This is a genomic window from Paraburkholderia terricola (assembly GCF_003330825.1).
Classification (GTDB): domain Bacteria; phylum Pseudomonadota; class Gammaproteobacteria; order Burkholderiales; family Burkholderiaceae; genus Paraburkholderia; species Paraburkholderia terricola.
Window position 1 is genome coordinate 227447 of sequence record NZ_CP024942.1, and the last position, 57175, is coordinate 284621.

The following is a 57175-nucleotide window of genomic DNA, read 5'->3' on the forward strand; positions in this document are numbered from 1 at the left end:
ACGCGTTCTCGTGCCATCTTCGTGTCACGGTGTTACAGGACAATGGTCGCTTAAGAATCGTTTAAGACTTCGTCCGCATCATCCACCCGACACTAATTCGCACGAGGTGCGCCATGAACCCCGATCAAGAGACGAACGACGCACCGGCGCCGGCCAGGCGGCCCACGATTCTGCGCCGCCTGTTGAGCCACCACGAACTGGCGACCTTGTTGCTGTTGCTGCACGCGCCGATCGATGCATCCGCGAAACCCGAGATTCCGCAGCTTCATGAGGCCGGCCTGATCGAAACGATCTCCAGCGACGCCGGCGCCTCGCATATTCGTCTGACGCCCGAAGGCAACGCCGTGCTGCGCGGCCTCGGCGTGAAGTAACGCAACGTCGGCCGGCTTATGCCTGCCACACGCCGTACCCCGCCTCCCGCAAGCTGATCGCCAACTCCACTTCCATATCCTGTGCGCCGCGGTAAGGCATTGGATTGAACACGTCGTACAACTCAGGCACGAGGCGCAAGCCGTAATCGCGTACATAGCGATTGGCCTGAATCCCGGCCTTGTGCCGGTCGAATCGCAGATCCGGGTCCAGTCCCGTCATCCCCACATACACGCAAGGCCTGTCGAACCGGTAGTCCGGATTCGCGCGGCGAAAGCGCGCCTCGTTCCAGACCGTGTCGTCGAGCGCGACGACGTACACGTAATAGTGATGCTTGCGACGGACCATGTGCGGCGGCTCAGTTCCGCGAGGTTCCGTGCAGCAGCATCCGGTATTCGGTCGGCGTGACGCCGACGGTCGCCTTGAATTGCCGTGTGAAGGCGCTGTGGTCGGTGTAGCCGCAAAGCGCGGCGACGTCGGTCACCTTGTCGTGCGAGACCAGCAGCGCCGTGGCGGCGTCGAGGCGTGTCTTGAGCAGCACCTGGCGCGGCGTCAGATGAAACACCTTGTGGAAGTAGCGCTCCAGTTGCGCGACCGACATGTCGGCCATCGCCGCGAGTTGCTTCAGGTTCAACGGCTGCACGTAGTTTTCCTGGATCGACTGCACCACCGCTGCGAGCCGGCTATACGCGGGGTGGCTGCTTTCGTCCGCTTTCAGGTCGCGCGAAATGCCGGCGAGACCAACCACTTTCCCCGAAGGATCGCGCAACGGCTGCTTGCAGGTCAGGCACCAGCCCGGCTGGCGGCCCGGATACAGGTGCAATTCCAGTTGATCGATCATCTGGTTGCCGACGTTGATGACCGCCTTGTCCTGCGCCGTATAGATGCGGCCGAAGCGGCGCGGAAAAACGTCCTCGGCGGTCTTGCCGAGCAGCGCGGCCTTTTCCTTGAAGCCGCAGCGCGAGGCCAAAGTGCGGTTGACCAGCGCGTAGCGCGCCTCGACGTCCTTGACGAAGAACACGACGTCCGGCATTGCGTCGAACACGGGCTCGAGCAGCGTGAAGTGCGACAACATGCCGGACAGCGTTGCGTCGTCCGGTTCGAGCGGATGAGCCAGCAAGTTCATCGTGCGGATTCCGTGGTCGATGTTCGGGCGTTGGACGGTATGGTTTCGCGTTGGGCTGCGGATGATCGTCGGCGGGTGCGCCCGGCGTTCGATTATCGGCGCGCAGTTGCTGCGCCGCAGCCTTTCGCGTCTGCGGACGATTATAGGGCCGTGCTGCTGCCGGCAATATCCAGAGGATATCCGCAGACCGATGTCACTCAGCCAACGGCGGTTCTTCGCTCGCCGCCATCAACGTGCCGATTCGCGCCGGACTGAACGGCGGCCGCGGCGCGGCGGCCTGCCAGCCGAAGTACAAGCTCGCCGCCGCGCCGCAGATTCTGCCCTGACAGGCGCCCATTCCGCAACGCGTATGCAGCTTGGCGTCGCGCCAGTCGGGATAGGCGCGCACTTCGCCGAGGCTGACGTCTTCGCAGCGGCAAAGCAGCGTGGCGTCGGCGGGCGCTACAAGCGCGGCGTCGCGCAACGCAAAGGCCGTTTCGACCCGGCGGCCGAAGCGGCGCCAGCGCGCTCGTTGCGCATGCAGCACGGCACGGCTCGCGGCAGAGCCGCTTGCCGACAGTCCCGCGAGTTCGCCTTCGACGGCCGCCAGTTCCGCGCCGCCGATACCGGTGCACTCGCCCGCCGCCAATACACCATCGACCGAGCTCCGCTGCTCGCCGTCGACGACGATCTCGCCCGCTTCGTTGATCGCGCAGCCGAGCGCGTGCGCGAGCGTGACGTTCGGCACGAGTCCATAGCCGCATGCAACGCGGTCGCAAGCGAGCGTCACGTTCCGCTCGCCGCGCCGGATTGTCACGCGCTCGACGCAGCCTTCGCCGTGCGCCTCCTGCACGATGCTGCTAGTCCAGTAACGCAATCCCGTGAAACCGCGCGTCATGCCAACGGCCTGGCGCAGCTTCGCCGGCTCGCTGATCAACGAGGCGCCGAAGCGCGCAACCTCGAACGCCGATGCCTGTTCGACCACCGCCACCACGCGCGCCCCGGCCACGCGCGCGGTGGCGAGCGCGGCGATCAGCAACGGACCGCTGCCGGCAATCACGATCCGTTCGCCGCGCACCGGCATGCCGCCTTTGATGAGCGCCTGCAGCGCGCCGGCACCGGTCACGCCGGGCAAAGTCCAGCCCGCGAACGGCAAAAGCCGCTCGCGCGCGCCGGTCGCGAGAATCAGGCGCTCGTACCTGATGCCAACGCCGCCGTGCCCGCCCGATTCCAGCAGCAAGCCGTGCGCGCCCAATGGCGCGATCACGCGGGTCGACGAAAAATACGTGACGTTGCTTCGCTGATTCAAGTCAGCAAGCAGTCTTTGCAACGGTGCTTGCGGTGACCGGCCCGGACCTTGTCTCCAGATCTGGCCGCCGGCGCACGGGTTGTCGTCGAGCAGCGCGACGGTGACGCCCTCGCGCGCCGCCGCATCCGCCGCGTTCAATCCGGCCGGACCGGCGCCGACCACGACGATATCGAAGTGCTGCGTCATCGCGCGTTCATCACATGAGGGACGCTGATGACCTGGCCTTCGCGGCACAGCGTCTGACAGGCCAGCGCGTGCGGTCCACCGTCGATCGTCACGCGGCACTCCTGGCACACGCCCATGCCGCACAGCGCGGCGCGCGGCTCGCCGGCGACCGAAATCCGCGTGCCTCTCACGCCCGCGAGAACGAGCGCGGCGGCCACGGTCGTGCCGGTTTCGACTTCGATGCTTTGGTTGTCGATCGTCACGCGAATGCGCGTCGCGCCGGGGCTAATCATGAGCCACCACCTTGCACGCAAAACGGGCCGGCAAATAAGGCTCGACGGGAATCGGCGCGGCGCTCGCCGTGATCTGCGCGGCGAGCAGTCTCGCGGTGGCGAGCGCGGTGGTCACACCGAGGCCCTCGTGGCCGACGGCGAGCCAGACACCTGGCGCGAAATCGCCGGCCGGGCCGATCAACGGCAGGCCATCCGGCGACGCCGCGCGAAAGCCCGTCCAGGCGCGAACCCCATTGAGCGTCGGCAAGACGGGCAGATAGCGCGCGGCACGTTGCAGCATCCGCGCGAGTACCGGCATCTCGACGGCGGGATCGGTGGTGTCGAACTGACGCGACGAGCCGATCAGCAATTGCCCCGTGGGCCGCGGTTGCGCATTGAACGCCACCGAGGTGCCGGCCGCATGATGCGCGCTCTTGATGTAGCCGAGTTCCAGCAACTGATGACGAATCAGCGAGGGATAGCGGTCGGTGATCAGCAGATGACCCTTCTTCGGCTGCAACGGCAACGGCTGCACCAATTGCCGTGCGCCCAGGCCGCTAGCGACGATCACGTGCGCGGCGCCGATGCGTTCGCCGTTTTGCAGCGTCACACCATCCGCGCGGACCGCCGTAACCGGCGTGCGCAGCCGCAAGCGGATATTCGCCGCTGCGGGAGACTGCGTCAGCAGCCACTCGGCGACGGTGGGCGCATACACGATGCTGTCGTGTTCGACGCGCAAACCGCCCGCCATCGACGCCGCCAAGGCGGGCTCGCACGCGCGCAACGCGGACGCGTCGAGCAGTTGCGCACCGATGCCCTGCGCCTCGAACGCGGCATGCATCGCGCGGGCGGCTTGCCATTCTTCGTCGTCGGCCGCGACCCAGAGCGTGCCGCAGCGCGCGAACGCGTCGCGCGTGCGCAACCGCGGCGCGAGTTGCAGCCACAAGTCCCGCGAGTAACGGCTGAGCGCGAATTCCGCCGGCGAATCGTTCATCACGACGATGTGGCCCATGCCCGCCGCCGTCGCGCCGCCGCCGATGCCGTGCGCGTCGAGCACGTCGACCCGCATGCCTAGCGCGGCCAGCTCCGCCGCGCAGGCCGCGCCGACGATGCCGGCTCCGACGATCAGCGCATCCGCTGTCATACCGTGGGAATGCCCCACGCGAACGGGTCGCGCTCATCGAAGCAGAGGCGCCCTTCGGCCATGATGTGCGCGTGGCCGGTAATGGTTGGGATCACCGCAACGCCGTCGCCTGCGTGACGATAGCTGGCCTCGAACACGCTGCCGATAATGCTCTCCTGCCGCCACACCGCGCCTTCGGCGAGTTTGCCGTCGGCGGCGAGACAGGCGACTTTCGCGCTCGTGCCGGTGCCGCATGGCGAGCGGTCGTACGCGTTGCCGGGGCAAAGCACGAAGCTGCGGCTGTCGATGCTGTCACGCGAACCGGGTGCGAAGAGTTCGATGTGGTCGATCAAGGCGCCGTCCGCGCCGGTGACGTGTTGCGCGATCAGCGCATCGCGAATTGCGGAACTGAAGGCGGTCAACTCGACGATATGCGACGCTTGCAGCACATGCCCATGTTCGGCGACGAGAAAGAACCAGTTGCCGCCCCAGCCGATGTCCCCGCTCAATACGCCATGACCGGGCACGTCCACCTGCACGGCTTGCCGGTAGCGATAAGCCGGCACGTTGCGCACGGCGACGCTGCCGTCCTCGTTGAGCGTCGCCTCGACGATGCCGACCGGCGTCTCGATCCGATGACGTCCTGGCCCGATCCGCCCCATGTGCGCGAGCGAAACGACGAGGCCGATCGTGCCGTGCCCGCACATGCCGAGATAGCCGACGTTGTTGAAGAAGATCACGCCGGCCGCGCAGGCGGGGTCGTCCGGTTCGCACAGCAGCGCGCCCACCACCACGTCCGAGCCGCGCGGTTCGGTGACGACGCCGGCGCGCCAGCCATCGAAGCGGGTGCGGAATACGTCCAGACGTTGCGCCAGCGTGCCGCCGCCGAGATCCGGGCCGCCCGACACCACGAGGCGGGTCGGTTCGCCGCCGGTGTGCGAGTCGATGAAGTCCAAGGTTTTCATGACGCCCATGGTAGGAATGCCGGGCGTTCGCGTCTTGGTGCGCTTACGCGCGGATTGTGACGATTTTGGCACAATCCGGCCGGTGGCTTACGGGCAGGTTACTTCGTCGAAACGGATCATGGACCGTGCCGGCGCCACGAGCGGTGAGCAAGACCTGAAGCGCATCGCATGTCGCTGGCAATGCATCTTCGAAGGAAACCGCCTTTTATCCCGCAATATGCGGAACGGCTTGAGCGAGCGCGGGTACAGGCATATCGCCTATGCCGGAATCGTCATTCATAGCGCGCGAATCGCGCAAGACGGCGGCATTTTCCCTGCTTACACTGCGCCTCGACACATCACAATCAGGAGAGCAGTCGTGGCGCATATCTGGGAAGGCGTATGGCCCGCGGTCACCACCAAGTTTCACGCGGATTTCAGCATAGACCGCGCGTGGACAGCGAAGAACATCGAGGCGCAGATCGACGCGGGTGTGGACGGCATCATCGTATGCGGATCGCTCGGCGAAGCGTCGACGCTCTCGCTCGACGAAAAGCTGCAGGTGCTCGACATCGCCGTCGAGGCCTCGCAAGGCCGCGTGCCGGTGTTATTGACGATCGCCGAAAACAGCACGCTCGACGCCTGCCGCCAGGCCGAAGCCGGCGGCCGTCGCGGCGCGGCCGGTTTCATGGTGTTGCCGGGGCTGCGCTATTTGTCGGACCGGCGCGAGACGCTGAATCATTTCCGCAACGTCGCCGATGCAAGCGCGTTGCCGCTGATGGTCTATAACAATCCGCTCGCCTACGGCGTCGACATGACGCCCGAGATGTTCGCGGAGATCGCCGACGAACAGAAGATCGTCGCGATCAAGGAATCCTGCGGCGACGTGCGGCGTGTGACCGATCTGATCAACGCGGTGGGCGACCGCTTCGCGATTCTGTGCGGCGTCGACAATCTCGCGATGGAAGCGATGCTGATGGGCGCGCACGGCTGGGTGGCCGGACTCGTATGCGCGTTTCCGCACGAGACGGTGACGATCTACAGATTGCTGAAGGCGGGGCGCCTTGAAGAAGCGCGAGCGATCTATCGCTGGTTCGCACCCTTGCTCGCACTCGACGTGTCGCCGAAGCTCGTGCAGAACATCAAGCTGGCCGAGACGATCGTCGGATTGGGAACAGAGCCGGTGCGCCCGCCGCGTCTGCCGTTGGCAGGCGACGAGCGCAAGGCGGTGGAAACGTTGATTCGCAACGCGATTGAAACGCGGCCGGCGCTGCCGCGAATCTGAATCACGTTTGATTTTTGCCGACCGGCCGCTAGCAATCGCTGGCGGCGGCTGTACGCGGTGGTGCGATGGATGCGGCGGCCACCGCCTCATTCACCTTCGATGCGGAGGCGAATTCAGGCGACCCGCTTTTGCTCGTCGGCGGATTCATCTTGCCGCAGATGCAGCAGGCGATAGCCGCTTTTATAAACCGGTTGCAGTCGGAACTCGTTTTGCGGCTCGATTTCGAGCAACAGACGCAGCCGCGAGACGTGGCTGTCGATCGTGCGGGTGAACTCGCGGAACTCACGGCCCCACACCATCGCGAAGATGTGATCGCGCGACATCACACGGCCGATGTTGGAGAAGAACAGCGACGCCAGCCGGTATTGCGTGCCGGAGAGTTGCGGCGAATCGCAAACCTTGAAAAGCAACCTATCTATTTGATTTTTAAAGAACAGTCTCGCGCCGGTCAGCACTGAGATTGTCACGGTTTTCAGCCTTTTAGAGGGCATCATCAGCGTTTGTGGGCACAGTTTGGGCACACTCCATGGCGCTCAATGCGGCGCGCGACGCGGCATACCCATCATCGAACAGACGCTGCCGGATCTCGAGCGGCATGTTGCGGTCGAGCGTCGATGCATAGCCCGTCTCAACGAACGCCATGCACGCGCCGGCGGCCTGCGCCGCGCTGACGTGCGTTGATTCGCAAGCGGACAGCATCAGGTCGATCAGCCGCATCGAGAACTGGTGCGGCCACAGCCGCGTTTTCGGCTTGAGCGGCAATTCCATGCTGACGAGCTGCACCCCGAGGCGCGGCACGCCGTCTACCTTCAGCCGATCCACCGGGATGTTGTTCACCATGCCGCCGTCCGAGAGCAGCGCGTCGGCGATCGAGACCGGCGCGAACACAAACGGAATCGACGTCGATGAGCGCACCGCCAGCGCGACCGGCACGTCGGGCGTCGCGGCGCGCGAGAAGTCGAAAGCCCCCTCGTTCGCCACGTTCGATGCAACGGCCGTGAAGTCGATGTCCAGCTCGGCGAACGTCTTTCCCCCCGTGTGTTCCTTCATCCACGCAAGCAGCGTGCTTCCGTCGCAGAAACCGCGAAGGCGCAGCGCGGCAAGCGGGCTGAACGACATCATCCCCGACCAGTCGTGCGTGAGCGCCAGCGTTTTCATGTCCGACAGCGACATGCCGGCGGCGTACAGCGCCGCGCAGATACTGCCGCCCGAGGTTCCGGCGAGCTCGATCGGCTGATAGCCGGCGGCCGCGATCGCCTGCAAGGCACCGACGCGGGCCGGCACCTTGAAGCCCGATCCGCTGAATGCAACGCGGATCGGCTTGCTCATGACGCGATCGTGCCGCTGGCCGCCGCCGGCGCCGGAGTGGTGGTTGACGTCGGCGGCTGCAGCGACAAAGCGGTGTTGATGCCGGTGACCACTACTCCCACCGCGACGGTCGCCTGCAGCTTCTGTTGATCCGTCAGGCTTGAATTGGCGATCACCGTCACGACGACCGGGAAAGTCGCCTGCACGAGTTTGCGGATATCGCCCGTCGTCACGGTCACGCCAGCCGCGCAAACCGCATTGACGTCCGGCTGGATCTGCTCCGTTAGCGTGGCCTGCGCGCCGCCGGTGAAGATGCCTGACTTCTTCAGCACGTCGATCTCCGACTGGACGCCGGGGCAGACGTTGGCCGCGATCTGGGCAGGGGTTTGCGTCGGGAGCGACTTGCAACCGACGAGAGCGACAGCCGCGAGAAGGCCTGCCGCCAGCAGCATAGAGAAACGTTTCATGTTTGATCCTTCAGTAAAGGGCGGGAAAAGCTGAATTACGCGGCAGGAGCAGATTTGGCTGAGGCGCGATTCTTGACGAAGTCGATACCGGCGTGGATAGCGGCGCCAAGCAAGCCGGTAACCAGCACTGACACGCTTTCCGGCACCGGCACATGGACAAGGGCCGATAGCGCCCAGCTAACAGCAGGCTCGAGCGTGGCGGCAGAAACTGTGATGCCACCGGTATTTAGTGCAGTCGAAGAATTCATAGGCAACTCCGGAAAATAAAAACCCCGCCGAAGCGGGGTGTGGTTGGTCATTAAACCAACTGGTTGCAGGTTTCACTCAAGCGCAAGCGGGATGTGAAGAAGCGATGCGGCGTGGGCGCGCAGGAGCGGTTCGAGGGGTGTGAAAAGATCGAGCATTATGCTATTTTTAGCGATTGTTTGTCAGGATTGCAGATTATGTTGGCATGACGCTTCATGGCGCGGGGGCGCCATCGCCATGGTGCTCACACCGGCGCTGATGGTCAGCAGTAGTGCCGCAGGTTGATCATCGTGTAAGCGAGGGTCTTGAATGCATAGTGGACCGGGCTCAGACGCTCGAAGCGAAGCAGCAGGCGCCGGAACTTGTCCTCCCAGGCGAAGACCCGCTCGATGGTCCTGAAACGCTCCTCAAAAATGGCTGGATCAAAGCGCAGTTTGCGGCCCCGCTTCGGCGCTTTACGGCCACGCGGATTTTCGGGAATGTTGGGAATCATGCCCCGATTGAAAATCGCCTTGCGGTTGGCCCGGCAGTCGTAGACGCCGTCCAGGCTGACCGTTGAGCCTTGCAGGTCCATGCCAATGGCGCGGGCCATGTGGTTCAGTCTGGGCAGCGCGTCACGCAGCAGCGGCGATTCGTTGCGGTTGCCCGGGGCAGAAACGAATGGAGCGATCACGTTGCAGCGGCGATCGCAGAAGGCGACCACCTTGTCGCCTTTCAGGTGCTTGTGTCCGCTGTACCCCAGGTTGTCGCCGCCCTTCTTCGCGGCAGTAGTCGTGCCGTCGCCGTGGATGACCGTGAGCTCAAGCAGGCCGTCCTGATGAAGCTTGTGCACCGAGCCGGAAAAAATCCTGTCGATGCAGCCATCGGCCTGCCACCGCCGCAACGCCCGATAGATACGCGTGTAGTGGATTTCAGGACGACCTTCGTCATTCTTTTCGATCGGCAACGCCTTCCACTGACAGCCCATGTACAGCAGCTGAAGGACGTAGTTGAAGATCTTGTGCAACCCCAGCGTCGGTGCCGGTCCGCGCCGACCCGTGCTCAGATGCGGCAAGACAAATTGCTCGAACTGCTCAACGCTCAATTTCGTTGGAATCGCTTGCCCGCATTGACTTCCAGCCATCCGTAACATCCACAAATCCGGACTTTAACCGATCTGGCAGCGCAGATCACCAGATCCAGTCCTGATGCGGCTCGCAGACAAATTTAGTCGCATCAGAAAACCCGCAACCACTTGACAGCATAGAGGCGGCCACAACCGCCTCGGCATCGCGGTGTTGATGGTCTACCTGCGCTATCCAGGCCGGGTGCTGGGACCTGCCGAGAAGCCGCATGCGCCGATCATTGGAATCGTCGCGGCGCAACTGGGCGTTACGCCGGCGGTGTGGGACGTGTACGCCGCGCGTGACGAAACGCGCCGGGAACACCTGCAAGAGCTCCTGGCCCGGCTGGGTCTGGTGCAATTCAGTCGGCGTCACTATCGCGAGCTGGTCGATCTGTTATTACCGCTCGCGATGCAGACCACGCGGGGCATCGTGCTTGCACAGGCCGCCGTTGACGAACTCCGGCGTCGGCATGTACTGTTGCCGCCGGTACCTGCGCTCGAGAAGCTATGCGCGGCCGTTGCCACACGTGCACAGCGCGAAGTGCACCGCCTGCTGACGACGCCGTTATCAGGTGAGCAGCGCTCGGCTCTCGACCAACTCCTGTTGCCGCTCACCGATCGCCCCGTCAGTAAGCTGGCCTGGTTACGGCAATCGCCGGGCGAGCTCAGTGCGAAAGCCGTTCTCGCACATATCGAGCGCTTGCAGGCAATCCGATCGCTCGGTCTGCCGGAAGGAATTGGCCACACGATCCATCAGAACCGTCTGCTTCGTCTGGCGCGTGAAGGCGGCCAGACTGCTGTCTACCAGCTCGAGGAATACGAGACCGATCGACGTCACGCCACGCTGGTGGCGATTCTGCTCGACACCGCCGCGACGTTGACCGATGAGATCCTGAATCTCCACGATCGGCTCATCGGATCCTTCTTCACCAAGGCCAAACACAAATACGAAAAGCGCTTTGCAGCCGATGGCAAGGCGGTCAACGACAAGGTACGCCTCTATGCAAAGGTCGGCGCAGCACTTATCGCGGCGAAGGAGACAGGCGAGGATCCGTTCCGGGCGATAGAGGCCATCGTGCCGTGGGATGCGTTCACAGCGAGTGTGCGGGAAGCGGAACAACTTTCTCGCGATGCGGAGTTTGACTCCATGGCACTGCTCGTCGACCATTTCACGCAGCTGCGGCGCTATTCTCCGACGTTCCTCGAAACCTTCGATTTCCGTGCGGCGTCGGCGCGTCAGGACCTGATGAACGCGATTGAAGCTTTGCGCGAGATGAACCGAAGCGACGCCCGAAAAGTGCCGGTCGATGCGCCAACGGCCTTCGTCAAACCGCGTTGGGGGCGGTTCGTGTTTAAGGAAGGCGGCATCGATCGCAGGTTTTACGAGCTTGCCGCGATGAGCGAATTGAAGAACGCGCTTCGTTCGGGCGACGTATCGGTTATCGGAAGCAGGCAGTTCAAGGATTTCGACGAATATCTGATACCCCGTGCAACGTTTGATGATCAACATCGCGAGAACCGACTCGGGCTGGTCGTGGAGGCTTCGGCGGGGGCCTATCTCGACGAGCGATTCGCCCCCTTGCGCGAGGCGCTCGACGAAACGGCCCGGCTCGCAGCGGCCGGCGAGCTACCCGACGTTGAACTGAACGAAAAAGGACTCAAGATCACGCCGCTCGACGACGCAACCCCGGCGGCGGCCGACATACTCACGCAGCAAGTCTACGACCTTATGCCGCGCGTAAAGATCACAGATCTGCTGCTCGAGGTCGATCAGTGGACCGACTTCACCCGGCACTTCACTCATCTGAAAAGCGACTCGGAGCCGCCGGACCGGACACTGTTACTGACCGCGCTCCTTGCTGACGCATTTAACCTCGGGTTGGAGAAAATGGCCGATGCCTGTCCTGGCACGAGCGTGGCGAAACTTTCGTGGCTGGTGGCCTGGTATATCCGCGACGAGACCTATCAGAAGGGGTTGGCCGAGCTGGTCAACTATCAGCATGGCTTGCCTTTCGCGGCATATTGGGGCGAAGGCACGACCTCGTCATCGGATGGTCAGCGGTTCCGCGCCGGTGGGCACGGTCAAACCTCAGGATATCGCAACGCAAAGTATGGCAACGAACCCGGCGTGCTGTTTTATACGCACATCTCCGACCAGTACGCGCCGTTCCACACCAAGGTCATCAATTCGCCGGTGCGTGATGCTACCCACGTGCTCGATGGCTTGCTGTATCACGAGTCGGAGCTGCGTATCGAAGAGCACTATACGGATACCGCTGGTTTTACCGATCACGTGTTTGCGCTATGCCACTTCCTGGGATTCGAGTTTGCTCCGCGTATTGCCGATCTGGCCGACAAGAATTTATATGTGCCGGGCAAGGCGGGCGACTGGCCAGCGCTGTCATCGCTAGTCGGTGGTTCGATCAATCGGAAACTGATAGAACGGGAATTCGATGACTTGGTCCGCCTGGCCGCGTCGATCCAGCAAGGCACCGTGACGGCTTCGCTTATCTTGCGCAAACTCAGCGCGTATCCGCGACAAAACGGCCTCGCTATCGGCTTGCGTGAACTCGGCCGCATCGAGCGCACGCTGTTCACGATGAAATGGCTCCAGGACCCGGCATTGCGCCGCCGTGTGTCTGCCGGACTGAACAAGGGCGAAGCCCGCAACTCGCTGACACGGGCGGTGTTCTTCTATCGCTTGGGCGAGATACGGGATCGTTCTTACGAAAACCAGCGATACCGGGCCAGTGGCCTGAACCTTGTGGTAGCGGACCAGGGCAACGTAAACCGGGTGGCCAGCACCATGTAATCGGGCGCCGCTGTCGTGGCGTCGACGACGTCTTTCGCCGGCAGTGATTGTCCAGACGGCGTCTGGACCTTTTCGGGAACTTCGGATTTTCCAGACACTGTCTGGAAAATCTCCGCGGCCGGCCAGGCAGAATAAAACGCGCGCATGCTGGCCAGATTGGCCCGGCCGAATCCGCGTCCCAAACGGCGCGTCAGATCGTCCGCGAGTCGGGCGATCAGCGCCTGTCCGTAACCGGCGCGCGTCTGGCCGCCCTGCTCACTGGCGACGATCCGCCGCCCGATCTCCCAGTAGGCGGCGGTCATCACGGCATTGACGTTGCGTGCCGCCGTGCGGCGCGCCGACTCGACGACATTGACCACTTCCTTGTGCAGCCCGGCGTAGTCGCCGGGTGCAATCGCCACCTTCGTCATGACGCGTTGACGGCATCCTTGAATGCCTTGCCGGCCGTGAACTTGACCGTTTTCGCCGCAGCAATCTCCATTTCGGCGCCCGTGGACGAATTGCGGCCGGTGCGTGCCGCGCGCTGCCCCATCGAGAACGAGCCGAAACCGATCAGTTGCACGGCATCGCCGGCACTCAGCGCGTGTTTGATCGCCCCGAGCACCGCATCGAGGGTTTCGCTGGTAGCGGCCTTGGTGTCGCCGGTGCTAGCAGCGACTGCGTCGATGAGTTCCTGTTTGTTCATGAACAATCCTCTTCAGTGACGGAAACCCGAACCCTACCGCATCGCACGGCCCACAGGCAAACCTGGGGCCACCTGATGCCAACCGACATCGGCGGCGCCCTGCCCTTTCCCCTGCGCCCCGGTCGTTAGCGACAACCAGAAAACGGCCCTTTTCCGCGTAGGCAAAAAATTCGCTACATCTGATAACTGGAGTTATCGCGAGTGGTGATTTTGGTTGTCAGATTCGTGCATGCCGCTGAGGCACTGACCAAACCCGTAGAGCCGCAGCGCTACTGCTCGTCGCCCAATTCGGCCTCGATCTCTTCGATCGACGGCAGTTCGGTCGCCAGCGGCTGGGGAATTTCGCGTAAAAGCTGGTATTCGGCCACCCCCATCGGCTTGGCGATACCACGAAGCGCGTACTCGGCGACCAGCCTGTTGTGTTCCTTGCAGAGCAGCAAGCCGATCGTCGGTTGATCGCTGGGCGCCTTCAATTGCGCATCGATCGCCGACAGGTAGAAATTCAGCTGCCCGGCGTATTCCGGCCTGAACGGCGTGGCCTTCAGTTCGACGACCACGTAGCAGCGCAGCTTCAGATGGTAGAAGAGCAGATCAACAAAGAACTCGTCGCCACCAACTTCGAGCCGGTACTGCCGACCGACGAATGCAAAGCCGGCACCGAGTTCAAGCAGGAATTTCGTGATGTGTCGGGTCAGAGCATGTTCCAGATCCCGTTCCTGCGCATCCTCACTAAGGCCGAGAAAGTCGAAGATATACGGGTCTTTCAGGCTGTCCCGCGCAAGATCGGACTGCGGCGACGGCAGACGCTCCGGGAAATTCGTCACCGCGTTGCCCTGGCGGTCGCGCACCCGGGTTTCGATCTGCATCACGAGGACGTTGCGCGACCAGCCGTGCTCGACAGCCTTCGCTGCGTACCATTCACGCTCCTCGCGGGTGGCCAGTTTGTCGAGCAGCGTGCACAGGTGGAACCATGGCAATTGTGCAGCAGCCTGCTGCACAAATTCGCCGTCGGGCCACGCCTGCGCGAACGCACGCATGTATTTGAGGTTGCGCGGGGAAAAGCCGCGCATGTCGGGAAATGCTGAGCGCAAATCGCGAGCAAGGCGATCGATCACCTTCGCGCCCCACCCCTGAGCCTGCTGTCGCTGCGCGATATCCCGGCCAATCTGCCAGTAAAGCAGCACCAGGTCCCGACTGACGGCCAGCGCCGCACGTTGCCGCGCGCTCGCCACCCGCGCCTTCAGATCGTTCAGCCAGGCAGCGTAATCCGCACCAGCAGGCTCTGTGTTTGTCATGCCACTCATGTCCCCGGTCACCCGACGTTCACCGCTTCCTTGAATGCCTTGCCGGCCGTAAACTTCACCGTCTTTGCCGCCGCGATGCGGATCTCCGCGCCCGTGGCCGGATTGCGGCCGACGCGCGCGGCGCGGGCACCGCTGGCAAATGTACCGAAGCCGGTCAGTTGCACCGCTTCGCCGTTCGCGACTGCGCCCGTCACAGCGAGATGATCGCATCGATGGCGCCAGCGACGGACGCCTTGCTGTTTCCGGTCGCCGCAGCCACCGTCTCAATGAGGTCCTGCTTGTTCACGATTTCCTTCGTAGGGGTTACTGAGACTGCGTTGCAGTTGCAGGAGAACAACCACGTTACCGGAGGAGTCCCATTCCAGCAAACTGGAAAGGAATGGCGGCGCCCTGGAAGCGTTCCCGCGAATATCTCCGCAGCGCGGAGACAAAGATTCCCACTGTCGCAACGGCAGGAGAGCGTTTCAGAAAATCTGCCCGCCGAGACGCTCACGACTGGCCCATTTCACGTGGCTGCGGAACATGCGACCCTCCTCGCCAATCGATTCAATCACCGCCCGCTGGCCGCGTGCCTCAGCCACGACCTGCACGATCCGCTCGCCGTAACGCATGAGCGCACCGATGCGCGGGCGGGCGGCCGGCCGGCGTCTGCTGCTCATCGTCATGCCGCCGGATCCTTCGATACGCTCGCCGCGCGCCGCGACGACGCCGTTTTCCTGCCCGAACCGGTCTGCTTCGGCGCGCCCCGACCCGCTGCCGTCCCCCGACGTGGCGCCGGCGCGCTGCGCAGCTTTTGCCGGAGCGCTTCAAGCTCGTCTAAATACGCCGCACTGGCGCTGCGGGCGGCGTCCAGCCTGCCCTCCGTCACCCCGAGCTGCTGACGCAGATCGCCAAGCTGTGCCTGGAGCCTCTGACCTTCCGCACGATGGCGACTTTCGCTCTGCTCGGCCCGTCGCGCTGAGGCCTCCAGCTCCTTCTGCAACCGGATGGTCACGCCACGCTCGCGGTCAATCTCAAGCAGCGCACGGGCCTCGGCCGCCCTGAGCCGCTCCTGCGCCAGTTGGCCGTCCGCACGAAGCTTGTCCACTTCGGACGCGAAGTCACGCCGGGCGCCCTCGAGCGCCAGTTGCAGCTGCTGTTCACCCTGCTGGGCCGCCCGCAGACGATCCTGCAACGTCGCACATGTGGCGGTCGCACTGGCCAGCGCCTGTTCCAGCCCGCTGACGTGGCGTCGCGCGTCATCCAGTGCGCTCGCGCTGCCGGCCAGTTCCTGGCATAGCCGCTCGTATTCAGCCTCGGCCTTCGCCTGCCGGGCCTGCGCATCAGCGACAGCCAGCTGCGCCTCGTGCCGCTGAGCAGCGAGGCCGTCCTGCGCGACCCCGACGGCGCGCGTCCAGAGCGCGGCGGCCAGCTCACCGGTGGCGGACTGCAGTTCGGGCGGCAGGTCGGGGTGCTCGATACGCACCCGGCTTTTCTCGCGCAGGGTGGTCCAGAACCTCGACAGCGCCTCAGCCGGGGCGCTCATGCTGCCTTTCCTGACAAGTTGATAGAGCCGGTTCGCGGTCGGCGTGATGCCGTGCCGGAAGAACAGCAACACACAGACCTCGCGGTACAGCTCCTGGGTGTGCGGGAACTGCGCGCGCAACTGCTCGATTTCAGCGTGCAATTGCGATTCAGAGGCGACGGTGGGGTCCATGGGAAGACCTTGCGGGATTCGATAGTTAATAATACAACGTATAATGTTGCCTTCAGAACCCATTTGCTTTTAATTTTGACATTAACCGTATAATGTTGAAATCTAGCGCCGGGAGTGCGACACTCGCCGCGTGACACGCCCAACCCGGCCCGCACTGGTCCCCACGCCCCATGAAAACCGCCCTCATCGCGCCGCGCCCGCTCGATGCGCTCGAACTGCCCGCCGACCTCGACGGTCGTGACGGCACCAATCGCGCGCGCGGACATACGCAGATCGCCGCCCGCGACGACCTCGCTGCGGTGCGTGCGTGGCTGGCACGTGTGGCCGACAAAAAGACGACGTTCGAGAACTACCGCAAGGAAGCCGAACGGCTGCTGCTATGGGCGATCGTACAACTGGGCAAACCGCTGTCATCGCTCACGCACGAGGACCTGCTGCTGTTCCGGCAATTCCTCAAGGACCCGCAGCCGCACGCGCGCTGGGTCGCCGACGGCGGCCGCAAGTACCCGCGCGATGACCCGCGCTGGCGACCGTTCTACAGGACGTTGCGCCCGAGCAGCCAGTACCAGGCGATGGTGATCATCAACGCGCTGTTCGCGTGGCTGGTCGAAGCCGGCTACCTGGCCGGCAATCCGTTGTCACTGTCGCGCCAGCGCGCCCGCCGCTCAAAGCCACGCATCACGCGCTATCTCGACCGCGAGCTGTGGCAGGAAGTGAAGCTTCACATCGACAGCCTGCCGAAGGACACGCCGCGCGAGCGGGAGCGCTACCTGCGCGCAAGGTGGCTGTTCACCCTCTTCTATCTCGGCGGCCTGCGCATCTCGGAAGTCAGCGGCAACACGATGGGATGCTTCTTCTGCCGGCGCGACGCGGATGGCCACGAGCGCTGGTGGCTCGAAGTGACCGGCAAGGGCGGCAGGGAGGGGCTCGTGCCAGCCTCCGCGGAAATGATGGTCGAACTTGGGCGCTACCGACGCGAGCGCGACCTGTCCACCCTGCCCTCCCGGCATGAAGAGACGCCGCTCGTGCTGCCGCTGGGCAAATCCATGAAGCCGCTTACCCGCGCGGCGTTGCACACAATCGTCAAGGCCATCTTCGCCGGCGCGGCGGAGCGGCTCCGGCTGCGCGGCGACGCCTTCGCGGGACAGGCGGATCTGCTCAAACAGGCCTCCGCTCACTGGTTGCGCCACACCGCTGGTTCCCACATGGCCGACGGCGGCGCCGATCTGCGGACGGTACGCGACAACCTGCGCCATGCCTCACTGACGAGCACCAATATCTACCTGCACACGCCCGATGAACAGCGTCATCGTGAAACCGAGGCAAAACACCGCATCGACTGGTAGTAGTCGCCGCCTGACCTGATCCGGGATTCGCGTGCGAGGCGGATCAACGCCTCACAGCCCTGATGTCCGGGGCAGACTGATACCCACCGTATCCTGTGCGAGAATCCTGTCGACGCGCGATAGCGCTGCCTCCTGACCGCCCACGGAAACCGCTGAAGTTAAACCGCAGGTACTCGCCAACCGTCGTGGCGTGGTGTTTGGCCTCGTGCGCCAGAACAACACGATCGAATGCGTGATCACAATCGCGGCACTGGAGACCCATTTCTGGCTTGAACCAGGGGCCAGTGAGACCCGGATCGCGACGACATTCCGGAACAGGTAGCGGTGGACAAATCGACGGCGATATTCGGCCATACGCAATGACCGTTTTGGCAGGCTTTGGGCACGAATCGGCACGCTATGCAGCCGAAGCATTTGAGCAGATTTCCGGCGAGAACTCGCTTGGAACTGGCGCGGCGCAAGTCGCAGCGGCCGGTCGACAGCCAGGCGCACTCTCGCGGATCGAGTCTCTTATGAATGAACTTCTTGCCACGGTCCCGGACGACAAACCGATACCACTAGCGACTCGCGACCGACTTTATGAGCTGTCTTGGGCAATCGCTTTTTCAGGTGAATCTGCAAAAGACCACGAAGCACCGGTTATTAGGCTTATGGGACGGCACGTGCAGAGTGCTGCGCCGCCGTTCGGAGTGGTTAGTCTTCATCCGAAGAGGATGTGCGAAGTTATGTCCAAAATCTATGGCGACAGCGAGCGTGTGAATCGCGAGTTCTCGTACTGCGCGGACGACACTCCATTGGAGTCGTATCCCCAAGGGGCGTTCGCTTTCGCACCGGCGCACAGCCAGTGAGACACGTTGTGTGGCGCCTGGCTTGTTGGCGATCCCCCTGACGCGTCCGTCCGCTGACATATAGGTAGCGGACGTTAGAAACCTCTCGTGCGTTGACCGCAACGGGTCGACAAGGGAAATTCGCGCCGAGGTTGGATAGGTGACTGACGGGCGGTAGGAGAATTTCCGGGTTCGGCCACTTGCTGCCGCTCGCACAGCGCGCTGAGCCGACACTCGAACGGCTGGTCCACTCCGGGAACTGCCCGATATCCAATGCGAACATCTCGGCCGGAGCTGACGTTCGGACATTAACCGTGCTATGCCTGCTCCCCGCTCTAGACCAGCCATTCGTCGTCGGCACCAAAACTAAAATTTAACACCTGTTGTAACTCGCAAGAAAATGCAGATCTGGTGCGGCGAGCGCCCATGCACCGGCCTAAGGGCTCCCTCCGCCCTAAGGCACAGACGTACAGAAGAACTTCCGAGAAGCTCCTTAAGGAAGTCGCGTTCCGGCGCGCCTTCCAAGGCCCGGTTGGCGAATTAAATGGCGAGACACTACCGCGCCAACCAACAGGGTTGATAACGAGACGGACAATGCTGGCAATCGCCGGCGGGCATACATAGATGCCGCGCCGGCGCAGCAACAGGACGCTCAGACCGGCTTGAAGCAATACACCGCAAGTTTGTTACCGTCCAAATCGCGCACATAGGCTGCATATGCGTTTGGTGCCCATCCGCGCGGACCGGCCGCGCCTTCGTCGCGAGCGCCGGCATCCAGGGCCGTGGCGTAGAACGCATCCACAGAAGATCGATCGGGCGCTTCGAAAGAAACGGTAACGCCGTTACCAACGGTCGCTTGGTTCCCATCGGCCGGCTTCACTACAAAAAAGGACGGAGTTTCCTCGCCCCAGATCGATCCATTGTCGCCGAGATCGGCAATGCGCTTCAGCCCGATCTTGCTGAGCACGCTGTCGTAAAACGAACGTGCTTTGTTGAGATCGTTTGTTCCTAAAGTCAAGTGAGTAAAGACTGCCATATACGTCTCCTTTGAGAGTGAGAGTGGGTTGAGTTTGACGAAAAATGCATTGCTAACCTGTTGGGATTCTTTCTTCTGAACGGCACAATTCTGTCGAGAAGATTTTCGCGTGATGAGCGATGTGATCTTCGATGAAAGTCGAGATGAAGTAATACCCGTGGTCGTAGCCTGCATGACGACGCAACGTCAGCGGCTGCCCCGCGGCCTTGCAGGCGGCCTCGAACACATCGGGATTCAGTTGCTCGGCGAGGAATTGATCCGCGAGCCCCTGATCGATCAGAATGCCCTGCGCGAACTTGCGCTGCGCATGCGCGACCAGTTCGCTCGAATCGTATTGCTTCCAGGCCGCACGGTCTTCGCCGAGATAACCGCTGAACGCCTTCTCGCCCCACGGGCTACGCGAAGGCGCGGCAATCGGCGCGAACGCCGACACCGAGCGATAAATCTCAGGATTGCGCAGCGCCAGCATCAACGCGCCATGACCGCCCATCGAATGCCCGAAGATGCCGAGGCGCGCGCCGTCCACCGGCAGATTCGCGAGCGCCGTCTCGCGCAGCTCGTCACGCACGTACGAGTACATCCGATAGTGCTGCGCCCACGGCTGCTGCGTCGCGTCGACATAAAAGCCCGCGCCCACCCCGAAGTCCCACGCCGCGCTTTCGCCCGGCACGCCCGCGCCGCGCGGACTGGTGTCCGGCGAGATCAGCGCGATGCCGTGCTGCGCGGCGAAGCGTTGCGCGCCGGCCTTGATCGGAAAAGTCTCTTCCGTGCAGGTCAGTCCCGCGAGATAGAACAGCGCGGGCACGTTCGCGTTGGCCTGCAAGGCCTGCGGCGGCAAATACACGGAGAAGCGCATCGGCAGACCGATGGTCTGCGAGTCATGCCGGTAGATACGCTGCTCGCCGCCGTGGCAGGCATGCTGCGACAAAAGTTCAAGCATCGCGATGCTCCTTTTTACGCGGGTCAATAAAGCACGACGGAGCGGATCGACTCGCCCTTCTTCATCAGATCGAAGCCTTCGTTGATGCGCTCGAGCGGAAGACGGTGCGTAATCAGGTCGTCGATATTGATCTTGCCTTCCATGTACCAGTCGACGATCTTCGGCACGTCGGTACGGCCGCGCGCGCCGCCGAACGCCGAGCCCTTCCACTCGCGGCCCGTCACCAGTTGGAACGGACGCGTGCTGATCTCCTCGCCCGCCGCCGCCACGCCGATGATGAACGACTGCCCCCAGCCCTTGTGCGTGCACTCCAGCGCCTGGCGCATCACCTTCGTGTTGCCGATGCATTCGAACGAGTAATCGGCGCCGCCATCGGTGAGTTGCACGATGTGATCGACCACGTTCTCGACGTCGTTCGGGTTGATGAAGTGCGTCATGCCGAATTTCTTCGCCAACTCGACACGGCCGGGGTTCAGATCGACGCCGATGATCTTGTCCGCGCCGACCATCTTCGCGCCTTGAATCACGTTCAGGCCGATGCCGCCGAGACCGAACACCACCACGTTCGCGCCCGCCTCGACCTTCGCCGAATACACAACCGCGCCGACGCCGGTGGTCACGCCGCAGCCGATGTAGCAGATCTTGTCGAACGGCGCGTCTTCACGCACCTTCGCGACCGCGATTTCGGGCACGACGATGTAGTTCGAAAACGTGGACGTGCCCATGTAGTGGAACAAGGGCTTGCCGTCCAGCGAGAAACGCGAGGTCGCGTCGGGCATCAACCCCTTGCCTTGCGTCGAGCGGATCGCCTGGCACAGGTTGGTCTTGCGCGACAGACAGAACTTGCATTGGCGGCATTCCGGCGTGTAGAGCGGAATCACGTGATCGCCCTTCTTCAGCGTGCCGACGCCGGGACCGACATCGACGATCACGCCCGCGCCTTCATGGCCGAGAATCGCCGGGAAAATGCCTTCGGGATCGGCGCCGGAGAGCGTGTAGTAGTCGGTGTGGCAGATGCCCGTCGCCTTCACTTCGATCAGCACTTCACCGGCGCGCGGCCCTTCCAGATCCACTTCTTCGATCGTCAACGGGGCGCCGGCTTTCCATGCGATAGCTGCTTTGGTTTTCATTGGTTACCTTTAAAAAGCTGGCGCATTAGCGCTCGCTCATGTACGCGAGGATGCGCGATTTGAGTCCGGGGCGCGACGCGGACCGAACCAGATCGGCGAGATCCTGATCCGGCCGCTCCCTTTCCAGTACGCGATACAGATGCTGTTGCGTCGTCGGATCAAGCAGTGTGGCAACCTGCAGCGCTTCGGCGACTGCATCGGCGCGTCCGTCTGCTTCGACCAGCCTCGTGACGAGGCCAATATCCGCCGCCTCCGTTGCGCTCATCTGCCGGGTCTGTTCGAGAATTTCGCGAGCCTTTGTATAGCCGACGACGTCGCCAAAACGCCGCGTGCCCAGCACAAGGCCAAAGCGCAAGCCGGGCATCCGGAAACTCGCATCGGCCGCGCTATAACGATGCCGGCATGCCGCAAAGAGATCGACACCCGCGCCGAAGTTGCGTCCATGGGCGAACGCAACCGTCAGACAGGGGGACGACGCCACGAGATGAAGCAATGTCTCGACCCTCACCAGTCGCAATAGCAGGTCTGCGTCGCTCTGGCTATCTAGGTCACCCTGATCGAAGCCCGCACTGAAGTTCCTTCCCACGCCCTGGAATACGAGCATTCTGGCGCCACTCGCATGCGCGTCGCCCACGCCCTGCAACAGCGCTTCGACAAGCGGCGAGTTCAACGCATTCATCTTGTCGGGACGGTTCAACGTGAACGCCCAGGATTGCGCGCTTCTCTCGATTTGGAGCTGGTCCGTCATTGTTTCTCCACTGCATGGCGCGCGGTGATACCGGCAATGATCTCTTCCGAATGTTCGCCGAGCCCCGGCGGCGCACGGCGTATTGGCAAGCCGTGCCCCGACAGGTTGATCGGCGATCCAAAAGTACGAGTCTCGACGCCGTTGGGCAACGTGAGCGGCTGGACCCACTGCATGTGCTCCACCTGCGGATCGGCGAGCACATCCGAATAATTGTTGATCGGCGCACAAGGCACGCCGGCCGCTCGAAACCGCTCGAGCCAGAATGGCGCGGGCTCGTCGGCAAAGATTGTCTCAAGCATGAGTCTGAGCTGGTCCTGATGACGCGCGCGATGGCTCGGCGTGGTGAAGCGGTCATCGTCGGTCCACTCTGGATGACCGAGCACCCGGCATACAGCGACCCATAGAGCGTTGTTGCCGGCGGCCATGCCGAAGTAGCCGTCACGGCAACGAAACACCTGGTACGGCGCATTGCGCGGATGAGCCGAGCCCATTTTTACCGGATCGCGACCGCTGCCGAAATACTCCGACGTCTGCAACGCGGCAATGCCGAGCGTCGCACCAAGCATCGAGATGTCGATATGCGAGCCCCGACCCGACTGCGCGACGCGCCGCAACTCAGCCGCAATCGAAAATGCGGCATACAAACCCGCAGAAAAATCGGCTAGGGGCACACCGCATTTGACCGGCGCACAGCCCGGCTCACCAGTGATACTCATGATGCCGCTCATCGCCTGCAAGGTCAGATCGAAACCACCTTCCTGAGATCGCGGCCCACTCTGTCCATACGCAGAAATGGAGCAATACAGCAGGCTAGGATTGATGCCTGCAAATGCGGCATAGCCAAGGCCTAACCGGTCCATAACACCTGGGCGGTTGTTTTCGATCAGCACATCGGAGTCACCTATCAGCGCTTTGGCAAGACTGACGTCTTCCGCGTCTTTGAGGTTCAACGTAATCGAACGCTTGTTGCGATTCAAAGAAGCGAAGTTCTCGCTGAATCCATCCGTGATCGGCGGCCATGAACGCAACGAGTCCCCGCCTTCCGGATGCTCAATCTTGACAACGTCTGCGCCCATGTCGGCCAACAGCATGCCGCAGAACGGCCCCGCTGCCACATTGCATATCTCGATGACTCTCACGCCCTCGAGTGCGAGCTGGTTATTCATTACTATTCCCATGGAATGTCAGTAGGCGCTCGTGCGCAGAATCACGTACCGGCGAAAATCGGCACGATGAACAGATAGACGAATCCGACAAAGCTCCCGGCCGTCAGAAAGATCACCAGGGTGAAGCCAAGCACCCGCTGCACGCCGACGCCCGCGATTGCCACTACGGGAATCGCCCAGAATGGTTGGAGCAGGCTGCCCGCCATCTCGCCAGCGGCGATCGCCATGGACGTGCCGGGCAACGATGCGCCTAGATGCATGGCCGCAGGAATGGTGAAAGGCCCTTGAACCGCCCAGTGGCCGCCGCCGCTCGGAATAAACAAAGTAATCAACCCCGACGCGAGATAGCTAAGGAACGGCAGCGTAGCCGTCGACGCGACATGGATGTAGGCATTGGCAACCACTTCCGCGAGTCCCGTTGCAGCCATGATTCCCATAATTCCGCCATAGAACGGATACTGAAGCAGCATCGGACCGGTCACCTTTGCCGCCTCGGTCACCGCGCCGACATAGCGACGTGGGCTTCCATGCAGACACAAGCCCGCCAGCAAAAAAATAAAAATCACAGTGTTGATATCGAGGCTGACGCCATGACGCGTCCACTCAATGGCGAGGTACGCCGCGCCCGCCACGACGAACACCAACGCACACAGACGAGAGCCTTCGAGCATGCCGGCGAATGAGTTTGCTCGCGACGAGTCGCCGAGATCAGGGGTCTTGTCAGCGGCTTCGAGCGCATCTTGCCCGGCCGCGATGATGTCGCCCTCTGCGGGCCGCATCAGAATGAAGATGACGGGGATTAGCATCATCGCCGCAAAGCCAGTCAGCAGATTCCACGTTGAAAAAACCGTATGAGACAAAGGCACGACGCTGTGCGTATGGTGCTCAACCAGATTCAGAGGATTGCCCGGAGAAGCAATCGACAACGCGATCGAACTGGACATACCGGTGAACGCCCACAGCACCCAGGAACTGTAGCCCGCTGCGACGAGCCAGGCGAAGTCCACGCGTACGTGCTTTGCCACCTGCTTCGAGAGCATGGCGCCGACCACGAGTCCGAAGCCCCAGTTGAGGAACGTCGCAATTGCACCGACTGTAAACACCAGAATGACAGCCGAACACGGCCCGACCGCAAGCCGGCTGAGGCGTTCCAGACCGGACTTGATGATCGGGGCACTCGCTAACGCATAACCGGTCACAAGCACTAGCACCATCTGGAACGCAAACGTGAAGATGCCAAAAATCCCCTTGTACCAGCCGCTTAGAATTACGTCTGGTGTGGCTTTCGGCGCGAACGCTATCGCGAATAACGCGGTCATGATGGTCAGCAGGATAACAATCACGAAGGGATCGGGCATCAGTCGTTCGAAGAGGTACACACACGAACCAACCGCCCTTTGCATCAACGACTTTCCCCCACGCCGGCCATGCGATGACGGTGGCGATGCGACGCCTAGCGGCGCCGAAGTTTCATGAGTTTTCACGATTTGTCTCCAGGCATTGAGCCAAATATTTATGGTGCGCCGGACGTTCGCTCGCACGTGGCGGGAGCCGGCACCCGCCACGCCGTCCACGTGAAACAGCTATTCAGGTCGTGACCGGCTCCTTGACGGCGGTCGGTCTATCGGCTGGCACGATCTGCAACTCTCGCTCTTTACGCTGAAGGCCCATCAGGATCTGGCGGGCGCGACGCAAAGCCTTGTCAGTCTTGAGGAAGAGTTCGGAATATCCGTCGTCCGGAAACTCCATCATTGTTTGCTGGCGTTCCAGCGCCCACTGATCCTGTGCGACAACTTCCGGGAACATTTCCGCGACGCGTTGCGCCGTTGGCATCGTCGGGTCGCTCAAGGTTCTGTGCCAGTTCTTGCACGACACGGACCAACGCCAGACCAGATTGCGCTCGTCGACCGGCAAATGGAGATGCAACAGTGTGTATCCGCGCTCCTTGTCTGTTCCGAGTTCACCTGGCGGCGCAACGCGCATCACGACTCGCGTGAGTCCCGGGGTCACCATGCAATGCGTATGAATCCGCTCTACCGTGTCGTACAGAAACCATTCCTTCAGATACGGCGGTTGCTGGTAGCTGTCGACGTGTCGGGTGGTTTTTACATACGTATATCCTTCGCTTTCGCCTTCTTCCAGTTCCACCGGAATCTTGCTGTTCTCCTTGTCGCCGATATTGCCGTCGTGCAATGGATAGAAATGTGTGATGTCGAGCAGGTTTTCGATCAGCAGAAGATAATTGGCGGGCACGTGCAGTGGGCCTGGAGAACCGATCGAAAGATTCGCAGGCTCAAGAATCTCCGGCGTGCGCGGTGGCGCCACGCGTTGCGCCGCTGCGGGGTTGCCCGGCCAGATCCACACTACGCCGTCCTGTTCCGTCACCGGGACCACGCTGAGACGCGCTTGCGAAGGAATCGCCTTATCCGGCTGGGAAGGAATCGCAATACATTGTCCGCTCGTGTCGTAGCACAATCCGTGGTATGCACACTCCAAACGTCCGCCGTCGAGCAGTTTGCTCTGCGAGAGCGGGAAGCGCTTATGGCAGCAACGGTCGTCGAACGCGACGACTTCACCTTTATCGGAGCGCCACATTACGACCGGCCGTCCGACTATCTTGTGTCCTTGCAATTCACCCTCGGGAAACTCGGATGAGAAACCAATGGGATACCAGCAATCCTTAACATATTCGAATGTGCTCATGATAAAACCGTCTCCAGTGGATTTTTTTGAGCAGGCGCATTGCACTGCGCCGGCTGAATGTGAAGAACCAGAAGCGCTGAACTAAAGGTCTAGAACAATTGACACGCTCTTTGCACGACTGCAGCAGATCATGATGAATTCTTCCCGATCGTCTTCATCGAGCACCGAGTCGCGGTGAAGTGGGTCACCCGAGAGATAGCGGGTCATGCATGTGCCGCAATAGCCTTCGCAGCACGAGGTGTCGACTTCGACTCCTTGCAGTTTCAGCGCATCGACGATCGTCTCACCCGGATGCACGGTAAGGCGCTTCTTCGAGCGCGCCAGTTCGACTTCGAACGGCGTGTCGGGATCGTCGCCAGCTGTCCGCACCGGCGAGCCCGATGCGGAGAAACGCTCGCAATGGACAGCGTCGCGCGGCCAGTGTCCGCTTGCCGCTTCGATAGCGTCCACGAGTCCTGCTGGGCCGCAGTAGTACAAATGCGCACCATCTGGACGGCTTTGCAGAGTCGCCTTCAGATCGAGTCCCTTGCTGGGGTCGCCGTTGTCGTAGTGGATCGACGCTAGCCCGCTGGCAACAAGACCGCACAATTCACGCGTGAAAGCGGTTCGTTGCGGCGTGCGGGCGCAATAGTGCAGATGAAATGCTTCGCCGCGACGCTGAACTTCGGCGACCATCGACATGAGCGGTGTGATTCCAATCCCGCCAGCGATGAAGATATGTCGGGTGGCTGAATTCGACAATGCAAAATGATTACGGGGCGCGGACACAGTGACGATCTGCCCGGCTCGTAACACATCGTGCATCGCCACTGATCCGCCTCGGCCGAGCGGATCACGCAGCACGGCAATCACATAACGATGACGCTCTGTGGATGGATTGCACAGCGAATACTGGCGAATCGCGCCGTCGGGTAAATGAACGTCAATATGCGAACCCGGGGTAAACGCAGGTAACGTGTCGCTGTCCACGCTAACAAATTCGAACGCATTGATGTCGTCCGCCAGATAGGAGACGGACTGCACGCGCACCTGCAGTTTCGAGGGCGCAATAGAATCCTGGCGCACGAGTGGGGCTTCGTGCAGAGTGATTGCATTCATGTCTTCCTCCATATGCTGCTCTGGATGGCAACTTCGGTGGCTCGGATCGTGTCGATCAGCGCGCCGTTGCTTTAGAGAAAGAGTAGAGGCGTCGACTTATAAGGACAAGCGAGTAATTTTCGAGTGCATACATCAACTTTCTTGAACTTATTTGACGCAATGCAACATATTGCGGACACCTATTGTCTGTCGAAAGTGCTCACCTCGCGGGCGAGTTCAGCCACAGTCCGGGCCAGCGAGAAGGAGTGTCCCTGGGGGAAAACGGCGACAAACTGGACAGGTTCGAGTCGTGGAGACGTTGTGACGATTTTAAGCCTGCCACTTTCTATTTCGCCCGCGTAATGTTTTGCTGGCAGGTACGCGACGCCCATACCAGCCATCGTCATTGAAGCCGCCACTGCTACGCTTTTGCAGCGCGCGAGATAACGGCCGCGCACATGTTCATTCTGGAACCAGTCCTCGATCGCCGAATAGTGAAATGACTTCGGCTTCATCCCGATGATCGGGTAGCCCGCCAGCTCTGCCGGGCCGTATACGCGATCCTCAAGCCCCAACGCAGGGCTCGCCATCCACTCGAAGGCAACCGCGCCGAGCGACAACGTCGAGAGCTCTTGCGCACGCGAGTGACCGGGCGCAAGGACAAGCTCAAGTTCGGCTTGCGCAAGGCTTTCCATGAGCTCTGCTGTGAGCGCCTCCTCAATTTCAAGGCGTACGTTGGGATAGCGCTCCGCGATGGTGCGTATCAGTTCAGGCAACCACGTTGTCGTAATGACTTCGGCGACACCAAAACGCACCGTGCCGAACATCGATTCCGGCGCAGCGATGCGATGCTCGAGTTCTGTCGACAAATCGAGAATTCGGCTGGCGTATTCCATCAGCTCTCGTCCCCTCGGCGTGAGCCGTGCCGTTCTGTGGGTACGATCGAATAGCTCAACGCCAAGCGTGCGCTCGAGTTCGCGCACCCGCATGGACACTGCGGACTGTGTAGCATACAACCTCTCGGCAGCCGCCGAAAAACTGCCTAGCGTTACCGTCCAGAAAAACGTCTCCAGTTGTTGCAAAGTCACGTTTGCCTCCGCACGCTTCGTATTGAGGAAGTTCAGCCAGATCATTTCTGATCAGTGTACGCAGTGGCGCGGCATCCGTAAGCGGTGGAAAATCCTGGTGCTTTGCTAAGGCTGCGTGAGGGTTGCATGCTCGACGGGCTTCAGGGCGTCGAGCATCCTCAACGCCAGCTCATTGAGACGCTCGTTCGAACAGTGTGGTAAGGGAGGCGAGGCGAGAGGCGTCGCACGCCACAGGTTCGCGACCTACTGTTTTATGGCATTCCGGCTGGGACTTCGCTTGACCGGTTTGGGCCGCAAGTACGCATCCGCTTGCGGTGAGACCGGTCATTCGCCGCGCCGACATGCGAATGACAGGAAGGCGATCCGTAGCCGCCTGACGAACGCCGACACTCGAATGTCGGCAAAGGCCGAACTATTGTCCCAATGACTCGGGCTTGATTGACCGGACTGAACCGCCCCGGGAATCGTGGAGGCTGGTTGGTTTAAGTTAATACGGGTTCAGCGGCAGCTGTTTCAAGTTGCCGATAGTAGTTTGCCTCAGCTTCGGCGGGCGGGATATAGCCGAGGGGTCCCATCAATCGATGATGATTGAACCAGGCCACCCACTCCAGCGTTGCCAGTTCAACGGATTCCCGCGTTTTCCAGGCGCGGCGATGAATCAGTTCAGCCTTGTACAAGCCGTTGATCGTTTCAGCCAAGGCGTTGTCATAGCTGTCGCCCCGGCTGCCGACCGACGGTTCGATGCCCGCTTCGGCCAGCCGTTCGCTATAGCGAATGCTGACGTATTGGGCGGATTCAACCGGTCGTCGCAACACTAGAATGTTGAACGGATTTTAGGTAGGCGTCCAGGGTTTCCGCAGGCGTCTTCCAGCCGAGCGTTTTCCGGGGCCTTGCGTTTAACGTGTTAGCAACTGCCTGGAGCTCTTGAACACTCCATCTGGACAGGTCCGTGCCCTTTGGAAAGTACTGTCTTAGAAGGCCATTGGTGTTTTCGTTCGTACCACGCTGCCATGGACTGTGCGGGTCGGCGAAGAAGACCTTCACGCCCGACTCTTCACGCCCGACTCAATAGTAAAGCGTGCGTGATCGGCCAGCTCTTTGCCACGATCCCATGTCAGTGATCGCCACAACTGAGCAGGTAAGTCCCCCACAGTCTTCTTGAGTGCGTTGGCCATCGTGACAGCTCCATAGCCGGCGAGCGCGGGCCCGTTCTTCGTGCGTGGGATCACCCCATAGCCTTTCTCGCGAGGCAAGTGCACGAGCATCGTAAAGCGGCTTGATCTCTCCACCAACGTGCCGATGGCTGATCGATTTAAACCGATAATCAGATCTCCCTCCCAATGGCCCGGCACAGCACGATCTTGCACCTCTGCAGGCCGGCTGGAAATCATCACCTCCTCGCTGACATGCGCCCATGCCTTGGCACGCGCTCTCGCTCGGGGAACGCGCAAGGCACGCCCGGTGCGAAGGCAACCCACCAGCTCCCGCTTGAGTGCACCGCGCCCTTGAATATAGAGGGCTTGATAAATGGCTTCGTGAGAGATGCGCATAGATTCATCATCCGGGAAATCGGCCTTCAATCGATTAGCAATTTGCTCGGGTGACCAGCCGTTGACCCACTTTCGGTCCCCGCGATGTGGTTTATTGCGCCCCTTGAAGGGCGCCTGCCTGGGACCTGCAATATCACGGCCATCCGCGTCACGCACCTTGCCCTCCAAACGCTCCCGTACGTATTGGAGCAGCCGTGCATTACTCGTTAGCTTCGCCGGCTTTGGTCGTTTGGCGATCCGCTCCGCCTTCCACTGCGCGACCGAAGCACGATACTCGAGGTACCCACCACGTGTCGCCGCATTGCGGGTAAGCTCTCTTGAAACGGTTGATGGACTGCGTCCGATGCGGCGGGCGATTTCGCGTACACCGATGTCTTGAATAGAAAGCAATGCTATCTCTTCTCGCTCAGCGAACGACAAGTATCGACCAGCGATAGGTTTCGACATGAATAGTGGCATGCCGCCACGATAGCGGAACCAGCGCGAGCCTACCGCCTGAGACACGCCGACCGCCTCCGCTGCTTTCTCGCTTGTAATGCCGGTTCCGATCTGTAGCCAAAAGCGACGCTCGACCTCATTTCCAAGCGACGGCGCACCCGGTGAGTACATCGCTGCTCGCCCTGTCAACTGATACACCCGCTTTGCACTTTGAACCATGGCAACACCTCCTTAGTTTAAGGTGTTGCGACGACCGGTTGAATCCGCCTTGGGACCCTCTGTCCGAATGGTGTATCAAGGCCCCGTCGTCGCCCGGGCGTCGCGCGTAAAGCGCCTGTTCAAGTGCATCCAGAACGAAGTCCGTGGTCATCGAGGTGCTGACGCGCCAGCCGACAATACGGCGAGCGAACACGTCGATCACGAAGGCCACGTACAGCCAGCCCTGCCACGTCGAAACGTAGGTGAAATCCGAAACCCAGAGCTGGTTCGGCCGTGCCGCCTTGAACTGGCGATTGACCCGATCGAGCGGGCGCGGGGCTATGGCATCAGGAACAGTCGTGCGAACACGCTTGCCTCGCATCACGCCGCGCAAACCCAGTTGCTTCATCAACCGTTCGACCGTGCAGCGCGCCACCACGATACGCTCCCGGTTCATCTGCTTCCAGACTTTATCGGCGCCGTAGACCTGCATGTTGGCCCGCCACACACGCTCGATCTCCGGCCGCAGACGTTCATCGCGGATTGCGCGAACAGAGCGCCGCGACGGATCACGAAGCTGCGCGGCATGGCGTCGGTAGCCCGACGGGGCAATCCGCAAGACCTTGCAGATCGGCTCGACCCCGAAGGTGTCGCGATGCTGATCGATAAAGGCCTTCAGGACTTGAAACGGCGGTCGAGCTCCGCCTGGGCGAAAAACGCGCTCGCGACCTTGAGAATCTCGTTGGCACGACGCAACTCCTTGACTTCGCGCTCCAAGGCCTTGAGGCGCTCGCGCTCGTCTGAGGTCACGCCATCGCGCTCACCGTGGTCGACCTGGTCGCGCTTGACCCACTCGTGCAGTGTCTGCGGTGTGCAGCCGATCATCGGCGCAATCGATTCGACCGCCGCCCACATCGACGGATGTTCGCTACGCTGCTCGCGCACCAGACGCACTGCGCGCTCCCGGACTTCCGGGGAAAACTTGGTTACCTTCTTGTTCATGGCTCCATTCTGGTAAGAAGCCCTTATGACGGAGAAGCTGGCTGCACCGGATATCCAAGATCCGTGAGGCGTTTTAGCAATCGCTTGACGGTGTTCTGCATGTCATGCCGGGCGAAATAGTCTGCACCGAGATCTGCATATTCCACTCCATTACGAAGCAAGTGCCACGCTGCCGTGAGCATTGATGCAGCCACTGCGATGATTGCCTTCTTTGAGCCGCGCCGCGCCTTGATGCGAGTAAACTGGGCGAACAGGTAGCTGTTCTTCGTACGTACTGCGGCCCATGCGGCAGTCACGAGTGCCGTCTTGAGCCATGTGCCGCTCTTGCGAACGCGCGTACTGCGGCGCTTACCGGCGCTCTCGTCATTGCGGGGACACAGTCCAGCCCACGATATGAGGTGAGCGGAATCGGGAAAGCGCATCATGTCGACGCCAATCTCGGCCACCAGGACCCGGGCGGTCAGGTCACCGACGCCGGGAATGGTTTTCAGCAGTTGAACGTGCTGCCGGATTGGCGTCAGCGCGAGTCCCACCGCCGCATCCAGATCAGTCAGCGCGTGCTCAAGGGCGTCGATGAGCTGCAAATGGAGCGCGAGCATCGTACGGTGATGGGACGTTATGCGTCCGCGCAATGCTTCGCGTAGTTCACCCGTCTTCTTGCGCGCGTGACCTTGCGCAAGTGCCGCGAGCAGCACCGGATTGTTCTCGCCCGAGATGATAGCCTTCAGGATCGCGCGCCCGCTGCCGCCAAGTACGTCAGAAAGGACGCTGCCCAGTTTGAGATTGGCATCCTCGAGCAGCTTCTGGATACGCAGACAATGCTGGGCGATCTCACGCGTCAGTTGTTTGCGTGTGCGTGTCAGATCACGTAACTCCTGGATCGCCGCAGGCGGAACGAAGCTTGAGCGGATCAGCCCATGTGCGAGCAGGTCCGCGATCCACGTCGCGTCATTCACATCGGTTTTACGGCCCGGCACGTTCCGGATATGCGCAGCGTTGCCCAGCACGAGTTCGAAGGAGCCCTCGAGCACGTGCCACACTGGTTTCCAGTAAACGCCGGTGGCTTCCATGGCCACGTGGGAACAGCCATGGGCGGCCAGCCAGTCCGACAGCGCCAGCAACCCCTTCGTGGTACTGCAGAAGCTCTGCACTTCATGATGCGCTGGCGCAGACACACAACGGACGCAGGCGACGATGATGTCCTTATGGATGTCCAGTCCTGCACAGCGCGGATAGAGTACCTGCATGCTGCCCTCCTGCAAGATAGAGAATGGCAGCGGCGACAACCCTCGTTATCGGATTCTGGTAAGCGTGCTCCGGCAGGGCAACATGTGCCCTCGGTCACAATTCGGGGTGCTCGCAGGGTTGCGGGTCCAACTCTCAAACGGGCTCAGTGCACCAGATAATGGGCCGACCTCGACCACCGCTGCCTCATGATCGTATTCCTTCCCAGATCCGCCTGCAGCAGTCGTGCGCTTCATCCTTCGGGGTCGGGCAAAAACCCGATGAATCACTCTCAAGAGTTGGAGCCTCCACAAAATCCGGGGCGGTTCAGACCACTCCGTTAGCTGCCCTTGAGTGCTCGACGGCGCGACCGGCGGCAGTGGGTCGCGTGCTGCCGATCACAGGCTTGCGAGGTTCAAGTGCGCATGCCTTTTGCATGAGGCAGCGCGCGGCCATAAACAGCCTTTCGCGGTTGCGCAAAGATCGTCATTCAAGTGGCTGCTCCATACCGGTCAACGGACCTTCAACGCGGACATCCACTTCGTAACCTGCCGCCGTCGAATGTGTTCTCGCTAGAACTGCTTGTTTGCGCATGTTAACTGGCGGGTAACCGGCTGACGGGCAGCCGGTTACCGTGCAGTCGTGGTGAGTGCAGCGAGAACTCGAGCACCTCCTTGATACTGCCGGTTCGCGCTATTTCACCGCTTCCTCAAACATTTCCAGGAGCGATGTAAGCGGTTTTCACAGTCGTATAGAACTCGCGCGCATAGGTGCCTTGTTCACGCGGACCCAGGCTCGAACCTTTGCGCCCGCCGAACGGAACGTGGTAATCGACGCCCGCTGTCGGCGTATTGATCATCACCATGCCGGCCTGTATGTGGCGCTTGAAATGGCTCGCATATGCCAGCGACGTGGTGCAGATGCCGGCGGAAAGGCCGAATGGTGAGTCGTTGGCTACGGCAAGCGCTTCCTCGTAATGCGCGACCTTGATGACGGAAGCGATTGGACCGAACACTTCCTCCCTGTTGATCGTCATCGTCGACGTCGTGTTGGTCACGAGAGCCGGCGCCAGGAAGAATCCTTCGGTTGCCGAGGTAGCACGTCCACCGCCAAACACCGAACCACCTTCGGTGCGTGCGAGTTCGATATAACGCTCGTCCTGTTCCAGCTGTTTGGCATCGACAACGGGACCGATCTGCGTCGCCGCGTCCAGCGCGTTACCAATCCTGAGACTGCGCCTGCGCGCCTGCATGGCCTCGACGAAACGGTCGTGGATGCCGCCCGTCACGATCAGGCGGCTCGATGCGGTACAACGCTGGCCGGTGGAGTAGAAGGCGCCGTTGATGCAGGCCTCGACCGCGACGTCCAGATCCGCATCGTCGAGCACTACCATCGGGTTCTTGCCACCCATCTCGAACTGGAACTTCTTCCCGGTGGCGACGCATTTCGCGGCGATCGCCTGGCCGGTCGCAACCGAGCCCGTGAAGCTGATGGCATCCACGTCAGCTGATGTGACGAGTGTTTCGCCGACGATCGAACCCGTGCCCATGACGAGGTTGATTACGCCCGCGGGTGCACCGCTTTCGGCGACGATCCGGACGAGTTCCCATACGCTGCCCGGCACGAGTTCCGCCGGCTTGATGACGACGCAGTTTCCATACGCGAGTGCAGCCGCGATCTTCCAGGCGGGAATAGCGATCGGGAAGTTCCACGGCGTAATCAGACCGATGACGCCCAGCGGTTCGCGTGTGACTTCAAGCGTCAGTCCCGGGCGAACGGACGGCACGATCTCGCCGCCGACCCGCAATGCCTCGCCCGCGAAAAATTTGAAAATCTGTCCGGCGCGTCCCACTTCGCCGACTGCTTCGGCGAGCGTTTTTCCTTCCTCGCGTGCCAGCAGCTTACCGAGTTCGTTTTTGCGCGCAAGGATGGTGCTGCCGACCTCGTCGAAACCATGCAGAACGTCGGGTCGGCGATCCAGCGCTTAACTGACATCATGGGCGAGATCGCGGCAGCGTCGCACGAGCAGACTCGCGGCATTGAGCAGGTGAATCAGGCCATTGCCCAGATGGACCAGATCACGCAGCAGAATGCGGCCCTCGTTGAGGAGGCCGCGGCCGCCGCCGGGTCGTTAGAAGATCAGGCTCAGCAGCTGCGCGCTGCTGTCGCTGTGTTTCGCACTCGCTAGACTGAAGTGATACTCCGGTGAAGAACGCGGCTCGTGGATAGCGTCAAGCAGGACGTCCGGCGCATTGACTCAGGTTTTTTGTTACCGAGCCAGGGTCGTTGCCTCATGTAATTTGCTACCCGTCAGAATGCTGGCGGGAGCGACTTATGGCGAGGCAGCTCAGCATGACAACACGACGGGAATTGACCGAGGCAGTCGGTGAGCGGTACCGCCGTTCGGACCGGAATGAGAAGCGCGAGATACTGGACGAGTTTGTTCAGGTAACCGGCTATCACCGCAAGCACGCGATCCGCGTTCTGTGCCGGGAGCCTCAACCTCCGAGCGCGAGGCCCGGCCCGCAACGGCGGTATGACGATGAGGTGCGGGATGCCCTGATCACGCTATGGGAAGCCGCCGACCGGATCTGCGGCAAGCGCCTGAAGGCGCTCATCCCTACGCTGATCGACTCGATGACCCGGCATGGTCACCTGACCCTATCGAAGCAACTGCGCCAACGCATGGACCAGATCAGCGCCGCGACCATTGACCGGCTGCTGCGTGACGTCCGCGAACAGGCCTTCGCCGGTCAGCGCCGGCGCGCTGGTGGAGTCGGCAACGCAATTCGCCGCGCGGTGCCGATCCGCACGTTCGCCGACTGGAGAGATCCGCTACCCGGCTATCTCGAGGTGGATTTCGTCGAGCATTGCGGTGGCACCAAGATCGACGGCGACTTCGTGCACAGCTTCGTGATGACAGACATCGCGACCGGATGGACCGAGTGCCTGGCCATGCCCTATCGCAGCGGTGCATTCGTTCTTGAGCACATCGAGCGCGTTAGCCGTGCCTTGCCGTTTCCGCTGCGCGGTATCGATTGCGATAACGATAGCGCCTTCATGAACGAGGCCATATTCGATTTCTGCAAAGCGACGGGTATCGAACTGACCCGCTCGCGACCCTACAAGAAGAACGACCAGGCCTGGGTTGAGCAGAAGAATGGCTCAATCGTGCGCCGCCTCGTGGGGTATGGCCAGTTGCGTGGACTTGATGCTACCGAAACCCTCGCTTCCCTCTATGAGGTGTCGCGGCTGTACATCAACTTCTTCCAGCCGTCATTCAAGCTGAAATCGAAAACACGCCATGGTGCACGGGTGACCAAGCGCTACGAAGCGCCTCTGACTCCCCTTGAGCGGGTCTTGCGATCGGCGTCGATACCCGAGTCAACCAAGCGCAGGTTGCGTACGCGGTTTCGGGCGCTAGATCCATTGGACTTATTGCGCCGCATGCGCGAAGCACAGCAGCGCGTCGCACGATGCAGCGCATCGGGTACGGCGCCGATGGAAACACAAACGGCCGATCAAATCCCCCTCGCTAACTTCCTGGCGAGTCTTGGAACAGCATGGCACGAAGGAGAGGTTCGAGCGACGCATCGCCGAAAGGCGCACGTCGCACACACCTGGCGCAGCCGTGAAGATCCGTTCGAGCATACGTGGCCGACCATACAGCAATGGCTTGAGAGCGAGCCCGGGATTACGGCGAAGAAGCTGCATGAACGCCTCGTCGCGATGGCTCCGGCGATGTATTCCAGTGCCCAGCTTCGGACCCTGCAGCGCCGTGTGAAGGCATGGCGATCGAACCGTGCGAGAGAACTGGTCACAAGGATACTTGGTCATGCGGATGCGGATGCGGATGCGGTGAAGGCTGGCGCCGCTACGCAGCGCCAGCCTTCACCGCAAAACAACGGGTCCGTGACAACTACCCGGGAGTAACATCATCCCGTGAGGCAACACGACCGGACGTAGTCATTGTCGCCGCCCAGCGGCTCGGGCGCAGCGAACGCTCGTTGCCGATGCTATCTGGAGATTCGGAGGCAGCCAGGGCGGCGCCCCGGCCGTCTCGGTGTCGAGACGGAATGGTCACCGCCCTCCCTTCGGGGAGCTGGGCATGATTGAGGGCCTCCAGAACCGAACGGCATCAATGTGCCAAATCTATGGTCCACCCCATTTTTGCAACCCTGATCTTCGATGGAGAGTCGGCTTGCTTAAGAAGCTGTTGCGAAATTAGTTAAACCAAGGCTTGAGGCGCGTCCAGCAAATCAAGGCGCAAGCTAACGAGAGGAAAGCCTCGTGGATATGGGCGTAGCGTTCATAGCGAATCTTCAGGCGTCGAAACGAGTGAAGCCAGGCAATCGAGCGCTCGACTTGCCAACGCGTTTTGCCGAGTCCGCTGCCATGGGGCGAGCCAATTTTTGCGAGCACGGGCGTGATGCCACGTTCGCGCAAGCGCTGCCGATGTGGCTCGGAACTGTAGCCCCGGTCGCCCTGAACGATTTGCGGCTTGTGCAGGGGACGTCCCCGTTTGCCCCGGATATGTGGAATGGCCTGGACCAGTGCATCGAGCTGCGTAATGTCGTGGCGGTTTGCGCCGGTCAGGATGACCGCGAGCGGGATGCCTTGCGCGTCGACGATGAGGTGGTGCTTGCTGCCGAGCTTGCGCCGGTCCGTGGGATTCGGGCCGGTTTTTTTCCCGCCAGCATGGCGCGAATTGATGAGCTGTCGACGATGGCACGCGTTAAGTCGATTTCGCCACGGCGGCGCAGTTCGGCCAGCAGCGTTTCGTGGATACGTTGCCAGACACCGGCCTTCTGCCATGCGACGAGCCGTCGCCAGCAGGCGGTGCCTGAGCCGCAACCCATTTCCTGCGGCAGCAGGTTCCACGCAATGCCCGAGCGCAGCACGAACACGATGCCAGTCAGCACTGCTCGGTCTGGCGTCGGTTTGCGGCCCGCGTACTGGCGATTGCGCGGTGCTCGCGCGGGCAGAAGCGGTTCGATGAGTGACCACAATTCGTCGTCTATGAGTTCTTTAGGCATTGCTTCCTGTCAGGCAAAACAAGACAAGAAGTTAACACCAAGTCAGAAAAGTTAACAGACCCAAAACTTAATTTCGCAACAGCTTCTAAATCTATTCGGCGTCGTTGTGGGGATTGCTCCCTGCGCCACGATGAGATTCGCGCCTGACGATCCTTCACAGTGGGTCGGCTGCGAAAAGCCTGTCTGGCACTCAGGTTCTTCGCCAGGCCGGTGTGCCGTTCACGTCATCAATTTTCAACCGCAAAACCAGTTGAATGATTTCGATTACCCCAACTCTCGAATATCTATTTGGGAGACCCGAGGAACTGGTTGGAGCATTACATCGATATCGAGACCGGAGCTATGGTCGCGGCGAAGTGCTAGGGAGCACTGTCCTCAAAAGTGCGGTCAGTCTCCGGCCGAGGATTGCGGTAGGGATGCCCATTACTGAGCACCCCCCGCACAGATCCCGGCGTGCCCAATTCGGGCACCGGGCTCCTACCTCGGGTGTTTGACGGCGAAGCGCCGATCAGGCCACGGATGAAGGATTCGAGGGGGCGGAAGCCAGGCATTGGCGATTCGTCGCATTCGCTCCCACGTCATGGCGTCCTTCTGACTACGCCGCCGGAGCGTGCGCCGCCATAGATCGGTGACGTGATGTCGGAATGCGACGAGTGCCCGCGAGTTGGTAGGCACCGCGTGATACGCGAAGTATCCGCGAACCACCTGCCTGAGCCATTGCCCTTGCACTGGAATCGGTTCGTGCATGCGCTTCCGTAGCGCCTCCTTGATCTGCCTGAGTCTCGCCCGCATGCGATCCCCTCGGGTCTTCCGCTGTAACTGGAAAGCCCCGCGACGGGATCTGCCGCAGATGAAGATGAAACCCAGAAAGGTGAAGGTCTCCGGTCGGCCAAGACCCCGACTCTGGCGGTTGACCGTAAGCGTCAATCTGAGGCCGTCTTGACGATCAGAACTTGACCTCTGAGAGCCGCTGATTCGCGAGCACGAGATCGAAGGCGGCGGGATCGAAGCTGCCGCCACACCACTCGAGGAAGTGGTCGTGCTCCTCGTGCGTCGGATCGGTGATCGCTTCGAGGAAGTCGGCATATCCTGGCACTCCACCGACGTCTTCCGGCGGACACGCATTCTGCCCGTCTAGGCATAGCGGCCGGCTCATGTCTGGATCAGGCACCAGCGCCTTCTCGACCTTGATCCGATGCTGCCAGTTGTCACCGTAGTCGTAGATATAGGTGAATGATTTCAGCCCGCCCAGCGCCTTCGCCAGCGTGACCCGTGCTTCATTGAGCATCGGTGGATTGCTCTGGAATCCGAAGTCATCAGGTTCACCATAGTTGGTTTCGCCGAAGACGAACTCGTGCAGGTGCCCGCCTTCCCAGCCCATGGCCAGTTGCAGCACGACATGCAGCTTGTCCAGCCGGATCGAGCCGGGAACGATGATTCGTCGCCAGATCGCCGGCTTGATGTACTTCAGCTCAGCGCGCAGTACGTAATCGGGCACTGGCGCCTTGACCAGGCGCACGGCAGGTTTGCGGGGTTGGACCATCGGCTTGATTGTCAGGCGGCTTGCTGCTCGATGTGTGCAGCCGGCATCAGGCGCCACGGCAGCAACTCGTCGATGCGGTTGATGGGATGATCGGCGATGCGCTCAAACACCGTGCGCAGGTAGGCAAACGGCTCGATGCTGTTCAGGCGCGCCGTACCGATCAGGCTATAGATCACCGCCGCGCTTTGGCCACCGCCGTCGGAGCCTGCGAACAGATAATTGCGCCTGCCGAGAACCAGCGGCCTGATCGCGCGCTCCGCCGTATTGTTGTCCACCTCGACGCGCCCGTCTTCACAATAGCGTATGAGTGCATGCCAGTGTCCCAGCGAGTATCTGATCGCCTTCGCCAGCCCCGATTTCGTCGATACCTGTGACAGCGTGTGTTCGAACCAGGCCTTCAGTTCAGCGAGCAATGGGGCCGAGCGCAGCTGACGCGCAGACAGGCGCACGTCCGGCGTCTGGCCGCGAACCTCGCGTTCAACGGCATACAGCGCCCCAATGCGGCGCAGTGCTTCCTCGGCAATTGGTGAGCTGTCCAGCTTGTACAGGTCGTAGAACTTGCGCCGCGCATGCGCCCAGCACCCGGCCTCGATGACCGTGCCGTCACGATATAGCGCGTCATACCCGCTGAAGGCATCTGCCTGCAGGATTCCCGTGTAGCCCGCCAGATGTTCCCGAGGTCGTTCACCTTTGCGGTCGGGTGAGTACCTGTACCAGACCGCTGGCGGCGCGCGGCTCCCTGCCGGGCGGTCATCGCGCACATAGGTCCACAGGCGCGCCGTGCGTGTCTTGCCACGCCCCGGCTCCAGCACCGGCACGGGCGTGTCGTCGGTATGGATCTTGTCTGCGGCGCGCACGTAACCACCGAGCGCATCGGACAGCGGTTGCAGCAGCGCAGCCGCTTCACGAATCCACGATGCCAGTGTTGCCCGGTCCAGTTCGATGCCCGCGCGGCGATAGATGCCGGCCTGCCGGTACAGCGGCATATGGTCAGCGTACTTCGCGACGACGACCTGCGCGAGCAGCCCGGCACCCGCCATCGAGCGCGCTATCGGTCGCGAAGGTGCAGGCTCCTGCACCACTGCAGCACAGCGCGGGCAGCTCAGCTTCGGACGTACGTGACGCAGTACCTTGAAGTAGCCGGGCACATAGTCGAGCACCTCCGAGACGTCTTCGCCGAGCGCACGCATCTGTTTGCCGCATTCCGGGCATCCGCAGTTTGACGGCGCATGAACAACCGTATCGCGAGGTAAATGGGCAGGGAAGTGCCGCGGTTTGCGGCGCAGTGGAATAAGGTTCGTGGTGGCCGACGTATCCGCAGTCGCGTCGGCATCAGGCGCCTTCGCCGGTGCTGCCATATCTGGTTCAGGAACAGGCAGCTCACCGAGCGCGAGCTGCAACTGGTCCATCAGTTCTGTCATGCGCTCCGATGAGCGGCCATACTGCCATCGCTTCAGTCGCGAGATCTCGGCCAGCAACTGCGCGATGGTCTCGTCGCGCGAGGCGACGATGCGCTTGAGAGCGGCGATGTCATCGGGCAGATGATTGGCTGGCATGCATGCCAGTGTAAATGAAGCCCACGCGCTTGTGCGTTCCCGCACCCGGCGTTACGCGGCGTGCGTCGGCTGCCACGTCCGCTCTGGATGCCGCCAGTCAATCCCCTCGAGCAGCATCGACAGTTGGGCGGCTGACAGATGGACTGTTCCCGAGTCCGCCTGCGGCCACACGAAACGTCCACGCTCGAGTCGCTTCGCGTACAGGTTCATGCCGTCACCGCTCCACCATAAAATCTTGATGAGGTCACCGCGACGCCCACGAAACAGGAAGATGTGCCCCGAGAAGGGATCACGTCCGAGTGCTGACTGCACCAGCGCGGCAAGTCCATCCATGCCACGGCGCATATCGGTAACGCCCGCTGCCAGCCATACGCGGGTACCGCCTGGCGGCGTAATCATGCTGGCATCAGGCAGCGCAGCACGAGGCGCAGCTGCACGGGGTCGACCATGCCCGTGACGCGTACACGGGCACCGTTCAGTTCGATCTCGATGCCCGACGCTGCCGGTACGCTCTCGCGATGTGGCTCGACAGGCTGTAGAGCGAGCGACGCCGGGTCTGCGGCATCGCCGGTCGGTGCATCAGGTAGCGCTACGGGCAGCAACACCGCTGCGCTGTGCGCCACCCCTTCAAACAGGCCCGCCCGCAGTTGCCGGCGCCACTTGAACACCATATTCGGATTCAGTCCGTGCGCCTGCGCGAGCTTGGCCACCGAAATACCCGGCTCGCAGGCCGCGACGGCAACTTGCCGCCGGTACTCTGGTGTGTAGTTCGGTCGGCCCTTGCGGTTCGATGATCGCGCATTCCGTGTGTCCAAAGTAGTCCCCATCACTTGAAGTAACGGACATCACTTTGGACACCGGCTTCAGCTCTGTCCATGCGGCCACGAAATGACGCTTACGGTTGACCGCTGCATAGCGGCCGAACTCCAGCAGCCTCGTCTTGTCCGGATGTAGCTCAAGCGAGAACTCTTCCAGCCTCGATCGCATCGCGTCCCAGAAGCGCCGCGCGTCGGCTTCGTGCTCGAAGCCGACAACGATGTCATCCGCATACCGCAGGATGATCACGTTGCCCTTTGCTTCCCGCCGTCGCCACCGGTTGGCCCAGAGATCAAAGACGTAGTGCAGGTACACATTCGCGAACAGCGGTGAAGCCACTGATCCCTGTGGTGTACCGGTCTCACTGACGCTCAGCTCTCCGTCTTCCAGAACACCCGCCTTGAGCCACTTGCGCACAAGGCGGATGATGCGCTGGTCGCCGATCCGGTGCTCAATGAAACGGACTAGCCAACTCTGGCTAACCGAGTCGAAGAAGCTCCGAAGATCCGCGTCCAGAATCCAGTTCACCGGGGTGTGGGTGATGGCCGTCGCCAACGCATCCAGCGCATCATGTTGACTACGCGCGGGCCGAAACCCGTACGAGAAACCAAGAAAGTCTTCCTCGTATATCGCGTTCAGCACTTCCACCACCGCACGCTGGACGATCTTGTCTTCCAGCGCGGCAATCCCCAGCGGGCGCTGTTTGCCGTCCGGCTTCGGTATGTACTGTCGCCGAACAGGCAGTGCCCGGTACGCTCCGCTCTGTACCTGCGCGAACAGGCGCTGGAGATGCTCTTCCAGTCCTGCCTCGTAGTACCGCCACGTCAGGCCATCCACTCCGGGAGCCGCATTGCGTTTGAGCGCAAAGAATGCCATCCGAAGTCGGTCAACCGTGACGTGGTGTAGAAGCGCAGTGAACCGCTCCTTCTTCCGCTGTCTTGCAGCTTGCCGTACACGTTCCAGCCCCTGTGGCACGCTTGCCCGGTTCTGCGCCCGGTGCGTGTGTGGCTGACCCGTGTTCCCCTTGGTCCCCGCCCTTGGCTCCACCCACTCCGCAGCTGGTTCCCCAGCCTTGTTCGCGGGCTTCATCGCTACTATGGCGGAGTCTGACTTCTCCCGTCCGTTCATCATCGGCTACGGCTCCTCGCCTTCCCGATGCGGACCTGTCCATCCTGCGACAGGCCAGACTGGAGATCTCCCGGTTCCCGAACAAGGAGCGTGCGCACATGCCAGGTTCTACGACCACGCCGGGTCATCCGAGCGCTCGCGTTTGCGCGCTCAGACGTTTTGCCTTCCGCTACACAGACAGCGTCGGCACCCGGAATCAGTTTTCTATCGTGGCTCAATGGCTGGCCTGTACGTACCCCTGCCGACGCTTCGCCGACATCCTCGCGGATGCCTGCGCACGGCTCGGGGCCGATGTGGTTCGCTATTCCTTCATCGCAGTGGACTTGCACCACTTACTCCTTGCCGGTCTCCCGGCGCACCTGTGTGAAAACGCACGTTGAATAAGGTTCTCAAAGAAATCGACCCTTCAGATCGCGCTGTGTTGGCTTGGCAGTGACTTGGGAAGGGTAAAACGACACCCGAAAACCGAGTAGTTTTGTGTTTTCACACAGCCTCGGCCACCTTCCGCCTCTCGTCGGCGTATTTAGACGGACAGTCAAATGTCAGCTCTGCACGCCTCAGCGGAAGTTTGCAGTCGCGCGTCGCGAACCTGGTGTCGCAATATCATGAGGCAGCGGCACGTTAGTCCGCCGTCAGAGATCGTCGGTCGAAAGCATTATCCGCTCGCCCGTACCCGGCAACGCTTTCTGCTCCACAGTCTGCAAAAGCCGGCGCTTGCCAAGCTCGAAGGCAAGCATCAATTGTTTCGGGGTCTCGTTCACAGCGCCGAGTTTTTCACAAACCGTTTCAGCAGGAAGCGCAAAGGCGCAGTATCCCCAACCGAAAGCGTAGGCCGAAAACCATAGTGTCGAGTCGACGGTAAGGAGCGGTGCCGTAAGGTTCGTATGAGGCTGGCCCATGGCTGTCACTTCCTGACCGATAGGGGCGGTTTTTGATTTTCGCATAGCGGCCTTACAAGAGTTGTTCTCCTGCGGACTCGGTGACGAGTGGGCCGCATGTGCCACTACCCGCCAGGTTGACCAGCGCTTGACGCCCGTCCCTGCGGGCGGCGTTCTCAGTCAGGAAGGTTTTCTCACTGAAAGCAATGAGCTTGAATCCGCTCCCCCGTGCACGCGGGATGGTGATACCCCAATGCCAGCCTCCGGCTTGCTCGAAGACATGCAATACAGGGGCGATTGGCCCGTAAGCCTGGGAAGTCGTCATGGTGCGTTCTCCTGTCAATTCTCCTGTCACATTGCGACCGTGGGGCGAACGATTGCCGACGCTCCGCCTTTAGACTACCGCTATTCTGCTGCGCAGCAATGTATCGAGCACTGTTGTAATATCAAACGTCCCAGCGATCACCGCGCCGGCTCATCGACGAGCGCATGCCGTGGGCGTCCCGTACCAGGCGACGAGGACCACCCAACCTGGCAAGGCCAGGCGCCGCCAGAATATCGCCATACGCTTTGGGGGGTCCCGATACATTGCTCCTCACCTCGCACACATCCGAGCCTCGACGACCAACGTAAGCCGACCCGCTGTTCTCTTCCATTCCTGTTACCGACAGTGTCGCCACCTTTGATCGTGGGTACATTAGCCCCGCGAGGCCGGCACCGCGTGGTAGTGCGAGGACGCGCCTGGGAACCCGAAACCCGCGATCCGGCTCGACTGTACGTCGTTTCCAGACGAAGTGGTACATCGGCAGGGGATCAAGCGCCAAGGCTGCAGCGGACTGGCTGCTACTGATTCGATGAATGGAGCACAAAGAATCGGGGTAATAATCGTCAGTCCTGTTACTGATAGGGCGCCAGGCCTTCGCTCGATCCTGCGAGCGCTTGCCAGGCTCCGTCCGCAATCGCGCGCCGCTCAGCGGCCAACGCTGTTCGCGCGGCACCTGGCGTACGCGTGCGCCAACACATCTTCTCGATGGATCTTGTCGTGCAGCGCATGGAAGCGAAACCCGGCTTCTTTTCTTTGTTTCTAGCGTTGGCGGGTTATGCAATCGAAAGCGTCGATTCATCCGGACGACTCAATTCCACTGCACATTCATTCCCGGATTACCGGATATTCCGTGGCGAACTATAAAAGGATAGGAAATGAAGACGATCAAGATGTGGAAGCCTCGTACGCAAAGCGCCGTTAGCGTAAGCGTTGCCTTGCTTGCCGGGCTGTACTCGGCGGGCGCAGCGGCGTTCGACGTACATGATCACGAGCTTGAGTCAGTGAAGCATGTGTTGTTGATCAGCTTCGATGGTTTGCATGAGCAGGATGTCGCACGCTGCGTCGGTTCGAATGCGTGCCCGAATCTTGCATTGCTGGCCAGGTCGGGTACGACCTACACCAACGCGCACACGCCGGGTCTTTCCGATTCGTTTCCGGGCCTCGCCGCGCTCGTCACCGGCGGCTCGCCCAAATCCACGGGCCTGTTCTACGACGTGTCCTATGACCGCACACTGTTCGCACCGTCCGATAGCAATTGCACCGGCAAGCAAGGCTGGAACGTCGTATTCGACGAGACCACTGGCATCGATGGCGAAAACGGCGGTGCACTGACGCATCTCGACGGTGGTGGCGCGTTCAATCCGCAAGCAATTCCTCACGCGTTGATCAACGGAGTCTGTACGCCAGTGTATCCGCACAATTACGTAAAGACCAACACGATTTTCGAAGTGGTCAAAGGCCACGTGAAAGGCGCTCGCACCGCCTGGGCGGACAAACATGCGTGGGGCTACGACTGGCTGAATGGACCGTCCGGCACAGGCGTCGACGATCTTTCGCGCACCGAGATCAATTCGATTGATCCCGCTACCAATACGAGCTACACCGACGTCTATACGCACACGGAACAGTTCGATAATCTGCATGTGCAGTCGTTGATCAATGAAATTGACAGCAAGGATTCGACAGGTCAATCCAGCGCCGACGCGCCCACGGTGTTTGGAACCAACTTCCAGACATTGAGCGTCGCCCAGAAAGCAGCGGTTGCGACGGGTGGCGGCTATCTGGATGCGAGCTTCACGCCTGGTCCGCAGGTAGCCAACGCAATTGCTTATCTGGACAACGCGTTGGGTCGCATCGTGTCCGAACTCAAGCAGCGCAACCTTTATTCGTCGACGGCGATCATCGTCACCGCGAAGCATGGGCAGTCCCCGACCGACCATTCAATGCTGGTGAAGAACGGCGATACACTCTCGAAACTCCTTGAAGCAAGCAACTATCTGGATCCGAACGGCAACTTCGGGCAGAACAGTACGAAGAGCGGCAACCTCAATGATGGAACCGGGCTCGTCGGTACGGGTTTCGTGCAGACCGATGACATCGGCCTGATCTGGTTGCGCGATCAGAGCCAACTGCCTGCGGTCGTGAAGACCCTGAAAGACAACCTGAACTGCAACGCACCCGGCATTTGCGCGGACGGCCCGCAGGCATACATTCTGTACGGCCCGCGGTTGAACGACCGATTCGGTGAACCTGCCCGCGGCCGCACGCCTGACATCGTCGTCCAGCCGAACCCGGGGGTCATCTATACATCGAGCAAGACCAAGGACGAAGAACACGGCGGCAACGCCCCCGACGACAGCCATCTCGGTCTCGTGGTTTATGTGCCTCACGGCCGTCACGCTGGACGGACCAACGGCGAGCGTGTGCTGACCACCCAGGTTGCGCCGACGATCCTGCGTTTGCTCGATCTGGATCCTGAACTGCTGCACTCGGTCGCTGCTGAAGGAACGCGTACGCTGCCGGAGTTCGATGGCGAGCGCTTTTAGGTGAATGGCTGTACCCGCCGTGTCGTGCCTATTGCGGTCGGTGCCAGTTGAGCCACGGCGACCGGTCGACGCACATGCGGCGGCCGGTGCATATTCCCACGGATAACCGATCCCTGGAAGACGACGTCGCGGCTCGCGCAGCTTTGTACAGGTTGCGCGGGATCTTGCACCGACTATCCAAAGTGCCTGACGCACTCCAAGGGAAATCCACGAGAGCGCGTCACTACGGAATACCCGCGCCTTCATCGCGCGCTCAGGCAGGCTTCAGATCGTTTACAACTATAGCGTTCGCTCAATGCAGACCATAAATAAGTTTTACTTTCCGATTCACCATTGCAAAGCCATTGTGTGAAGCGTACTGCCGACCCCTCACTACCATTTCTTAAGATTCCTTAATGAATGAGCTGTCAGGTCAATAAACGGAAAGGAGACGACTGGATGGAAAAGCACCTGATGACCTCGATCTTGCTCGGAATGGCCGCGTTGACCGGCTGCGGCGGCGGAGATAACGTCAGCGGCCCCACTGTGCCGAAGCTCGTGGCGAATATCGCCGTGCCGAATGCCTCAAGCCCGTCGTTCAGTTTCGACATCGGCTACGTTGAAGCCGGAACGTACTTTCTCGCCGACCGCAACAACAAGGCAGTGGATGTCGTCGATACAAAATCGAACACGCTGGTCGCGCAGATCCCCGGACCGTTCACTGGTGCCGGCGCAACGACAAACGAGTCGGGTCCCGACGGAATCGTGGGCATCACCGGCACGAGCACGATTTATGTGGGTGACGTCGGCTCTGTCAAAGTGATCGATACCGCTGCGCGAAAGACGGTCAACACCATTGCCATCAGCACGTCCGGATCGCGCGTCGATGAGGGCTGTTACGATCCGGATGATCATCTCGTGATGTATGCGAGCCCTGGAGAATCGCCGCCTTTCGTCACGTTTGTTTCCACGTTGACCCAGAAGGTCGTGGTGACACTTCCCTTCAACGGTTCATCCGGGCTCGAAGCATGCACCTATGATCCTGCCTCGAAGAGCTTTCTGATCAACAACGATGGGACCACCGCCAATCCCGACGGCGAGCTCGATGTCATCGCCGCCAGTTCCGCAGCAGCGGGAAATCCATCTGTCGGCAAGTCGTTTGCGCTGGGCAAATGCGCACCGACGGGAATCGTACTCGGGCCGAATAACGACGTGCTCGTTGGATGCGATCCGTCAGCCGGCGATCCCCTCATCACGCTCATTCTGGACCGCACGAGCGGCGAGATTCGGGCCAGCCTGCCATTTGGCGGTGTGGACCAGGTTGGCTATGATCCGGCGTCCAACCGCTATTTCCTGCCTGCCCGGCACTACGTGTCGAGCGGAATTGCTGCCGAGTCGGGCTTCAGTCCGCAGATGGCGGTGATAGATGGCGCGTCACGGCAGTTGCTCTTCAAGATTCCAGTCGGCACAGGCGCGCATTCTGTCGCCATCGACAGCACGCGTGGACAGGTGTATGTGCCGTTCCAAGGCGGCGCGACCGACTTTCCCAACGGCGGCGTCTCGGTGTTCTCGACCCGCTAGCCAGTTCCGTTCGAGAGCTTCGACGAATGATTCCAGTGGAGCCACGAACCGTCGGATGCGCGTCGAATCGACCCGCATCCGGCGCGACAACCAGAGATTGAGAATCATCCAATGTGTGCAAGCACGATCAACGTCAGCGTGACGATAATTGCGCCGCCGATTCGCGTGGCGATCTGAGCGAATGGCATCAGTTGCATACGATTGGCTGCCGTCAGGATGGCAACGTCGCCCGTGCCGCCCTGACCGCTGTGGCACGCGTTTACGATCGCCGTATCGATCGGGTACATCTTCAACCGGCGACCCACCAGGAATCCGGTGCCCATCAGGGTTGCCACCGTGGCCACGATGGTCACGATGTTGGCGATGGTGAACGCGGCCATCAGTTTGTCCCAAGGTGTCATTGCCACGCCGATCGCGAAGAGCAGCGGATAGGTAACCGCAGTCGAGAAGAACTTGTAGACGACGAAAGCCCCCTCCTGAAGTGGCGGAGACACTGCCCGGGCGAGTTTGACCAGCACCGCGAGAAACAGCATGGCGACCGGCGCGGGCAGCCCGAACAGGTTCCGGCACATCAGCCCGAGCAGGTATAACGTGATCGCGGTAATGCCCGCCGCCGCGATGTGCGTGACGTCCACATGTCCGCGTATTTCCTCCTGCACCGGATCCATTGCGTCTTCCTCGCCAACTTGCAGCCGCCCTTCGCCGGTGAGATGAGGAAACCGCTTTCCGACCCTGTCCAGCAGGCCGGAGAATACGATCGCCGTGAGACTGCCGAGCATTACCGGCGGCAGGACCTGCGCAAACAGGTCGCCCTGCGGCAAGTGAAGGATCTCCGAATAGCCGACAGACAACGGGATCGCGCCTTCCCCGACGCCGCCCGCCATGATCGGTGCCACGATATAAAAGAACGTATGGTGCGCACCGAGTCCGAGCGCCATACCCACGAGCGTGCCGACGATACCGGCCGCGACGGAGCCGAGCGCGAGCGGAATGAAGATCTTGATGAAGCCCTGGATCAGTACGCGCCGGTCCATGCTCAGAATGCTGCCCACGATGATCGACGCAATGAACAGGTACAGAAAATTGGTCGACTTCGTGAAATCCGTCGTGAGCGTAAGGATCGGTTTGGGCAACAGGTGGTAGTAGCTTAGCGCGGACGGAATGAAGGTCGCGAAAATGGCGGCGGCGCCGATGTTGCGCACGATTGGCAGGCGCTTGCCGAGCTCGGCGCAGGTGAAGCCGAAGAAGGCCAATACTGCGATGGCCATCGATATCTCGCCGGGCACCTTGCCGGTGACCGCGAAGCCTGCAATCAGCGCAAGCAGAATCACGTAGACGGGCAGCGGAATGATGCCTATCCGGTATTCCATCAGCTTCCACCAGCCTTCGGGCCAGAAGCGCGGTTTGACTGCCAGTTGTTGCGCCGGCGGCGGTGCGGGCGGTGAGGTGTGTGAAGTGGCTTGCACGAAGTGTCTCCTCGCGGTTGAAGGCTGGCGGCTGCGTTGCAGCGAAGCGTCGGAATGCGCTCCCGCCATTCTGTTCAATGGATCCTGGTGGTGGCTTCGGCGCTCAGGCGAAATCGTCGATGGATGCGAAATCCATCTGAAGATCACAGCGCATCATGCGCCCTGGTGCAAAGTAATCATCGCAGGGCGTTGCGCCTCTGGGGAAAGACATTCCGCCTTCAGTCATCGCTAGATCCCGTGTCAATGAATGATGTAAGCCATCTCGATTTCCTCCTTCATGTCCCCCGGCAAAAGAGGATCGCAGCGCCGATGATCCCCGCGAGGAACACCCAGAAAAGCGTGCTCTCAACCCTTGCGGGACCGAAGAGCCTGATACAAAGAAGCCCGGCACTGCCAACACCGCCGAGAAAGACCAGCAGGTCGCTACATGTAAGAGCTACCGCACCATCAGGCGGGGAAGCGTATTGCCCGAACGCATACGCCTTCAACATCAGGCCTCCAAGACAGACGCAGATGAGGACCGCAAATGGCCACCGCTCGATTTCGGTATCTTTCATCGCTGTCTCCACACGTCGCGTTGATTGCAGGCCTGCGCCAGGGAGTGATTCCGGCACCGTGGGGGCATCGTGGGTAAATGGCATGTCCACTCATTGCTCCCCGCTGCTGCCGTATGGTCGATGAGCTACTGTCAACCTGCGGCGTGACGCCGCTCTCCAAGGAGCGGCGCTTTTCTGGACGATTTGCAATGGATTATAGAAACCGGATGCCTTCTGCCAGCTTTCTGTGCGGCTGCGAAATCGTCGGCGTTAACCCGCAACGCCCGGTTTTCTGTTCCATCCGGACCGTAAGACACACGATATACAGCCGCGCGTGTACCTTTCATTCCTCTTGATCATTGTCTGCCCCCGCCGTCAGCGGAATGCGTAACGAAATGGCTGTGCCCGTGCCGGGTGCACTGTCGATTGTCATCGACCCGCCGATCAGGCGCGCGCGTTCCCGCATGCCGAGCAGGCCGTACGAATTGCCGCTGTACGCCGTCGCCGGATCGAAACCGCGGCCATCGTCGCTGACACAGAGGTCGAGTGCCGTCGCGGTGCTGGTCAGCGTGACGTCGGCACGGCTCGCACCCGCATGACGCAAAACGTTGGTCAGCGAAGCCTGCACAATCCGGAACACCGCGGTTGCGCAGGCCTCAGGCAGCACCGGCTCGCCGCCATTGATGCGCAACTGGCACGGAATGCCGTTGCGCCGGCCGAAGCCCTCGACCAGCCACTCGAGTGCCGAAACGATCCCGAAGTTCAGCGCCGCCGGCCGCAGATGGTTCGCGACATTGCGGACCATCCAGATCGTTTTCTCGACGAGTTCGCGCATGTCGTCCGCCTTCTGTTTCGCGTCGGGGTTATCGCCAAGCCGCATCTTCAGCAGAGCAACGTCCATCTTCAATGCCGTCAGCAACTGGCCCAGTTCGTCGTGAATTTCCAACGCAATGCGCTTGCGTTCTTCTTCCCGGATAGCCTCCATGTGCGCGGACACTTCGCGTAACTGCTCGCGCGATTCGACCAACTCCTGCTCCGCGCGCGTGCGTTCCTCGATCTCCTGCTGCATGCTTTCGTTGGCCTGCGTCAATGCTGCCGTGCGTTGCCGAACCGTGACCTCCAGCCGGTCGTTGGCGCTGCGCAACGCGCCTTGTGCGTTGAGCTTTTCGGTGATCGCACGCCGACGCTGGATCGCGTAGAGACAGTAGAGTCCCGCGATCAGGAAGCCGCCCGTGACAAACGCGAGCGCGATGAACTGCTGACGCCGCGCTCCGGCGACGTCTAGCAGGACCATGATCGATTCGTCACCCTGAGGCGCTGGTCGCGTCACTACCAGATAGCGCCTGTCATGGTTGGGGTGGGTCCAATCGGGAAAGCGCGCGAACCAGGCCATGGAACTCCAGTCGCCAAGACGGCGATGGGGCAGCGCCTGAACCGTGCGGCCCGCGTACTGTCGCGATGCCCGGATCTGGCGCTGCTGCTCCGCCGTGACGGATCGGAGCGCCATGAATTTCCACCCAGGCACCGTCGAAATGACGATTACGCCATTGCCGTCGACCACCATGGCTGCTTCAGCCGGCGTTCGCCATGCAGATTCGAGCGCATCGAGACTGACCTTGACCGCCGTTACGCCGATTGGCACTGTGCCGTCGTGCACCGCGCTCGCGAAATACAGACCGGGTATGCCCGTATTGGTGCCGATGCCGAAAAACCGGCCCGAGCCGCGTGCCAGCGCGTCCCTGAAATACGGCCGGTACGCTACGTTGGTGCCAATGAAGCTTACCGGCTGATTCCAGTTACTCGCTGCAATGACCGACCCGTGCAGGTCGATGACGTCCACGGCGACGCTGCCGGCTTCGCGATTCACTGCCTCGAGGTAAGTATTGACGGTTTGCAGCAGTTCCGGCGGTGCGGGGGACGCCGCGCTCAACAATGCCCGCACGCTCTCCTGGCGCGCGACGATTGCGGGCATCATCTCGTGCCTGACCAGTTCGCTCTGCAGATCGGCAGCGTACAGGGCGAGCCGGTGGGCACCGACCTCTGTCAGCGCGTCGATCGCGCGCTCCCACACGAATTCGACGGCGACCGCTGCGACGCCAAAGTACAGCGCCGCCGCGGCCGACCAGCCCCATAAAGGGATACCTCTCATCTTCATGTGCACGTTCGACTCCGGGTGCCCTCAAGGACCGGACTGTTACATACATACGCGACTTGCCGCCATCCCGAAGTATGCTGGCTTGCTGCCGGATCGGACCGATCCTCGATGAGAACGCCTGCGTGCGTTCCCCCGGCACCACGCGAGCATCGCCGGAGAACAGGCAACGTTCACCGACGGCCCTCGAAAACTGCGTGCGTATATGCACGGAAAAGTCAACCCGGCTTCAGCGTGGCTCGACCCTCGTTCAACGGCACGATAACGCAGACACACAGCCCTGAACGTAACGTTTCATCGGAAAACCCAAGCCGAATTTCTGCGCCAATCCGATCCGATATTGCCTTGACGATGGAAAGGCCCAGACCAGAACCGACCTGCCCGCTTCCGAGAGAGCGATAAAACGGGTCGAACACCCGCTCCCGTTCGCTGACTTGAATGCCTGGCCCCGAGTCCCGGATTCTCAATGTTGCGCGGCCTTCCGCTGTGGCAACAGACAGGTCTACCCTTCCATCGTGGGGGGTATAACGGATGGCGTTATCGACCAGGTTCCTGACCAGGGCCATCATGTCAAGTTCACTGCACCACACTTCAGCGTCCTGGACTCCCTCGACGCCGATGTCGATGCGCCTGGCCTCGGCGAGAGGCATGAGGTCTTCCAGCACACGGCGGTAGATGCTCTGAATGGACACCAGCGAGTTCGGCGACTCCGAAGCGGATTGCGCCCTTGCCAACGCAAGGAGTTGATCCAGCAAACTCCTGCCACGCTCAATGCCCCGCCGCAATGCGGTCAATCGCTCACGCGCCTGGCTGGACATGTCCGCTTCCGCCAACCGTTCGGCTTGCAGCGACAGGGCCGTCAACGGCGAGCGCAGTTCATGGGCCGCGTCGGCGACAAAACGGCGCTGGCTGTCCATCGAGGTAGAAACGCGTGCCAGTAGCCGATTGATTGCCACCACAAACGGGCGAACTTCTGCGGGCAGGTGGCTGTCTTCAATGGGGTGCAGTTCCTGCTCGGAACGCTGGTCGATTTCCCTGGAAAGCACGGCAATGGGCCGGAACATCTTGCGCACCATGTCGGCAACGATCAGCAACAGAACCGGGACGAGAATCAGGAAGGGCATCACGGTACGCAACGCACCGTCGCGCGCAATTTCGTTGCGGAAGCCAGACTCCTGGGCCACCGCAATGCGCTCGCCAGCCGCAGTTGTGCTGACCAGCACGCGGAAGGTCTCGCCATTGACATCCAGCGTATGCAGGCCATCAGTCAGCGTTGTGGGAAGGGGCAGCAGTCCGCCGTTGTCAACGCTCACCATTGATGAATTGCCATCACCAAGGCGCTGGACGATCACACGGGATTCTTCATTGCTATCTTCGCGACGGACATCGGCGCCCGGCAGAATGGGCGACAGATGCTGCCGTTCCGTCAACTGTGCCACCTGTCGCAGTACGTCGTCTTGCAACCCGTGTGCTTCATCGAAAGCGGACAGGAACGAGAACACGCCTGCCGCGACGGCAACGATCAGAATTACCAACGACAGGGTCAGGGACAGCTTGATCTGAATCGATTCGTTCAGCCGCCTTTTGAAACCATCCATCCCACGCCCCTGATGTTCTTGATGATCTCGCTGCCCAGCTTGCGCCGCAAAGCGTGGATCAGGTACTCGACAGCATTGCTCTCGACCTCCTCGCCCCATCCGTAGATGCGATCCTCCAGCTCGCGGCGAGACAGGATGGCGCCGGGTCGAACCAGCAAGGCTTGCAGCAGCGAGAACTCGCGGTTTGACAGTTGCACGGGCGAACCGTCGGTGACGCTGGCCTCTCTGGTGACGGGATCGAGCGATACCGCGCCGTTGCTGAGAACGGGCGCAGCATTGCCAGCCTTGCGACGCAGCACGGCGCGCATACGCGCTAGCAATTCCGCCATCTCGAACGGCTTGAGCACGTAATCGTCGGCTCCGCCATCCAGACCACGCAGACGGTCATCGAGACCATCGCGCGCCGTAATGATCACCAGGGGAACCGGATTGTCGTTGCCACGAATGCTGGAGAGCACGTCCAGCCCGTCCTTGCCAGGCAGACCAAGGTCGAGCAGCACAAGGTCATAGTGCTGGCAACCCAGCGTCGTCAGCGCGCTCTGTCCGCTTTTTACCCAGTCCGTCGCATAGGACGCATCCTTCAGCGCGCTCTGGATCGCTTCGCCGATCATGGGGTCGTCCTCGACGAGCAACACCCGCATTTCCCCTCCGTTCACTTTTCGTTGTTCAATGCGCAGCTTTGGCTGCCCGTTGCCGGAACAGCAGGATACCGGTCAGCATGAAGGCAAGAAGCGCGGCGGATGCCGAATACCGGTTCAGTGCCAAACCTCCCGCGTTCAGCGGCTTGTCCAGCAAGTCACCGACCACGGCACCCAGTGGGCGGGTCAGGATGAAGGCGGCCCAGAACAGCAGCGTTCGGGACACACGAGTCCAGTAATAGGCTGTCGCAATCATGGCGAGCAGTCCGCCGAACACGATTGCCGCGCCGGCATAGTGCAGGCCGGCTGTGTCGGCGGTCCAGTCGCCCAGCGCGGTTCCCAATGTCTGGGAGAACATGATCGTCACCCAGTAGAAAGCTTCCGCCCTGGGCGAACTGACGGTACTCACCGATACCGAGCCAAGGGTGCGATGCCAGAGGAGCAGTGAGCCGAGCAGCAAGGCGAGCAGCAGGCTCGAACCGCCAAGGTATCCGATTCCCAGCGAGCGATCGGCAAAATCAGCGAGCGTCGTGCCGACCGTAGTGGTCGCGATGATGGTGACCCAGTAAAGGAAGGGATGAAACTCCCTGGCCTTGATCTGCCAGATCACAGCGGCGACGAAGATTGCCGCGAAGATAACGGTACCGAGCAGATAGCCAAGGTTCATGGACATCGAGACGGCATCGCCGCCGGTTTCGCCAAGCGTGGTGGCGGCAACCTTGATGAGCCAGAAGCCCAGCGTGACTTCGGGGACTTTGGTTAGAGCCTGTTCTGTTGAAGTTTTCATGGAGCATATTCGTGGATTACACGTTGTTCTGAAGCCTGTTGAAAGTTTCAACAGCGCGATCATGCGTTACCGGACTGACTCGGTGCATCGGCGCGCGGTCGATGGCCTTGTCGGGAACGTGCAATTCATCGTCAGAGCGAGGGCTCAGTTCCTCCCCGGTCGAATCCCATATGACGTCCAGATTCCGGCTTCGGGTCCTCGGCGGACTTTGAGCAGCCAGTTTTTCCGCAAAGTGAAGAAGGCATTCGACAAGCCTAACCAGGCCGACTTAGCTCAGTCATAGGCTGCTTCATTCGCGAACCCATCCCAGTCTGATCAGCCTGCTGAAAAGTATGCGATGCATGCCGACAGCAAGTCGATATACCGGCGGCAGGTACCAATGAGCGGCATTCAACGTCAGCCATGCACTGAGCGCGGCAACCACGGCGGCCCCTAACATGTCGAACGGAAAATGAACGCCCAGGTATATGCGTGCCCAGGCGATGGAGATTCCCAGCAAAGCCAACGCGCACCACGCTCTTCGTGGACCTTGCTGCATGAGAACACTGAACACAGTGGCCCACCACAGCGTCAGATGGTCGCTTGGGAATGATGAATCAGCAACATGCGGGATGAACGTGTGCCCGAGGCCGATCATGAAAGGCCGGGGGTGCGACCACACCAAACCGACGATCTGATTGATGAGCATTCCAACCAACCCTGATGCGGTAGCAACAAGCATCATTTGCCCGGTCTTCCCGTTGCCGCGCAGCCAGCCGGTGCCGATCGCGACAGGTACCGCCCAGATGAGCCATTCCGCCAGGAAGATCGCCAGCGTCGACGCAAGTATGTTCGGCCGCTCTGGCGCATTGATCAAGAGAAAGAGTGTCTGGTTGACCGCTTCCATGAAGTCTCCATGGCCGGATCACCCGTTACAGGCGAGCCGACAGTACTGTTCGGTTATCAGTATTGCTTGTCGTGATCGTCATCGGGTCGACCTTGTCCTCAGCGGATGAGATCATCCATCCCTTGTTGGCATCGACCTTGGCATCGAAGACTTTGGTTCCACTGGCGATCTCCACGTCATACATCCCGCCCTGCTTCGAGTTTTCGTACTCGGCTCTCGACGCCTTGCCATTGGCGTGCGACTATGCAATTTTGACCGCCAGAGTGAGTGGCATGTTGGCCTTGGCCATCGCGTCGTTTTCCGTGCGGACATCGGCGGCGTAGGCGCCGACGCCAGTAGCGGCAATGGTGATGGCAAGGAGAAAGTCTGGTGTAGTGGTACATGGTGCCTCTTCAAAAAGAACGCAGGGATTTGCGCAATGAAAGGCTACCGAAGCATACTTAGCCAGCCCTGAGCCGAATCCATTCTTTCTTTCGGGAAGATGTTTGTCTGCTCTGTGCGGTGGTGCTCCGTCATTTCCCGCAGTCATTTGCTCAAAATGACAGCACTGCACCTTGTATCCAACGCGATCGCCATGGATAAAGCCGATGCGGCGCGGGCCTGACCGCGCCCGGCGCGTCGTTGGCGTCATTCTATTCGATGCGCAATGTCGTCCGGAAAAGGATACGGTGCGTGTGGACCTGGCCATTCCGGTGCCGGCGGTCGGCTCAACGCATCGCATCCACCGAGGCTGAAGAGAAGCAAGCCCGCGAGCAGAATGGCTGAAGGCTCGCGAAATTTCGCTCGAGTGTCCATGTTGCATCTCCCGGTGAACCGCCCCGCCCGGATTAGACCTTCAGTTGCATGACAGGTTACGCTGCAATGGCTTTACCTGTCTCGCGAATGTCCCGTGCCCCGTCACGCGGACGCGATCGACAACCATTCCGCGCTGCGTCCCTTTTTGCCCACCCGTAGACGCGGGTGATCCGGCTATCCGCAACACGGCGACCGCATCGTTGAGCGCGCCCACCTGCTCCTCCAGGGCGCAGTTGAGCAACTTTGCGCTGTTACGCAACC

The 57175-nt window shown here is 61.1% G+C and carries 48 protein-coding genes, 10 pseudogenes and 1 other annotated feature; of the genes and pseudogenes, 10 read left to right on the forward strand and 48 right to left on the reverse strand.

Annotation, left to right across the window (positions count from 1 at the left end; all coding sequences use genetic code 11):
* The first annotated feature begins 113 nt into the window (after nt 1-113).
* Nucleotides 114-371: a hypothetical protein gene (locus CUJ90_RS19440; RefSeq protein WP_114163718.1), complete on the forward strand. Its 258-nt coding sequence runs from the start codon at nt 114-116 to the stop codon at nt 369-371.
* Nucleotides 372-387: 16 nt separating this feature from the next.
* On the opposite strand, the gene CUJ90_RS19445 is transcribed toward CUJ90_RS19440, so the two are convergent.
* From CUJ90_RS19445 to CUJ90_RS19470, 6 genes are all read right to left on the reverse strand, one after another.
* Nucleotides 388-717: a hypothetical protein gene (locus CUJ90_RS19445; RefSeq protein WP_073432061.1), complete on the reverse strand. Its 330-nt coding sequence runs from the start codon at nt 715-717 to the stop codon at nt 388-390.
* Nucleotides 718-727: 10 nt separating this feature from the next.
* Entirely contained in the window at nt 728-1495 is a 768-nt protein-coding gene (locus CUJ90_RS19450) for an AraC family transcriptional regulator (RefSeq protein ID WP_114163719.1), read from the reverse strand.
* 193 nt (nt 1496-1688) lie between these two features.
* Complete coding sequence (locus tag CUJ90_RS19455) at nt 1689-2969, reverse strand: FAD-dependent oxidoreductase (protein ID WP_114163720.1); 1281 nt, start codon at nt 2967-2969, stop codon at nt 1689-1691.
* Complete coding sequence (locus CUJ90_RS19460) at nt 2966-3241, reverse strand: (2Fe-2S)-binding protein (protein ID WP_114163721.1); 276 nt, start codon at nt 3239-3241, stop codon at nt 2966-2968. Before CUJ90_RS19460 ends, CUJ90_RS19455 begins: the two co-directional genes overlap by 4 nt.
* Nucleotides 3234-4364 (reverse strand): NAD(P)/FAD-dependent oxidoreductase, encoded by a 1131-nt coding sequence (locus CUJ90_RS19465; RefSeq protein WP_114163722.1) that lies wholly within the window; start codon nt 4362-4364, stop codon nt 3234-3236. The genes CUJ90_RS19460 and CUJ90_RS19465 overlap by 8 nt, the downstream gene beginning before the upstream one ends.
* Complete coding sequence (locus CUJ90_RS19470) at nt 4361-5317, reverse strand: 4-hydroxyproline epimerase (RefSeq protein WP_114163723.1); 957 nt, start codon at nt 5315-5317, stop codon at nt 4361-4363. Before CUJ90_RS19470 ends, CUJ90_RS19465 begins: the two co-directional genes overlap by 4 nt.
* Nucleotides 5318-5666: 349 nt before the next feature.
* Between CUJ90_RS19470 and CUJ90_RS19475 the strand changes: the two genes are divergently transcribed.
* Nucleotides 5667-6572, forward strand: coding sequence for a dihydrodipicolinate synthase family protein (locus tag CUJ90_RS19475; RefSeq protein ID WP_114164662.1), 906 nt, complete (start codon nt 5667-5669; stop codon nt 6570-6572).
* 113 nt (nt 6573-6685) lie between these two features.
* Here CUJ90_RS19475 and CUJ90_RS19480 read toward each other — a convergent pair.
* The 5 genes and pseudogenes from CUJ90_RS19480 to CUJ90_RS33280 form a co-directional block, all read right to left on the reverse strand.
* Nucleotides 6686-6955: pseudogene (locus CUJ90_RS19480) on the reverse strand (winged helix-turn-helix domain-containing protein); the annotation flags it as partial.
* Nucleotides 6956-7052: 97 nt separating this feature from the next.
* Nucleotides 7053-7901: a patatin-like phospholipase family protein gene (locus tag CUJ90_RS19485; protein ID WP_114163724.1), complete on the reverse strand. Its 849-nt coding sequence runs from the start codon at nt 7899-7901 to the stop codon at nt 7053-7055.
* Nucleotides 7898-8347 carry a hypothetical protein gene (locus CUJ90_RS19490; RefSeq protein WP_152035362.1) on the reverse strand — a complete coding sequence of 150 codons (450 nt, stop codon included), beginning with the start codon at nt 8345-8347 and terminating at the stop codon, nt 7898-7900. Before CUJ90_RS19490 ends, CUJ90_RS19485 begins: the two co-directional genes overlap by 4 nt.
* A 35-nt stretch (nt 8348-8382) precedes the next feature.
* The gene (locus CUJ90_RS32420) at nt 8383-8595 is read right to left on the reverse strand and encodes a hypothetical protein (RefSeq protein ID WP_152035363.1); all 213 of its coding nucleotides are present in this window, start codon (nt 8593-8595) and stop codon (nt 8383-8385) included.
* Nucleotides 8596-8855: 260 nt separating this feature from the next.
* Nucleotides 8856-9716 (reverse strand): transposase, encoded by an 861-nt coding sequence (locus CUJ90_RS33280; RefSeq protein WP_114163726.1) that lies wholly within the window; start codon nt 9714-9716, stop codon nt 8856-8858.
* Nucleotides 9717-9831: 115 nt separating this feature from the next.
* Here CUJ90_RS33280 and CUJ90_RS19500 point away from each other — a divergent pair.
* A pseudogene (locus CUJ90_RS19500) lies at nt 9832-12471 on the forward strand (Tn3 family transposase); the annotation flags it as partial.
* On the opposite strand, the gene CUJ90_RS19505 reads toward CUJ90_RS19500, so the two are convergent.
* The 6 genes and pseudogenes from CUJ90_RS19505 to CUJ90_RS19530 form a co-directional block, all read right to left on the reverse strand.
* The gene (locus CUJ90_RS19505; protein ID WP_114163727.1) at nt 12423-12920 is read right to left on the reverse strand and encodes a DUF1016 N-terminal domain-containing protein; all 498 of its coding nucleotides are present in this window, start codon (nt 12918-12920) and stop codon (nt 12423-12425) included. The pseudogene CUJ90_RS19500 and the gene CUJ90_RS19505 overlap by 49 nt on opposite strands.
* Complete coding sequence (locus CUJ90_RS19510; protein WP_114163728.1) at nt 12917-13195, reverse strand: HU family DNA-binding protein; 279 nt, start codon at nt 13193-13195, stop codon at nt 12917-12919. The genes CUJ90_RS19505 and CUJ90_RS19510 overlap by 4 nt, the downstream gene beginning before the upstream one ends.
* Before the next feature lie 269 nt (nt 13196-13464).
* Entirely contained in the window at nt 13465-14490 is a 1026-nt protein-coding gene (locus tag CUJ90_RS19515) for a PDDEXK nuclease domain-containing protein (RefSeq protein ID WP_374710319.1), read from the reverse strand.
* A gap of 17 nt (nt 14491-14507) precedes the next feature.
* Nucleotides 14508-14785: pseudogene (locus tag CUJ90_RS19520) on the reverse strand (HU family DNA-binding protein).
* Between the two features lie 178 nt (nt 14786-14963).
* Nucleotides 14964-15164 carry a hypothetical protein gene (locus CUJ90_RS19525; RefSeq protein WP_114163730.1) on the reverse strand — a complete coding sequence of 67 codons (201 nt, stop codon included), beginning with the start codon at nt 15162-15164 and terminating at the stop codon, nt 14964-14966.
* Complete coding sequence (locus CUJ90_RS19530; protein ID WP_114163731.1) at nt 15161-16195, reverse strand: DNA-binding protein; 1035 nt, start codon at nt 16193-16195, stop codon at nt 15161-15163. Before CUJ90_RS19530 ends, CUJ90_RS19525 begins: the two co-directional genes overlap by 4 nt.
* A gap of 170 nt (nt 16196-16365) precedes the next feature.
* On the opposite strand from CUJ90_RS19530, the gene CUJ90_RS19535 reads away from it, so the two are divergent.
* The 3 genes and pseudogenes from CUJ90_RS19535 to CUJ90_RS33605 all read left to right on the forward strand — a co-directional run bounded on the left by CUJ90_RS19535 (nt 16366) and on the right by CUJ90_RS33605 (nt 18389).
* Nucleotides 16366-17541, forward strand: a complete 1176-nt coding sequence (locus CUJ90_RS19535; protein ID WP_073432855.1) for a tyrosine-type recombinase/integrase — start codon at nt 16366-16368, stop codon at nt 17539-17541.
* 145 nt (nt 17542-17686) lie between these two features.
* Nucleotides 17687-17857 (forward strand): annotated as a pseudogene (locus tag CUJ90_RS19540) (DUF1488 family protein); the annotation flags it as partial.
* 409 nt (nt 17858-18266) lie between these two features.
* Complete coding sequence (locus tag CUJ90_RS33605) at nt 18267-18389, forward strand: hypothetical protein (protein WP_268802017.1); 123 nt, start codon at nt 18267-18269, stop codon at nt 18387-18389.
* A gap of 631 nt (nt 18390-19020) precedes the next feature.
* On the opposite strand, the gene CUJ90_RS19550 is transcribed toward CUJ90_RS33605, so the two are convergent.
* The 14 genes and pseudogenes from CUJ90_RS19550 to CUJ90_RS19615 all read right to left on the reverse strand — a co-directional run.
* Nucleotides 19021-19404 (reverse strand): VOC family protein, encoded by a 384-nt coding sequence (locus CUJ90_RS19550; RefSeq protein WP_073432974.1) that lies wholly within the window; start codon nt 19402-19404, stop codon nt 19021-19023.
* 52 nt (nt 19405-19456) lie between these two features.
* Nucleotides 19457-20344 (reverse strand): S-formylglutathione hydrolase, encoded by an 888-nt coding sequence (fghA, locus tag CUJ90_RS19555; protein WP_114163733.1) that lies wholly within the window; start codon nt 20342-20344, stop codon nt 19457-19459.
* A gap of 23 nt (nt 20345-20367) precedes the next feature.
* Entirely contained in the window at nt 20368-21474 is a 1107-nt protein-coding gene (locus CUJ90_RS19560) for an S-(hydroxymethyl)glutathione dehydrogenase/class III alcohol dehydrogenase (RefSeq protein WP_114163143.1), read from the reverse strand.
* A gap of 25 nt (nt 21475-21499) precedes the next feature.
* Nucleotides 21500-22222 (reverse strand): enoyl-CoA hydratase/isomerase family protein, encoded by a 723-nt coding sequence (locus CUJ90_RS19565; protein ID WP_073431988.1) that lies wholly within the window; start codon nt 22220-22222, stop codon nt 21500-21502.
* On the reverse strand, nt 22219-23388 hold the full coding sequence (locus CUJ90_RS19570) for a CaiB/BaiF CoA transferase family protein (RefSeq protein ID WP_073431989.1): 1170 nt from the start codon (nt 23386-23388) through the stop codon (nt 22219-22221). Before CUJ90_RS19570 ends, CUJ90_RS19565 begins: the two co-directional genes overlap by 4 nt.
* A gap of 41 nt (nt 23389-23429) precedes the next feature.
* Entirely contained in the window at nt 23430-24791 is a 1362-nt protein-coding gene (locus CUJ90_RS19575) for a TIGR00366 family protein (protein ID WP_114163734.1), read from the reverse strand.
* 184 nt (nt 24792-24975) lie between these two features.
* Complete coding sequence (locus CUJ90_RS19580; protein WP_073431991.1) at nt 24976-26091, reverse strand: aromatic ring-hydroxylating dioxygenase subunit alpha; 1116 nt, start codon at nt 26089-26091, stop codon at nt 24976-24978.
* 81 nt (nt 26092-26172) lie between these two features.
* A complete protein-coding gene (locus CUJ90_RS19585) occupies nt 26173-27189 on the reverse strand; it encodes a PDR/VanB family oxidoreductase (RefSeq protein ID WP_161553704.1) in 1017 nt (338 codons plus the stop codon).
* 179 nt (nt 27190-27368) lie between these two features.
* Nucleotides 27369-28301, reverse strand: a complete 933-nt coding sequence (locus CUJ90_RS19590) for a LysR family transcriptional regulator (RefSeq protein ID WP_073431992.1) — start codon at nt 28299-28301, stop codon at nt 27369-27371.
* Nucleotides 28302-28738: 437 nt separating this feature from the next.
* Nucleotides 28739-29047, reverse strand: a pseudogene (locus tag CUJ90_RS19595) (integrase core domain-containing protein); the annotation flags it as partial.
* A gap of 4 nt (nt 29048-29051) precedes the next feature.
* Nucleotides 29052-30463 (reverse strand): annotated as a pseudogene (locus tag CUJ90_RS19600) (IS30 family transposase).
* 42 nt (nt 30464-30505) lie between these two features.
* A pseudogene (locus CUJ90_RS19605) lies at nt 30506-31444 on the reverse strand (IS3 family transposase); the annotation flags it as partial.
* Nucleotides 31047-31163, reverse strand: a sequence feature (AL1L pseudoknot). It overlaps the preceding pseudogene by 117 nt.
* Nucleotides 31445-31467: 23 nt before the next feature.
* Nucleotides 31468-32691, reverse strand: a complete 1224-nt coding sequence (locus tag CUJ90_RS19610) for an IS110 family RNA-guided transposase (RefSeq protein ID WP_073431994.1) — start codon at nt 32689-32691, stop codon at nt 31468-31470.
* A gap of 686 nt (nt 32692-33377) precedes the next feature.
* A pseudogene (locus tag CUJ90_RS19615) lies at nt 33378-34643 on the reverse strand (aldehyde dehydrogenase family protein); the annotation flags it as partial.
* Here CUJ90_RS19615 and CUJ90_RS19620 point away from each other — a divergent pair.
* Together CUJ90_RS19620 and CUJ90_RS19625 are read left to right on the forward strand one after the other, a co-directional pair.
* Nucleotides 34617-34856: pseudogene (locus CUJ90_RS19620) on the forward strand (methyl-accepting chemotaxis protein); the annotation flags it as partial. The pseudogenes CUJ90_RS19615 and CUJ90_RS19620 sit on opposite strands and share 27 nt — an antisense overlap.
* Nucleotides 34857-35002: 146 nt before the next feature.
* Nucleotides 35003-36601, forward strand: coding sequence for an integrase catalytic domain-containing protein (locus CUJ90_RS19625; protein WP_114162142.1), 1599 nt, complete (start codon nt 35003-35005; stop codon nt 36599-36601).
* A gap of 291 nt (nt 36602-36892) precedes the next feature.
* Here the strand turns inward: CUJ90_RS19625 and CUJ90_RS19630 are convergent.
* The 8 genes and pseudogenes from CUJ90_RS19630 to CUJ90_RS19675 form a co-directional block, all read right to left on the reverse strand.
* A protein-coding gene (locus CUJ90_RS19630; protein WP_114161924.1) for an IS5 family transposase occupies nt 36893-37704 on the reverse strand; the annotation gives its coding sequence in 2 pieces (ribosomal slippage) (nt 36893-37365 and nt 37365-37704; 813 coding nt in all).
* Between the two features lie 946 nt (nt 37705-38650).
* Nucleotides 38651-39247, reverse strand: coding sequence for a plasmid pRiA4b ORF-3 family protein (locus CUJ90_RS19640; RefSeq protein ID WP_073430804.1), 597 nt, complete (start codon nt 39245-39247; stop codon nt 38651-38653).
* Between the two features lie 11 nt (nt 39248-39258).
* A complete protein-coding gene (gene tnpC / locus CUJ90_RS19645) occupies nt 39259-40803 on the reverse strand; it encodes an IS66 family transposase (protein WP_114163687.1) in 1545 nt (514 codons plus the stop codon).
* A 51-nt stretch (nt 40804-40854) separates the two neighbouring features.
* The gene (tnpB, locus tag CUJ90_RS19650; protein WP_114163688.1) at nt 40855-41202 is read right to left on the reverse strand and encodes an IS66 family insertion sequence element accessory protein TnpB; all 348 of its coding nucleotides are present in this window, start codon (nt 41200-41202) and stop codon (nt 40855-40857) included.
* Nucleotides 41199-41630, reverse strand: a complete 432-nt coding sequence (gene tnpA, locus CUJ90_RS33760; protein ID WP_073430870.1) for an IS66-like element accessory protein TnpA — start codon at nt 41628-41630, stop codon at nt 41199-41201. The genes tnpB and tnpA overlap by 4 nt, the downstream gene beginning before the upstream one ends.
* A 103-nt stretch (nt 41631-41733) precedes the next feature.
* A pseudogene (locus CUJ90_RS19660) lies at nt 41734-42750 on the reverse strand (reverse transcriptase domain-containing protein); the annotation flags it as partial.
* A gap of 629 nt (nt 42751-43379) precedes the next feature.
* Nucleotides 43380-43646: a hypothetical protein gene (locus CUJ90_RS19670; protein WP_073431995.1), complete on the reverse strand. Its 267-nt coding sequence runs from the start codon at nt 43644-43646 to the stop codon at nt 43380-43382.
* Between the two features lie 52 nt (nt 43647-43698).
* Nucleotides 43699-43950, reverse strand: coding sequence for a hypothetical protein (locus CUJ90_RS19675; RefSeq protein ID WP_073431996.1), 252 nt, complete (start codon nt 43948-43950; stop codon nt 43699-43701).
* A gap of 875 nt (nt 43951-44825) precedes the next feature.
* On the opposite strand from CUJ90_RS19675, the gene CUJ90_RS19680 reads away from it, so the two are divergent.
* The gene (locus CUJ90_RS19680; protein ID WP_114163737.1) at nt 44826-46496 is read left to right on the forward strand and encodes an alkaline phosphatase family protein; all 1671 of its coding nucleotides are present in this window, start codon (nt 44826-44828) and stop codon (nt 46494-46496) included.
* A gap of 438 nt (nt 46497-46934) precedes the next feature.
* The gene (locus tag CUJ90_RS19685; RefSeq protein ID WP_114163738.1) at nt 46935-48056 is read left to right on the forward strand and encodes a YncE family protein; all 1122 of its coding nucleotides are present in this window, start codon (nt 46935-46937) and stop codon (nt 48054-48056) included.
* A gap of 104 nt (nt 48057-48160) precedes the next feature.
* On the opposite strand, the gene CUJ90_RS19690 is transcribed toward CUJ90_RS19685, so the two are convergent.
* The 9 genes from CUJ90_RS19690 to CUJ90_RS33300 form a co-directional block, all read right to left on the reverse strand.
* On the reverse strand, nt 48161-49522 hold the full coding sequence (locus CUJ90_RS19690; protein WP_073432020.1) for a 2-hydroxycarboxylate transporter family protein: 1362 nt from the start codon (nt 49520-49522) through the stop codon (nt 48161-48163).
* A gap of 275 nt (nt 49523-49797) precedes the next feature.
* Nucleotides 49798-50079, reverse strand: coding sequence for a hypothetical protein (locus CUJ90_RS19695; protein ID WP_083086121.1), 282 nt, complete (start codon nt 50077-50079; stop codon nt 49798-49800).
* 322 nt (nt 50080-50401) lie between these two features.
* Nucleotides 50402-52213, reverse strand: a complete 1812-nt coding sequence (locus tag CUJ90_RS33010; protein WP_244220093.1) for a sensor histidine kinase — start codon at nt 52211-52213, stop codon at nt 50402-50404.
* A gap of 215 nt (nt 52214-52428) precedes the next feature.
* A complete protein-coding gene (locus tag CUJ90_RS19705) occupies nt 52429-53808 on the reverse strand; it encodes an ATP-binding protein (protein WP_114163739.1) in 1380 nt (459 codons plus the stop codon).
* Complete coding sequence (locus CUJ90_RS19710) at nt 53784-54449, reverse strand: response regulator transcription factor (RefSeq protein WP_073432002.1); 666 nt, start codon at nt 54447-54449, stop codon at nt 53784-53786. Before CUJ90_RS19710 ends, CUJ90_RS19705 begins: the two co-directional genes overlap by 25 nt.
* A 25-nt stretch (nt 54450-54474) precedes the next feature.
* Nucleotides 54475-55233, reverse strand: coding sequence for a COG4705 family protein (locus CUJ90_RS19715; protein WP_073432003.1), 759 nt, complete (start codon nt 55231-55233; stop codon nt 54475-54477).
* A 289-nt stretch (nt 55234-55522) separates the two neighbouring features.
* A complete protein-coding gene (locus CUJ90_RS19725) occupies nt 55523-56119 on the reverse strand; it encodes an undecaprenyl-diphosphatase (RefSeq protein WP_073432005.1) in 597 nt (198 codons plus the stop codon).
* 25 nt (nt 56120-56144) lie between these two features.
* The gene (locus tag CUJ90_RS33295) at nt 56145-56303 is read right to left on the reverse strand and encodes a hypothetical protein (protein ID WP_244220094.1); all 159 of its coding nucleotides are present in this window, start codon (nt 56301-56303) and stop codon (nt 56145-56147) included.
* A 57-nt stretch (nt 56304-56360) separates the two neighbouring features.
* A complete protein-coding gene (locus CUJ90_RS33300) occupies nt 56361-56750 on the reverse strand; it encodes a hypothetical protein (protein WP_244220095.1) in 390 nt (129 codons plus the stop codon).
* Between the last annotated feature and the right edge of the window lie 425 nt (nt 56751-57175).

Excerpts from the sequence above, each read along its gene's own strand:
- CUJ90_RS33605 (WP_268802017.1), top strand. The coding sequence starts at position 18,267 with ATGTCCAAAATCTATGGCGACAGCGAGCGTGTGAATCGCGAGTTCTCG.
- CUJ90_RS19670 (WP_073431995.1), bottom strand. The coding sequence starts at position 43,646 with ATGGGCCAGCCTCATACGAACCTTACGGCACCGCTCCTTACCGTCGAC.
- CUJ90_RS19515 (WP_374710319.1), bottom strand. The coding sequence starts at position 14,490 with ATGACAAACACAGAGCCTGCTGGTGCGGATTACGCTGCCTGGCTGAAC.
- CUJ90_RS19610 (WP_073431994.1), bottom strand. The coding sequence starts at position 32,691 with ATGCAGGTACTCTATCCGCGCTGTGCAGGACTGGACATCCATAAGGAC.
- CUJ90_RS32420 (WP_152035363.1), bottom strand. The coding sequence starts at position 8,595 with ATGAATTCTTCGACTGCACTAAATACCGGTGGCATCACAGTTTCTGCC.
- fghA (WP_114163733.1), bottom strand. The coding sequence starts at position 20,344 with ATGCTTGAACTTTTGTCGCAGCATGCCTGCCACGGCGGCGAGCAGCGT.
- CUJ90_RS19585 (WP_161553704.1), bottom strand. The coding sequence starts at position 27,189 with ATGAATGCAATCACTCTGCACGAAGCCCCACTCGTGCGCCAGGATTCT.
- tnpC (WP_114163687.1), bottom strand. The coding sequence starts at position 40,803 with ATGCCAGCCAATCATCTGCCCGATGACATCGCCGCTCTCAAGCGCATC.
- CUJ90_RS19570 (WP_073431989.1), bottom strand. The coding sequence starts at position 23,388 with ATGAATAACCAGCTCGCACTCGAGGGCGTGAGAGTCATCGAGATATGC.
- CUJ90_RS19535 (WP_073432855.1), top strand. The coding sequence starts at position 16,366 with ATGAAAACCGCCCTCATCGCGCCGCGCCCGCTCGATGCGCTCGAACTG.
- CUJ90_RS19460 (WP_114163721.1), bottom strand. The coding sequence starts at position 3,241 with ATGATTAGCCCCGGCGCGACGCGCATTCGCGTGACGATCGACAACCAA.
- CUJ90_RS19675 (WP_073431996.1), bottom strand. The coding sequence starts at position 43,950 with ATGACGACTTCCCAGGCTTACGGGCCAATCGCCCCTGTATTGCATGTC.
- CUJ90_RS19485 (WP_114163724.1), bottom strand. The coding sequence starts at position 7,901 with ATGAGCAAGCCGATCCGCGTTGCATTCAGCGGATCGGGCTTCAAGGTG.
- CUJ90_RS19465 (WP_114163722.1), bottom strand. The coding sequence starts at position 4,364 with ATGACAGCGGATGCGCTGATCGTCGGAGCCGGCATCGTCGGCGCGGCC.
- CUJ90_RS19725 (WP_073432005.1), bottom strand. The coding sequence starts at position 56,119 with ATGGAAGCGGTCAACCAGACACTCTTTCTCTTGATCAATGCGCCAGAG.
- CUJ90_RS19560 (WP_114163143.1), bottom strand. The coding sequence starts at position 21,474 with ATGAAAACCAAAGCAGCTATCGCATGGAAAGCCGGCGCCCCGTTGACG.
- tnpA (WP_073430870.1), bottom strand. The coding sequence starts at position 41,630 with ATGGGGACTACTTTGGACACACGGAATGCGCGATCATCGAACCGCAAG.
- CUJ90_RS19490 (WP_152035362.1), bottom strand. The coding sequence starts at position 8,347 with ATGAAACGTTTCTCTATGCTGCTGGCGGCAGGCCTTCTCGCGGCTGTC.
- CUJ90_RS19580 (WP_073431991.1), bottom strand. The coding sequence starts at position 26,091 with ATGAGCACATTCGAATATGTTAAGGATTGCTGGTATCCCATTGGTTTC.
- CUJ90_RS19680 (WP_114163737.1), top strand. The coding sequence starts at position 44,826 with ATGAAGACGATCAAGATGTGGAAGCCTCGTACGCAAAGCGCCGTTAGC.
- CUJ90_RS19640 (WP_073430804.1), bottom strand. The coding sequence starts at position 39,247 with ATGGTCCAACCCCGCAAACCTGCCGTGCGCCTGGTCAAGGCGCCAGTG.
- CUJ90_RS19710 (WP_073432002.1), bottom strand. The coding sequence starts at position 54,449 with ATGCGGGTGTTGCTCGTCGAGGACGACCCCATGATCGGCGAAGCGATC.
- CUJ90_RS19695 (WP_083086121.1), bottom strand. The coding sequence starts at position 50,079 with ATGAAAGATACCGAAATCGAGCGGTGGCCATTTGCGGTCCTCATCTGC.
- CUJ90_RS19525 (WP_114163730.1), bottom strand. The coding sequence starts at position 15,164 with ATGACGATGAGCAGCAGACGCCGGCCGGCCGCCCGCCCGCGCATCGGT.
- CUJ90_RS19590 (WP_073431992.1), bottom strand. The coding sequence starts at position 28,301 with ATGATCTGGCTGAACTTCCTCAATACGAAGCGTGCGGAGGCAAACGTG.
- CUJ90_RS19470 (WP_114163723.1), bottom strand. The coding sequence starts at position 5,317 with ATGGGCGTCATGAAAACCTTGGACTTCATCGACTCGCACACCGGCGGC.
- CUJ90_RS33295 (WP_244220094.1), bottom strand. The coding sequence starts at position 56,303 with ATGTATGACGTGGAGATCGCCAGTGGAACCAAAGTCTTCGATGCCAAG.
- CUJ90_RS19575 (WP_114163734.1), bottom strand. The coding sequence starts at position 24,791 with ATGCAAAGGGCGGTTGGTTCGTGTGTGTACCTCTTCGAACGACTGATG.
- CUJ90_RS19530 (WP_114163731.1), bottom strand. The coding sequence starts at position 16,195 with ATGGACCCCACCGTCGCCTCTGAATCGCAATTGCACGCTGAAATCGAG.
- CUJ90_RS19625 (WP_114162142.1), top strand. The coding sequence starts at position 35,003 with ATGGCGAGGCAGCTCAGCATGACAACACGACGGGAATTGACCGAGGCA.
- CUJ90_RS19565 (WP_073431988.1), bottom strand. The coding sequence starts at position 22,222 with ATGACGGACCAGCTCCAAATCGAGAGAAGCGCGCAATCCTGGGCGTTC.
- CUJ90_RS19455 (WP_114163720.1), bottom strand. The coding sequence starts at position 2,969 with ATGACGCAGCACTTCGATATCGTCGTGGTCGGCGCCGGTCCGGCCGGA.
- CUJ90_RS19685 (WP_114163738.1), top strand. The coding sequence starts at position 46,935 with ATGGAAAAGCACCTGATGACCTCGATCTTGCTCGGAATGGCCGCGTTG.
- CUJ90_RS19715 (WP_073432003.1), bottom strand. The coding sequence starts at position 55,233 with ATGAAAACTTCAACAGAACAGGCTCTAACCAAAGTCCCCGAAGTCACG.
- CUJ90_RS33300 (WP_244220095.1), bottom strand. The coding sequence starts at position 56,750 with ATGACGCCAACGACGCGCCGGGCGCGGTCAGGCCCGCGCCGCATCGGC.
- CUJ90_RS33010 (WP_244220093.1), bottom strand. The coding sequence starts at position 52,213 with ATGAAGATGAGAGGTATCCCTTTATGGGGCTGGTCGGCCGCGGCGGCG.
- CUJ90_RS19440 (WP_114163718.1), top strand. The coding sequence starts at position 114 with ATGAACCCCGATCAAGAGACGAACGACGCACCGGCGCCGGCCAGGCGG.
- CUJ90_RS19510 (WP_114163728.1), bottom strand. The coding sequence starts at position 13,195 with ATGAACAAACAGGAACTCATCGACGCAGTCGCTGCTAGCACCGGCGAC.
- CUJ90_RS19505 (WP_114163727.1), bottom strand. The coding sequence starts at position 12,920 with ATGACGAAGGTGGCGATTGCACCCGGCGACTACGCCGGGCTGCACAAG.
- CUJ90_RS19445 (WP_073432061.1), bottom strand. The coding sequence starts at position 717 with ATGGTCCGTCGCAAGCATCACTATTACGTGTACGTCGTCGCGCTCGAC.
- tnpB (WP_114163688.1), bottom strand. The coding sequence starts at position 41,202 with ATGATTACGCCGCCAGGCGGTACCCGCGTATGGCTGGCAGCGGGCGTT.
- CUJ90_RS33280 (WP_114163726.1), bottom strand. The coding sequence starts at position 9,716 with ATGGCTGGAAGTCAATGCGGGCAAGCGATTCCAACGAAATTGAGCGTT.
- CUJ90_RS19550 (WP_073432974.1), bottom strand. The coding sequence starts at position 19,404 with ATGGCAGTCTTTACTCACTTGACTTTAGGAACAAACGATCTCAACAAA.
- CUJ90_RS19450 (WP_114163719.1), bottom strand. The coding sequence starts at position 1,495 with ATGAACTTGCTGGCTCATCCGCTCGAACCGGACGACGCAACGCTGTCC.
- CUJ90_RS19705 (WP_114163739.1), bottom strand. The coding sequence starts at position 53,808 with ATGGATGGTTTCAAAAGGCGGCTGAACGAATCGATTCAGATCAAGCTG.